Source organism: Allosaccharopolyspora coralli (assembly GCF_009664835.1).
Lineage (GTDB): Bacteria > Actinomycetota > Actinomycetes > Mycobacteriales > Pseudonocardiaceae > Allosaccharopolyspora > Allosaccharopolyspora coralli.
In genome coordinates, this window is the sequence record NZ_CP045929.1 from 2632000 (window position 1) to 2688053 (window position 56054).

The 56054-nt window shown below is 67.2% G+C and carries 59 protein-coding genes and 1 pseudogene; 24 read left to right on the forward strand and 36 right to left on the reverse strand.

The genetic code is table 11. The features are described from left to right. Positions 1–58: 58 nt before the first annotated feature. The 5 genes from GIY23_RS12475 to GIY23_RS12495 form a co-directional block, all read right to left on the reverse strand. Complete coding sequence (locus GIY23_RS12475) at positions 59–1633, reverse strand: multicopper oxidase family protein (protein ID WP_228717254.1); 1575 nt, start codon at positions 1631–1633, stop codon at positions 59–61. Positions 1634–2250: 617 nt separating this feature from the next. After that, positions 2251–2937: a TVP38/TMEM64 family protein gene (locus GIY23_RS12480; RefSeq protein WP_187351859.1), complete on the reverse strand. Its 687-nt coding sequence runs from the start codon at positions 2935–2937 to the stop codon at positions 2251–2253. Positions 2938–3283: 346 nt separating this feature from the next. Beyond that, the gene (locus tag GIY23_RS12485) at positions 3284–4243 is read right to left on the reverse strand and encodes a prolipoprotein diacylglyceryl transferase family protein (protein WP_154076818.1); all 960 of its coding nucleotides are present in this window, start codon (positions 4241–4243) and stop codon (positions 3284–3286) included. A gap of 730 nt (positions 4244–4973) precedes the next feature. After that, positions 4974–5924: a M56 family metallopeptidase gene (locus tag GIY23_RS12490; protein WP_154076819.1), complete on the reverse strand. Its 951-nt coding sequence runs from the start codon at positions 5922–5924 to the stop codon at positions 4974–4976. Further along, positions 5921–6292 (reverse strand): BlaI/MecI/CopY family transcriptional regulator, encoded by a 372-nt coding sequence (locus GIY23_RS12495; RefSeq protein WP_154076820.1) that lies wholly within the window; start codon positions 6290–6292, stop codon positions 5921–5923. Before GIY23_RS12495 ends, GIY23_RS12490 begins: the two co-directional genes overlap by 4 nt. Positions 6293–6853: 561 nt before the next feature. Between GIY23_RS12495 and GIY23_RS12500 the strand changes: the two genes are divergently transcribed. Genes GIY23_RS12500 through GIY23_RS12510 form a run of 3 tightly spaced genes read left to right on the forward strand, consistent with a single transcriptional unit; the run spans position 6854 to position 8942 of the window. Continuing rightward, positions 6854–7534 carry a DUF3105 domain-containing protein gene (locus GIY23_RS12500; protein ID WP_154076821.1) on the forward strand — a complete coding sequence of 227 codons (681 nt, stop codon included), beginning with the start codon at positions 6854–6856 and terminating at the stop codon, positions 7532–7534. Between the two features lie 4 nt (positions 7535–7538). Beyond that, positions 7539–8252, forward strand: a complete 714-nt coding sequence (locus GIY23_RS12505) for a DUF305 domain-containing protein (protein ID WP_228717255.1) — start codon at positions 7539–7541, stop codon at positions 8250–8252. A gap of 18 nt (positions 8253–8270) precedes the next feature. Next, positions 8271–8942: a TlpA disulfide reductase family protein gene (locus GIY23_RS12510; protein ID WP_154076822.1), complete on the forward strand. Its 672-nt coding sequence runs from the start codon at positions 8271–8273 to the stop codon at positions 8940–8942. 126 nt (positions 8943–9068) lie between these two features. Here GIY23_RS12510 and GIY23_RS12515 read toward each other — a convergent pair whose 3' ends face one another. The 5 genes from GIY23_RS12515 to GIY23_RS12535 all read right to left on the reverse strand — a co-directional run bounded on the left by GIY23_RS12515 (position 9069) and on the right by GIY23_RS12535 (position 12228). Then, entirely contained in the window at positions 9069–9368 is a 300-nt protein-coding gene (locus tag GIY23_RS12515) for a DUF2933 domain-containing protein (protein WP_187351860.1), read from the reverse strand. A gap of 34 nt (positions 9369–9402) precedes the next feature. Then, the gene (locus tag GIY23_RS12520) at positions 9403–9609 is read right to left on the reverse strand and encodes a hypothetical protein (protein ID WP_154076824.1); all 207 of its coding nucleotides are present in this window, start codon (positions 9607–9609) and stop codon (positions 9403–9405) included. Between the two features lie 329 nt (positions 9610–9938). Next, on the reverse strand, positions 9939–10709 hold the full coding sequence (locus GIY23_RS12525; protein ID WP_228717256.1) for a tRNA-dependent cyclodipeptide synthase: 771 nt from the start codon (positions 10707–10709) through the stop codon (positions 9939–9941). 203 nt (positions 10710–10912) lie between these two features. After that, on the reverse strand, positions 10913–11863 hold the full coding sequence (locus tag GIY23_RS12530; RefSeq protein ID WP_154076826.1) for a M56 family metallopeptidase: 951 nt from the start codon (positions 11861–11863) through the stop codon (positions 10913–10915). Further along, a complete protein-coding gene (locus tag GIY23_RS12535; RefSeq protein ID WP_222850141.1) occupies positions 11860–12228 on the reverse strand; it encodes a BlaI/MecI/CopY family transcriptional regulator in 369 nt (122 codons plus the stop codon). The genes GIY23_RS12530 and GIY23_RS12535 overlap by 4 nt, the downstream gene beginning before the upstream one ends. 228 nt (positions 12229–12456) lie before the next feature. Between GIY23_RS12535 and GIY23_RS12540 the strand changes: the two genes are divergently transcribed. The 6 genes from GIY23_RS12540 to GIY23_RS12565 all read left to right on the forward strand — a co-directional run bounded on the left by GIY23_RS12540 (position 12457) and on the right by GIY23_RS12565 (position 16728). Next, entirely contained in the window at positions 12457–12855 is a 399-nt protein-coding gene (locus GIY23_RS12540) for a metal-sensitive transcriptional regulator (RefSeq protein WP_154076828.1), read from the forward strand. Then, positions 12842–13075 carry an SHOCT domain-containing protein gene (locus GIY23_RS12545; protein WP_154076829.1) on the forward strand — a complete coding sequence of 78 codons (234 nt, stop codon included), beginning with the start codon at positions 12842–12844 and terminating at the stop codon, positions 13073–13075. Before GIY23_RS12540 ends, GIY23_RS12545 begins: the two co-directional genes overlap by 14 nt. A gap of 118 nt (positions 13076–13193) precedes the next feature. Beyond that, positions 13194–14825, forward strand: a complete 1632-nt coding sequence (locus GIY23_RS12550; protein WP_154076830.1) for a multicopper oxidase family protein — start codon at positions 13194–13196, stop codon at positions 14823–14825. Between the two features lie 68 nt (positions 14826–14893). Continuing rightward, positions 14894–15466, forward strand: coding sequence for a hypothetical protein (locus GIY23_RS12555; protein ID WP_154076831.1), 573 nt, complete (start codon positions 14894–14896; stop codon positions 15464–15466). Positions 15467–15508: 42 nt separating this feature from the next. Then, a complete protein-coding gene (locus GIY23_RS12560; protein ID WP_154076832.1) occupies positions 15509–15877 on the forward strand; it encodes a BlaI/MecI/CopY family transcriptional regulator in 369 nt (122 codons plus the stop codon). A 32-nt stretch (positions 15878–15909) separates the two neighbouring features. After that, positions 15910–16728, forward strand: coding sequence for a M56 family metallopeptidase (locus GIY23_RS12565; RefSeq protein ID WP_187351861.1), 819 nt, complete (start codon positions 15910–15912; stop codon positions 16726–16728). A gap of 13 nt (positions 16729–16741) precedes the next feature. On the opposite strand, the gene GIY23_RS12570 is transcribed toward GIY23_RS12565, so the two are convergent. From GIY23_RS12570 to ccmA, 9 genes are all read right to left on the reverse strand, one after another. Beyond that, on the reverse strand, positions 16742–17374 hold the full coding sequence (locus tag GIY23_RS12570) for a class I SAM-dependent methyltransferase (RefSeq protein WP_154076834.1): 633 nt from the start codon (positions 17372–17374) through the stop codon (positions 16742–16744). Positions 17375–17977: 603 nt separating this feature from the next. Next, positions 17978–18619 (reverse strand): TlpA family protein disulfide reductase, encoded by a 642-nt coding sequence (locus GIY23_RS12575; RefSeq protein ID WP_228717257.1) that lies wholly within the window; start codon positions 18617–18619, stop codon positions 17978–17980. Next, positions 18616–19416, reverse strand: coding sequence for a tetratricopeptide repeat protein (locus tag GIY23_RS12580; RefSeq protein WP_154076835.1), 801 nt, complete (start codon positions 19414–19416; stop codon positions 18616–18618). Before GIY23_RS12580 ends, GIY23_RS12575 begins: the two co-directional genes overlap by 4 nt. Further along, positions 19413–19892, reverse strand: a complete 480-nt coding sequence (locus GIY23_RS12585; protein ID WP_154076836.1) for a cytochrome c-type biogenesis protein — start codon at positions 19890–19892, stop codon at positions 19413–19415. The genes GIY23_RS12580 and GIY23_RS12585 overlap by 4 nt, the downstream gene beginning before the upstream one ends. After that, entirely contained in the window at positions 19885–21870 is a 1986-nt protein-coding gene (locus GIY23_RS12590) for a heme lyase CcmF/NrfE family subunit (RefSeq protein ID WP_154076837.1), read from the reverse strand. Before GIY23_RS12590 ends, GIY23_RS12585 begins: the two co-directional genes overlap by 8 nt. After that, a complete protein-coding gene (locus GIY23_RS12595; RefSeq protein WP_154076838.1) occupies positions 21867–22283 on the reverse strand; it encodes a cytochrome c maturation protein CcmE in 417 nt (138 codons plus the stop codon). The genes GIY23_RS12590 and GIY23_RS12595 overlap by 4 nt, the downstream gene beginning before the upstream one ends. A gap of 112 nt (positions 22284–22395) precedes the next feature. Beyond that, entirely contained in the window at positions 22396–23115 is a 720-nt protein-coding gene (gene ccsA / locus GIY23_RS12600; protein WP_154076839.1) for a cytochrome c biogenesis protein CcsA, read from the reverse strand. Then, entirely contained in the window at positions 23112–23807 is a 696-nt protein-coding gene (locus GIY23_RS12605; RefSeq protein ID WP_228717258.1) for a heme exporter protein CcmB, read from the reverse strand. The genes ccsA and GIY23_RS12605 overlap by 4 nt, the downstream gene beginning before the upstream one ends. Then, positions 23804–24517, reverse strand: a complete 714-nt coding sequence (ccmA, locus tag GIY23_RS12610) for a heme ABC exporter ATP-binding protein CcmA (protein ID WP_228717259.1) — start codon at positions 24515–24517, stop codon at positions 23804–23806. Before ccmA ends, GIY23_RS12605 begins: the two co-directional genes overlap by 4 nt. A 138-nt stretch (positions 24518–24655) precedes the next feature. Between ccmA and GIY23_RS12615 the strand changes: the two genes are divergently transcribed. The 7 genes from GIY23_RS12615 (at position 24656) to GIY23_RS12645 (ending at position 29537) form a co-directional block, all read left to right on the forward strand. Further along, positions 24656–25384: a cytochrome c biogenesis CcdA family protein gene (locus GIY23_RS12615; RefSeq protein ID WP_154076840.1), complete on the forward strand. Its 729-nt coding sequence runs from the start codon at positions 24656–24658 to the stop codon at positions 25382–25384. Between the two features lie 292 nt (positions 25385–25676). After that, complete coding sequence (locus GIY23_RS12620) at positions 25677–26606, forward strand: cytochrome c biogenesis CcdA family protein (protein ID WP_154076841.1); 930 nt, start codon at positions 25677–25679, stop codon at positions 26604–26606. 91 nt (positions 26607–26697) lie between these two features. Next, the gene (locus tag GIY23_RS12625; protein WP_222850142.1) at positions 26698–27312 is read left to right on the forward strand and encodes a peroxiredoxin family protein; all 615 of its coding nucleotides are present in this window, start codon (positions 26698–26700) and stop codon (positions 27310–27312) included. Further along, positions 27312–27578, forward strand: coding sequence for a glutaredoxin family protein (locus tag GIY23_RS12630; RefSeq protein WP_154076843.1), 267 nt, complete (start codon positions 27312–27314; stop codon positions 27576–27578). The genes GIY23_RS12625 and GIY23_RS12630 overlap by 1 nt, the downstream gene beginning before the upstream one ends. A gap of 17 nt (positions 27579–27595) precedes the next feature. Then, complete coding sequence (locus GIY23_RS12635; RefSeq protein WP_154076844.1) at positions 27596–27784, forward strand: DUF2933 domain-containing protein; 189 nt, start codon at positions 27596–27598, stop codon at positions 27782–27784. Positions 27785–27924: 140 nt separating this feature from the next. Continuing rightward, positions 27925–28173 carry a hypothetical protein gene (locus tag GIY23_RS12640; protein ID WP_154076845.1) on the forward strand — a complete coding sequence of 83 codons (249 nt, stop codon included), beginning with the start codon at positions 27925–27927 and terminating at the stop codon, positions 28171–28173. Between the two features lie 80 nt (positions 28174–28253). Further along, positions 28254–29537, forward strand: coding sequence for an IS256 family transposase (locus tag GIY23_RS12645; RefSeq protein WP_222850143.1), 1284 nt, complete (start codon positions 28254–28256; stop codon positions 29535–29537). Between the two features lie 84 nt (positions 29538–29621). Here GIY23_RS12645 and GIY23_RS12650 read toward each other — a convergent pair. The 6 genes and pseudogenes from GIY23_RS12650 to GIY23_RS12675 all read right to left on the reverse strand — a co-directional run bounded on the left by GIY23_RS12650 (position 29622) and on the right by GIY23_RS12675 (position 34308). Beyond that, positions 29622–30824: pseudogene (locus GIY23_RS12650) on the reverse strand (IS3 family transposase). A gap of 242 nt (positions 30825–31066) precedes the next feature. Beyond that, positions 31067–31633 carry a vitamin K epoxide reductase family protein gene (locus tag GIY23_RS12655; protein WP_323844937.1) on the reverse strand — a complete coding sequence of 189 codons (567 nt, stop codon included), beginning with the start codon at positions 31631–31633 and terminating at the stop codon, positions 31067–31069. Positions 31634–31715: 82 nt separating this feature from the next. Further along, a complete protein-coding gene (locus GIY23_RS12660; RefSeq protein WP_154076847.1) occupies positions 31716–32384 on the reverse strand; it encodes a DsbA family protein in 669 nt (222 codons plus the stop codon). Between the two features lie 52 nt (positions 32385–32436). Continuing rightward, a complete protein-coding gene (locus GIY23_RS12665) occupies positions 32437–33372 on the reverse strand; it encodes a M56 family metallopeptidase (protein ID WP_154076848.1) in 936 nt (311 codons plus the stop codon). Further along, positions 33369–33743 (reverse strand): BlaI/MecI/CopY family transcriptional regulator, encoded by a 375-nt coding sequence (locus tag GIY23_RS12670; RefSeq protein WP_154076849.1) that lies wholly within the window; start codon positions 33741–33743, stop codon positions 33369–33371. The genes GIY23_RS12665 and GIY23_RS12670 overlap by 4 nt, the downstream gene beginning before the upstream one ends. Before the next feature lie 55 nt (positions 33744–33798). Further along, positions 33799–34308, reverse strand: coding sequence for a copper resistance CopC family protein (locus GIY23_RS12675; protein WP_187351862.1), 510 nt, complete (start codon positions 34306–34308; stop codon positions 33799–33801). Positions 34309–34526: 218 nt separating this feature from the next. Here GIY23_RS12675 and GIY23_RS12680 point away from each other — a divergent pair, with 218 nt between their 5' ends. From GIY23_RS12680 to merA, 4 genes are all read left to right on the forward strand, one after another. Beyond that, on the forward strand, positions 34527–36530 hold the full coding sequence (locus GIY23_RS12680; RefSeq protein WP_154076851.1) for a cytochrome c oxidase assembly protein: 2004 nt from the start codon (positions 34527–34529) through the stop codon (positions 36528–36530). Between the two features lie 106 nt (positions 36531–36636). Continuing rightward, on the forward strand, positions 36637–37038 hold the full coding sequence (locus tag GIY23_RS12685; protein WP_154076852.1) for an ArsR/SmtB family transcription factor: 402 nt from the start codon (positions 36637–36639) through the stop codon (positions 37036–37038). 3 nt (positions 37039–37041) lie between these two features. Then, a complete protein-coding gene (locus GIY23_RS12690) occupies positions 37042–39057 on the forward strand; it encodes a heavy metal translocating P-type ATPase (protein ID WP_154076853.1) in 2016 nt (671 codons plus the stop codon). Between the two features lie 48 nt (positions 39058–39105). Next, complete coding sequence (gene merA / locus GIY23_RS12695) at positions 39106–40518, forward strand: mercury(II) reductase (RefSeq protein ID WP_456061928.1); 1413 nt, start codon at positions 39106–39108, stop codon at positions 40516–40518. A 242-nt stretch (positions 40519–40760) separates the two neighbouring features. On the opposite strand, the gene folE is transcribed toward merA, so the two are convergent. From folE to GIY23_RS12710, 3 genes are all read right to left on the reverse strand, one after another. Then, positions 40761–41363 carry a GTP cyclohydrolase I FolE gene (gene folE, locus GIY23_RS12700; RefSeq protein WP_154076855.1) on the reverse strand — a complete coding sequence of 201 codons (603 nt, stop codon included), beginning with the start codon at positions 41361–41363 and terminating at the stop codon, positions 40761–40763. A 44-nt stretch (positions 41364–41407) separates the two neighbouring features. Then, entirely contained in the window at positions 41408–41830 is a 423-nt protein-coding gene (locus GIY23_RS12705; RefSeq protein WP_154076856.1) for a hypothetical protein, read from the reverse strand. Between the two features lie 61 nt (positions 41831–41891). Continuing rightward, positions 41892–42425 carry a DUF2231 domain-containing protein gene (locus GIY23_RS12710; protein ID WP_154076857.1) on the reverse strand — a complete coding sequence of 178 codons (534 nt, stop codon included), beginning with the start codon at positions 42423–42425 and terminating at the stop codon, positions 41892–41894. A 126-nt stretch (positions 42426–42551) separates the two neighbouring features. Between GIY23_RS12710 and GIY23_RS12715 the strand changes: the two genes are divergently transcribed. Continuing rightward, positions 42552–43268, forward strand: a complete 717-nt coding sequence (locus GIY23_RS12715) for a helix-turn-helix transcriptional regulator (RefSeq protein WP_154076858.1) — start codon at positions 42552–42554, stop codon at positions 43266–43268. A 165-nt stretch (positions 43269–43433) separates the two neighbouring features. On the opposite strand, the gene GIY23_RS12720 is transcribed toward GIY23_RS12715, so the two are convergent. After that, a complete protein-coding gene (locus GIY23_RS12720) occupies positions 43434–45839 on the reverse strand; it encodes a heavy metal translocating P-type ATPase (RefSeq protein WP_154076859.1) in 2406 nt (801 codons plus the stop codon). 192 nt (positions 45840–46031) lie between these two features. Between GIY23_RS12720 and GIY23_RS23025 the strand changes: the two genes are divergently transcribed. After that, positions 46032–47012 carry a tyrosine-type recombinase/integrase gene (locus GIY23_RS23025; RefSeq protein ID WP_154076860.1) on the forward strand — a complete coding sequence of 327 codons (981 nt, stop codon included), beginning with the start codon at positions 46032–46034 and terminating at the stop codon, positions 47010–47012. Between the two features lie 6 nt (positions 47013–47018). Here GIY23_RS23025 and GIY23_RS12730 read toward each other — a convergent pair whose 3' ends face one another. From GIY23_RS12730 to GIY23_RS12745, 4 genes are read right to left on the reverse strand one after another with little or no spacing between them, the layout of a single operon-like run. Then, a complete protein-coding gene (locus tag GIY23_RS12730; protein WP_154076861.1) occupies positions 47019–47633 on the reverse strand; it encodes a methyltransferase family protein in 615 nt (204 codons plus the stop codon). Between the two features lie 3 nt (positions 47634–47636). After that, the gene (lspA, locus tag GIY23_RS12735) at positions 47637–48140 is read right to left on the reverse strand and encodes a signal peptidase II (protein WP_154076862.1); all 504 of its coding nucleotides are present in this window, start codon (positions 48138–48140) and stop codon (positions 47637–47639) included. Continuing rightward, on the reverse strand, positions 48137–50107 hold the full coding sequence (locus GIY23_RS12740; protein WP_154076863.1) for a heavy metal translocating P-type ATPase: 1971 nt from the start codon (positions 50105–50107) through the stop codon (positions 48137–48139). The genes lspA and GIY23_RS12740 overlap by 4 nt, the downstream gene beginning before the upstream one ends. Continuing rightward, the gene (locus GIY23_RS12745) at positions 50104–50502 is read right to left on the reverse strand and encodes an ArsR/SmtB family transcription factor (RefSeq protein WP_154076864.1); all 399 of its coding nucleotides are present in this window, start codon (positions 50500–50502) and stop codon (positions 50104–50106) included. The genes GIY23_RS12740 and GIY23_RS12745 overlap by 4 nt, the downstream gene beginning before the upstream one ends. A gap of 44 nt (positions 50503–50546) precedes the next feature. On the opposite strand from GIY23_RS12745, the gene GIY23_RS12750 reads away from it, so the two are divergent. Next, positions 50547–51164, forward strand: coding sequence for a class I SAM-dependent methyltransferase (locus tag GIY23_RS12750; protein ID WP_228717260.1), 618 nt, complete (start codon positions 50547–50549; stop codon positions 51162–51164). A 22-nt stretch (positions 51165–51186) separates the two neighbouring features. Here GIY23_RS12750 and GIY23_RS12755 read toward each other — a convergent pair whose 3' ends face one another. Together GIY23_RS12755 and GIY23_RS12760 are read right to left on the reverse strand one after the other, a co-directional pair. Then, positions 51187–54273, reverse strand: a complete 3087-nt coding sequence (locus GIY23_RS12755; RefSeq protein WP_154076865.1) for a Tn3 family transposase — start codon at positions 54271–54273, stop codon at positions 51187–51189. Between the two features lie 211 nt (positions 54274–54484). Beyond that, on the reverse strand, positions 54485–54754 hold the full coding sequence (locus GIY23_RS12760; RefSeq protein ID WP_228717261.1) for a heavy-metal-associated domain-containing protein: 270 nt from the start codon (positions 54752–54754) through the stop codon (positions 54485–54487). Between the two features lie 65 nt (positions 54755–54819). On the opposite strand from GIY23_RS12760, the gene GIY23_RS12765 reads away from it, so the two are divergent. Beyond that, entirely contained in the window at positions 54820–55263 is a 444-nt protein-coding gene (locus tag GIY23_RS12765; protein WP_154078812.1) for a heavy metal-responsive transcriptional regulator, read from the forward strand. 43 nt (positions 55264–55306) lie between these two features. On the opposite strand, the gene GIY23_RS12770 is transcribed toward GIY23_RS12765, so the two are convergent. Further along, positions 55307–55651 (reverse strand): four-helix bundle copper-binding protein, encoded by a 345-nt coding sequence (locus tag GIY23_RS12770; protein ID WP_222850144.1) that lies wholly within the window; start codon positions 55649–55651, stop codon positions 55307–55309. Positions 55652–56054: the final 403 nt, after the last annotated feature.

Sequence of the window (56054 nt, forward strand, 5' to 3'; positions counted from 1 at the left end):
TCATCACCGCGCTGAGGCTCGGCACGCTGCGGCGCGCCCAAGCCTCAGTGCATCTACCTCATGCCAGGTACGAAAGCGTCGTCATCATCCCGGATTCGCCGTGGTAGATGTTGTGGCAGTGCACGAGCCACTGTCCCGGGTTGTCGGCTTCGAAGTCTGCTTCGACCGTTTGCATAGGCAGCACGATCGTCGTGTCCTTGCGTGCACCGGTGCGCTGACCGGAAACGAGCTGGAACGTGTGGCCGTGCAGGTGCATAGGGTGGAACATCATCGTCTTGTTCACGAAACGGAGCCGGACTCGCTCGCCCTGTGCGATCGGCAGGGGTGTGTGCTCATCGAAGGTCTGTCCGTTGATGGTCCACCGATACGGGACCGACATGTCCATGCCAAGCTCGAGTGTGTGCGTGCGGTCGGGGCGCTTCGGCGCGAAACGAACGGGCTCGGCGGCTGACAGGGCATTGGCCATCGCGATTTGACCGTCGAGCTCCCTGGGCCGCACCTCCGGCCCGGGCACGGCTCCCCCACCAGTTCGAACCAGCCCCATCGCCTGCCCCTGCTTGCCCTCCGCGGACGCCACGAGGGGAAACACGCCGTCAGAGAGGGTGACGACGACGTCGAACCGCTCCCCCATGCCTATCAGCAGCGAGTCGGTCTCCATCGGCTGTACCGGAAAACCGTCGGTGTCGGTGATTGTCATCCGGTGGCCGCCCAGTGCGACGCGGAAGGGGGTGTCCGCCGCCGCGTTGATGATGCGCAGCCGGAGGCGCTGTCCGGGCTTGGCCGCGATGGTCGTCGGCGCAGTCGGGATCCGTCCGTTGAGGAGGTAGTGCGGGTACTGCACGTCGCCGGTGTCACTGCCCAACGGTGACTCTGATCCGGTGGTATCCATGCCCGGCATCACACCGTGCCCCATGCCGCCGTGGTCCATACCGCCCATCGACATGCCCTGCCGCTGTAGTTCGGCCAGTTTGGCATCAGGGTTGGTTGTCACCCCGTCCAACCAGTCGTCGAGGACGATCACCGCTTCGGCGTCATATCGGCCAGCCTCGTTCGGATCTTCAATGATCAGCGGTGCGTACAGCCCCCGGTCCAGCTGCGCACCGACGTGCGGGTGGAAGAAGTACGTTCCCGGCTCGGCCATCGCGAACTCGTAGTCAAACGTCGAGTTCGGCCGAACCGGATCTTGCGTAAGGTCAGGGACACCATCCATGTCGTTGCGCAACGCGATACCGTGCCAGTGGATGGAGGTGTCCTGTCCGAGCTCGTTGCTCAGCTTCGCGCGGAGGACGTCCCCACGTCGAACCCGGATCTCCTTGCCAGGGAGCTGGTCGTCGAACGTCCAGGTCAGCACGTGCACGCCCCCGAGATCTACAGTGCTCCACTTGGCCCGAAGGTCGACGTTGACCACGTTCGCGTTAGCGGCCCTCCGGACACGCTCTCGAGCACCGATCTGCGGCGCGTAGGAAGCCACCGGCGATGGCGCCGCCGGGCCAGCGCACGCTTGAGCAACGCCCAGAGCGGCCAGTCCGGCCCCGAGACCGAGAAAACGCCGCCTGTTCAGAGACATGCGATTCCCTGCTGTGCCTGCGCCCTCGCGGAACGGCTGACGCACACCAATACGCTCGGCTTCCATCGAACACCGACCTCTCGCAGAAGACAACCAGAGTCTCTACTATTCGACATAGTATACATGCGAGGCGGAGTACCGAGGTCCGGGTCACCATCGTCACATCCCGCACACAGACGCCGATGTGGTTCCGGGCGATCAGCTCGGAGAAGATCCACTTGGCGCTTCGAAGCGATGGCGCCACAGGCGGACGAGAACAGCGCTCGCAAGACGAGTCAAATTCTGCGAGACCGAGTTGAAACGGCGCCCAGACCGCCAGCGAGCCGGAAATCCCGTGCAACCACCCGACAATCTAGTTGTAGATAGGACAACCGATCATGAGGAGCTCGGCGCGTTGAATCGGAACACGCCCACCTTGCGGCACCAAATCCCGAGCCAACCCACGGCGATCCACGCAACCGTGCTCTTCGCCGCGGGGATGAGCCTGCTCGACATCGCGGACGGGGTCTTCATGAGCTACGCCTATGTCATGCGGAACAGGCTTCGACGTTCGCTGGTGCCGAAGACGGACCACGTAGTCCTTCGCGCTCCACGCCTGTCGGTGCCAGCCAGTCGGTTCAACTTGCAACAAGAGCGGGGAACAATCCGTACTGCGAGGAGAAAAGGACAGAGACCGGTCAGCGCTACGGGGAGGAGCTTTCGGCTTCGAGCGGCTCCCAACCACGCGCTGATGCGGCTCCGGGCAACACGCGCCGCCTCCCGAACCAAGCAAGGGCAGAAAGAACAACCACAGCAACGGCGAATCCCAGCCAGGTCACCAACCCCGAGGCTGTGTCGACGACCAGGGCACTGCCGATAGTGACGTACGCGATGTTAGCCGGAAGCGTGCCCACAGCAGTCCCAGCGAGAAACGGCACCGTCCGAACGCGGGTGACTCCCGCGCCGTAATTGACCACTGCGTACGGCAGGAGGGGAAGCAGTCGGCACACGACCGTCGCGGTGAACCCACGTCGGACGGACAGGGCGTCCAGAGTCTCTAGTCGCCCCTCGCGAAGCCACGGCCCGACAGCGTCCCGGCCCAGCAGACGGGCCAGCCAGAACGCCACACCTGCGCCGAACACCGTCCCGAGCACCACGACGGGTAGCGCCACCGGCAGGCTGAATACGGCTCCGGCGGCTGCAGATAGGGCTGGCCTGGGCACGAAGAGCAGGGCGGCTACCCCGAAGACCAGCACGAAGAGCAACGGCGTCCATACATCACCGTCACTACGCCATTGGTCAGCGTTGAGCAGAGGGGCAACAGGGCGCGCCCACAGCCCGACGACAAGCGCTGCCAGAAGCAGAGTTGCGAAGACGGCGAGCCGTGCCATCGGCCGCCGCAACCACGTCAGTGGACGGCCGAGCCAAGACCCGCTCGGAGACATCGACCTTCCCCTCCGTGCCCACATCACTGGCGGCAGCGACGTGCTTCCCTACTAGATTCCGTAATAGAACTCTAGCTCGCGGTCGACCTTGCTGCGGTGCGTGACCTGTTTCGACGCCAGATCGCCCACCCGAGCGCGGCACCGCTGTGCCGACCATCACCCACTCCGGTACGGCACCGAGTCGTGTCGCCAAGGTCATCGTCGATCTCAGCGGCACCTCCGAGACCAAGACCCGGCTTCTGCGATGGACGGTCGAGCTCCGTGACCGGGCGGAACTTAAGGAAATCCCATGCTACGACATCGCGAATGTCCCAGCGCTGGCAACGAAAAGGAGCCCACATGCCACCATGGTCAGCAAGCGCCCGAGCCGCGTCCTGGACTCGGTGCGAAGCGGGAACAGCAGCTGGCGGCAGAACGTGTAGGCCGAGAGCGCGCCGACGAAGACCGCACCGCGAACCGGGGGCTGCACGCCAAGCACCAGTGCGAGTGCTGCCACACCGATCACGAGGGCCACTGCGGCCTCGACGAGTTGGACTGGGAACCGGCGAATTGCCACTCGTCGGTCAGACGACCACACACCCCACCGCGAACTCGTCGGCCGTCCCGCACAGCACCCCGTGAAGAAACATCCCGGCCTACCGATCGCCATGCCGAGGTAGATTCCCGGCGCGGTAGCGTCCAGCAGCGCCCCAAGGGGAAGCCGGAAGGCCGCGGCCCCGATCGCCAGTGCACCGACGGCACCGAGCAGGAAGCCCTGGATACACGCCCCGACCGTCAGGAAGTGTCGAGGGTGTTTGCGGTGAAGAGCTAGGCACCAGATCCGGGCGCCGACGTTCCCCACGAGACACGCAACAACCGAGATCACTACCGCGGCCACGACGTTGAGGTCCTCACGACCGAGCAATATCGCTTGGACAGCGATGGCAGCGACCGCCCCCACGCCCACCAGAGCCGGCCACGTCGCTAGCCGAACAGCCGGTCCGTACACCAGCGTCGCCAAACGTGTCCGATGCGTCGAGACGGTGGGACGGAACTTCGTCTTCCGGGAAGTACCGGCACGGACGGACTCCTGCCGGACGGGAATCGCCGTCACACGCCACTCGCCTGCTTTGATGCCCTGGACACGGGCGGTGACGGCGACCGGACCGCGGTCTGCGGTGATGCCCTCTACTCGCTCGAATCGTTCGAAACGGTCGTCGGCCCCTGGTCGTCCAGTCAGCCCGATACGGGAACCGGCAAACTTGATCGTCATCGTGGTCAGCTCGTCGAACGGCACAGGATCAATCCAGTACGTCGCGGCCAGCGCCTGCGGCTCGCCAGCAGCGACCTCGGCCGCACATCCACTGCCCCTAGGCTGGGCAGCCTGGACTCGAGCCCGACGCGGGCGCGACTCAGCGTCGGCCGACTGGCGCGGGCGCTGTGATGTGGTCGTGCCCTCTCGCGCCGCCACCGGTGCCGAAACTCGGCCGTGAGGCACCTGCCCAGCCAATGCATCCGGTACGGCACCCTCGTGCGAGCCCTGCTCGTGGTCTTCCCGAAGCGTTCCCACCTGCCTGGGCACCTTCGACCGAGAGGTCCGGGCCGTGGACTTCTTCCGCGACTTCTTGCTCACACCATCTCCCTCCGTGTCTACTATCTAGCATAGTAGCCACGGAGGGATGGTGGGCACAGATTCACGCGTTGTCGCCTGCAGCTCCATTATCGGCGGGTGCGTCTTTCGCGGGCGCAGGCCATAAGACAGCTCGGGTTCAAGGTGGATCAGCGGTCCGAACGATCGGGTCGTCGAACAGGCCCTCGGTGATCGCTCGGCCGTGTGGACGATGTCCGGCTCGATGGCCGGCTCGCTGTTGGTGAAGAGCCAGTGGTTGCGCCAGACCGGGAACGTTCGTCGGCGCGGTCCTGTACCCGGCGCACGATCAGCCGTGCAGTGACAGGGTTTTGGTAAACGCGCGGAACTCAATCTCGGCTGCCTCGGCAGGCAGCTACTGGAAGAAAACGGGGCAAATGGTCACGCCCATGGCCACCAGCCCAAGCCCTGGACCGAGAATCATCCCGGTGGCAGTGGCCCCGAGCGCCGCGCGGCGGATCGTGCTCTGGGAACGAGACGGCGGTTCGGCCAGCCGGAGCGCCCGGGCCAGTGCCGAGGCGCCAGCTGCGCCGAGTGCGCCCCGTGGTGCAGGGTTGCTGGTCATCGAAGCCAGAGCCGCCACCAGGGGGAGCGTGCCGTGACGTTTGACCGCAGCATCGTCCGCGCACAGCTCGAGCAAACGCGCGACCTCGACTTCGGCCACCTGGAACAGCAATGCACCGGGCAATGCGCGTCGCATCGCGCGCAGCGCGGTGAGCAGCAGGTGGTGACGACCGCGCAGATGGGCATGTTCATGGGCGAGAACCGCGGCAAGCTCGTCACGGTCAAGCGCGTCCAGCGCACCCCGGGTCACGACAACGGTGCGTGTTGGACTGGCGACGCAGTAGGCGGCCACGTCGGCCGTCTCGATCACGATCGTTCCGGCACCCAGCTCAGGCGCCTCCCGCCCAGCCAGCCGTATTGCGCGGGAATGCCGTTTCCCGTGGACGTGCGCGTGAACCCAGTGACGCGCCGCTCGCCACATCAGCCAGCCCAGCCACACCGAAACCAACACGGCAGGGACCGCGAGCAACGCAGCTACCCACGGCGCGGTGATGCCCAGTGGCCGAAGGGCAGCCAGACAACTCCGCAGGACATCCGCGACGCGACCCGGCCATGAGGCCAGGGAGAACAACGCGGCCACGGCGGCACCGATCCACGCCCCCACAGCGGTGGCAGCCGTCAGCGTCCACACCGCAGCCCCGAAACGGGGCGCCGTACCGGCGGCAGTCAGCCGGGGCAGGAAACGGGGTGCCACCACTGCCACGAGAAAACCGTAGAATGCCAGGCACGTCGCCAAGATCATCGACTTGACCCCTTCGTCGACAGACTGCGCAGCACCTCCTGCAGCGACCGAACCTCCTCCGGAGTGCCGTCGGCGAGGAAGTGCATCAACACTGCCTTCATATTCTGGCCTTCGCTGAGCGCTTCGCGCATCAGACGTGCGGCATGCTCCTCCCGGGAGACGGTCGGCTCGTATCTCCAAGCCCGACCGTCCCGCTCTCGATCGAGCCAGCCCTTGCGGTGGAGGATATCCATCACAGTCATCACCGTCGTGTACGCAGGGTTTCGCTCCTCCCGGAGCTCCTCGACAACTTCACGCACGGTCGACGAGGTCCCGCGTGACCACAAATGCTCCATGATCGCTGTTTCCAGCTCCCCGAACCCGCGCACCACACACCTCCTGCTCGACGTAGGCACACCAGCCGACGATGCGACTCAGCCACAACTTACTACTATACCGCTTCGTAGTAGATCAGTGAGCTGCCCAGTACCAGGCAAGGGAATGGCTTCCGAGAACAAGGGCAGTAGCTATCGTCTGGCGCCGGTGACCGAGCACTTGTGCTCTTGCAGGCACGCAGTCACGTCTGGTGCACAGATGCTGACGCGGTCAGCGTGCGGGCGAGGATAAGGATGATCCACTGCGGGAGCAGGCATACCGGCTCGACGCTACACTGGAACCTGCGCCAGCGGCCCGATCTCAGCCGACGCGCTCCGTCGTAAGCTCAGCATCGGCTCACCCGAGGCAGCCAAGAGCGGCGGAGTGAGCACCGGACCCACGGTGGGCGCCGAACCCCGGTCAGCCCATCACGGCGGTGCCCCACCCACCAACAACCCTCAACTACTGACTATGGTACTTAGTAGTTTAGTTTCCCATTTCGGAGGTGTGTTGTGGGCAGAGGTACCAGCAAGCGGCGCCCGTCGGTGGCCGCAGCCCGGGAACCTTGGTCAGGGATGACGATTGCCGGCGTGCTGGTGGTCCTGGTGTTCGCCGGGGCCATCTTCGGATATGCGTACGTGCAGTACGCAGGCACGCAGGAGAAGCAGGCTGCGCTGGCTCCCTTCGCGCCTTCGGAGCAGAATCCGGACCCCTCGAAGGCGATCCCAGGCGTCACGGTTGAGCAGTACAAGGGATCCCAGCACCTGCAGTTGCCGCAGCGGGTTGCGTACGACAAGAACCCACCGTTCGGTGGGGCGCACGACCAGTACTGGGCGGGGTGTGACGGCGTCGTGTACGGCCAGCCCTTCCGAGTCGAAAACGCGGTCCATTCCTTGGAACACGGGGCGGTGTGGATCGCGTATCGACCCGGTGCCGTCGACGCCGCCGGGATGCAGGCTCTGCGCGAGCGCGTCGAAGGCGAGTCGTACATGTTGATGTCTCCGGTGCCCACGTTGGACACGCCGATCGCTCTGCAGTCCTGGGGGCATCAGCTCAAGCTCGACCGCGCCACTGATCCACGCATTGACGAGTTCATCCAGGCGTTGCGTACCAACCGGTTCACTCATCCGGAGGTCGGTGGGACGTGCCAGACGCTGGGGCCGGGCGCCTTCGATCCCGACAACCCACCGCCCTTCCAGCCGGGACCACCTGGACCAGGCGCAACCCCGGTACGCGGCGGTGGCAGCGGTGGCTGAAACAGTGAGCCAGAAGGCAGACGAGAACCATGAGCCGGTGGCCGAAGGCGACCTCGGAACGCGACAGCGCTGGCTCACGATCACGCTGGCTATCTGCGTGCTGCTGGCGAGTGCACTACTCGGAGCCGCGGGAGCCTTGCTCCTGGTCGGGGCGGAACGTTCCGGAGAGACAAGCCCGAACTCCGCCGATGTTGGTTTCGCCCAGGACATGGCGCGACACCACGAGCAGGGTGTGGCGATGGCGAGCCTGGCCCGGGAGCGCAGTCGGGATGTCGACATCCGGCAGCTCGGTTTCGACATCGAACGCGGTCAGACCGAGCAGATGGGCCGTATGCGAGGTTGGCTGGGATTGTGGTCTCAGCCGACGGCTCCCGGCGGGGGGCACATGTCGTGGATGACCAGTGCAGGCGGTCACCCCAGGCACTCCGAGAGCCATGCGGACACCGATCGGCCGATCATGCCCGGCATGGCGACCCCCAGTGAGTTGGAGCGGCTTCGCTCGATGGCGGGGCCGGAGTTCGACACGTTCTTTCTCCAACTGATGATTCGCCATCACCAGGGTGGCGCCCCGATGATGCGTGAGGCAGTCGCACGGGCTGCTGTCGGCGAGACGCGCAATCTGGCCGCGCGCATGCTGGAGGCGCAAACCGCGGAGGTGGACGTGATGACGCGCATGCTCACCGAGCGCGGCGGTGCACCCCTTCCCCCACCCACCTGATCCGAAAGACGGGGTTCGATGGTGCGTGAGTGGAGCCGCGAGATCCGCGTCACGGTCGTGGTGCTCGTGCTCGCAATTGCCGGTGTAGTCGCGTTGTGGCCTCGGAGCAGTGATGACGGATTCGGTAGGGACGGTGAGAGCGGACAACGACCGGTGGCCAGTGCTCGCGCATCGACCCTCGAACCGGACGCCGTCTTGGCGCCCTTGCGGAAGCACGCGGCTGTGCAGCCATGCCCTCCGTCTCCTCGGGATGCCCACAGGGCAGGTCCGCTGGCCGGAGTCGTCGTCCCTTGCCTCGCGGACTCGAAGCCCGTGGAACTGAGCACTGCGCTGGCGGGCAAACCCGCGCTGCTGAACCTCTGGGCATCATGGTGCCCGCCGTGTCGAGAGGAGATGCCAGCGCTGGACGAGTACGCGGCCCGGAACGACGCGATTCCGGTCGTGGGCATCAACGTTCAAGATCGTGCGACGGCTGCGTTGGAGCTGCTGGCCCGAACCAAGGTGCACTACCCGTCGGTGATCGACGTGCGAGGCGAACTGCAGCGCGCTCTCCGCGCGCCTCCGGTGCTTCCCGTGACGTACCTGCTGCGTCCGGACGGATCGGTGCAGCGCATCACCGAGCCGGCCACGTTTCACTCCGCCGATGAGATCGCCGACGCAGTACGCAGGTACCTGCCCACCCGCGACTGACGGGAAGCGGGCTAGTGACATCCATCGGTGCAAGCGCTCGGCGCTCAGTTGACCAAGCCCGAAGGGTGCGTGGCAGGCGGCCCGGAGCTACTCAAGAACAAAAGAGAACTACGGTCAGGGGCGGGATCAAATGTGTCCTGGCTTCTCGCCCGGCGTTTCCGCTTCGCCGTTGGAGTTGTCCGCGCTTTGACGTTTGAGCGCCGCAATCTCCTCGCGCAGCCGCACCAGTTCGTGGTCGTGAGCGGACGACGCTGGTTGCCCAGCGCGTGCCGCACACTCGGGATCTGCCCCCGTGTTCATTCTTCGCATCATCAGCAACATGGAAACCGGGCACACCAGCGCGATCAGCAAGGGCAATGCCGCCCAGGCGTATTGGGGCACCAGGAGGAAGACCGCGAGTGCGACCGCGGCGGCTCCGATGACCACACGCTTATCCAAGCAACGGAACATGATCCCTCGCTCACCGTGCCGAATCGGATCCGCGAAGCCGTGCGTCACGCTGGGCCGCGCGGAGTTGGTCCACCTCCGCCCGCAGCTTGGTGACCTCGGCGTCTTGTCCTTCATGCTGTGGTTCCTGCGGCCCATGCTGGCCCCGCATCATGAGCCACATCATCAACCCCATGCCGATCGGGCAAGCAAGCAGCGCCAGCAATGTCAACGATTCCATTGCTCCACCTCCACGCCGGCCTCATCAGGGAGACTGACGATCTACTAACACCTATAGTAGTCGTAGTACTCGGGATTAGCCAGACCGAGCAGGACACATCGTCGTCGCGCCGTTCTTGATCCGGAACTCCAGCGGTGAGCTGCGCGCCTTAGCACGACGCCAGATAAGGCGTGTGCCCTGCGGCGACCGACGCGGTGGGTCGCCGCAGGGCAGATCCTTTTCAGGATGGTGTGCCCGCTGGCCCGCTCCTCGAGCTCGGCCGTGTCACCCGCCACTGAGGTGTTGTTCTGGAGGATGGCAGCAGCCAGCGCGCATCGCTACCCAAACGATCAGGTGTCGGCGGAGGGAGAGGAGACCGCTAGCGCGCGAAGATGGAGCGCAGTGTCGTCGTCGTGCAGGGGCTGAACGACGAGAAATCCTTGGTTATCGGCCGCCTTCCACGGCAACTGTTGCCTGTAGAGCCGTTCCAGGAAGGCAGGGCCCTGGTGGTAGCAGAAGACGGAGGATTCGTGTCCGACGATGCCGGCGGTGTCGATGAACAGCGGAAGCTCGGCGAGGAGGTAGCGCACGGCGACGCGGAGTTGTTGGTCCGTTGGTTCCGTGCCATGGGGAAGGCGGCCGTCCAACACCCAGGTGGAGGCCGTGATGCACGTTTCGCGGAACTCGGGGTCCTCGTCGAACAGGGCATGAGCTTGTCCCAGTAGCTGCAGGTAGCGACCGTTTCCGCGGAGGACCGACCAGTTGAGGATCAGCCGCTCCGGATCGACGACACCGACGTCGGCCAGGGCACGGCAAATCTTGTTGTAGACGTAGCGGCCCTGGCGGCGAGCCTTGTGACGCGCTCGCTCCGGCGGATAGCCGAGCGCCTCAAGCGTGTGCGCCGCGGGGACGTCCGGGACGAAGAAATGCACGACGCCGAACTCGCTCAGCGCCCACCTGGCGATCGCCGCGATTCGAGCGCTCGAGAAGTAGCTGTTGAACGGGCTGATCCCGATACAGGCATGGTCGCGCTGGGCGAAGTTGCTCTGGCAGCTACTCGTCAGCGGGCGAACGGCCCAATCAGTGGCTTCGCCAGACCCGGACACGACAGCTTCGCCCACGACACTCTCCGCTCGGACCATCGACTAACAATACAACTTAGTAGTTTAGTAGTTCCCCCGGTCCGGTTCGTTCCGGGGGGCATGGTCGTACGACTCGGTCCTGCGAAGCGGACTCGCGTCAGGTGCAGACCCAACGGTGAGTGGAAGACGGACCCGCGTCCCCATAGCCGACCGCTCGGGTGTCCGACTCCTGCTGCAGTGCGCTAGAGGGCGACGATGGGGCAAACGGTCAGTGCCATGGCTCCGAGAACCAAGCTTGGGCCGAGAACCAGCGTGGCCGCCGTGCCGCTGAGAGCAGCGTGGTGGGCGATTCGGTGCGCACGAGGCACTGGTTGCGCGAGCCGGACGGCGCGAGCGTGCGCGGAGTGGCCTGCGGCACCTAGGGTGCCCTGCGGGGTCGCCCCGCCGGTCATCGCTGCCAAAGCCGCGACCAGCGGAACCACGCCATGGCGTTTGACAGCGGCATCATCGGCGCACAGCTCTAGCAATCGACCGACTTCGGTCGGCGCGGTCTGGAACAGCGGCACGCGCAGGAAAGCGCGGCGGACAGCGCCGAGCAAGGTGAGGATCAGGTGGTGTCGTCCGGACAGGTGAGCCTGCTCGTGGGCGAGAACGGCGGCGAGCTCCGCAGAGCTCAGGGCTTCTAGCGCTCCCCTGGTGACGACAACTGTGCGAGACGGGCTCGCCACGCAATAGGCCGCGACATCCGTTGTGTCGACCACCACTGTTCCGGCGCCCAGTTGCGGGGCCTCAGCGCCGGCCAGCCGCACTCCGCGTGCGTGCCGCAGTCCTTGATGGTGCGCGCGGGCACAGTGGCTGCACATCCGCCACATCAGCCAGCACAGCCACACGACCGCGAGCACGGCGAAGCCAACGATGAGCGCGGCGGCCCATGGCTGGTAGACACCTAAAGGACGCAGCGCTGCGAGGCAACTGCGGAGAAGGTCGGTCACGCGGCCTGACCACTCGGACACCGACAACGGCACGGCGACCGCAGCACCGATCCAGGACACCAGGACGCTCGCTGCCGCGAGCGTCCACACAACGACGCCGAACCGTGGTGCCGTGCCAGCGGCGGTCAGGCGCGGCAAGAAACGCGGGGCCACCACCGCGACCACCATGCCGTAGAAGGCCAGACACGCCGCCAGCGTCACTGCTGCGACCTCTTGGCGAGTTTGCGGAGGACGCTCTGCAGCGACCGTGCCTCCTCGGGCGTGCCGTCTTGCATGAAGTGCATCAGGACCGCTTCGGTGTCCTGCCCCTCGCTGAGCGCCTCGCGCATCAGCCGTGCGGCGTGTTCCTCACGTGACGCGGTGGCCTCGTACCGGTAGGCGCGACCGTCGCGCTCGCGCTGCAGCCATCCCTTGCGGTGCAGGATGTCCATCACGGTCATGACCGTCGTATAGGCGGGAGCCCGCTCCTCCTGGAGGTCCTCAACCACCTCGCGGACCGTCGCGGGTTCACCACGGGACCAGACGCGGTCCATGATCGCTGCTTCCAGCTCCCCGAACCCCCGCAACGCGCCACCTCCCTTGCGACCTCATGCGCCTAAGAAGTCTAGTACCTCAGCGGCGGATCTGGCCGTACCGGGTGGAGGCGTCCAGTACGGCGTACGCCGAAGGAGCGGCAGGCAAACTCGTCAAAGGAGCCCTGCGCAGCGCGGCCGACCCCACCCCGGGTGGGATGGGACCATCACTTGAGCGCTCGCGTTGCCTCAGTCGAGTGTGCGTAGATGACGGGAGCATCGATGGCCGAGGAACTGACGACGAAGAAGCGTGCTGCGCTGACCCGGTTGAAGACGGTGCGGGGACATGTGGACGGGGTCATTCGCATGTTGGAGGCCGATGCTTACTGCGTGGACGTGATGAAGCAGCTCTCGGCGACCCAATCGTCGCTGGAGCGTGCCAACCGGATCATGCTGCACAACCACCTAGAGACCTGCTTCTCCGACGCGGTCCTCACCGGTCATGGCCAGTCGGCCATCGACGAGCTTGTCGAGGCGGTGAAGTTCAACCCGGCGCTGACCGGGCCCCAGGCGCACGTCACCGGAGCCGCGGTCGGTGAAGCTGATGCCACGCCTGCGACTGCGGCACTTCGCCCGACAAACCCACTGAACCGGAGGGAAAAACGCGATGATGATGGATGACATGGGCGGCATGATGGTGTGGATGCTGCTGTGGGGCCTGATCGGTCTCGCAATGCTGGTACTGATCATCGTGGCGATCATCTGGCTGATCCGCCACATGCTCGCCGGCCCGACCTCGCGCTCCGACCCGGCGCAAGAGGAACTGCGGCGACGCTACGCCGCGGGGGACATCGATCATGAGGAATACCAACACCGCAGAGCCGAACTCCGAGAACGATAAACGCCTACGGTGCACTTGGCTGAGTCAACAGCGCCGACCTTCACCTCGCACAGAGGGAGCTCGACACCCCTCTAGGATATACTAAGCTACTTAGTATATCTGGAGCTGTGTGAGGTGGATGGTGGTACGAGCGGTCAGCAGGCGCGGCCTACTGCTCGGCGCAGGCGGCCTGGCGGCGGCAGCCGCGACGACCGGCGGCATGGCCTGGTCTGCCCTGCGCGCCGGGCAGACCTCCGGCCCCGAGCGGATTCTCCCCTCGGCCAACGAGGTGGCCCGCGCCGAGCAGGCCCGGCGGGCAAACGGCACGGGGCGGACCGTGCACGCCGCACTCACAGCCGAGCCCGCCGAGGTCGACCTGGGTGGCCGTGTCGTAAGAACCTGGGCCTATAACGGTCGGGTGCCGGGGTCGGCGATCCGGTGCCGGGCCGGGGACCGCCTCGATGTCGAGCTCCGCAACCGGCTTCCCGAGCCGACCACTGTGCACTGGCACGGACTACGGATTCGCAACGACATGGACGGGGTCCCGAACCTCACCCAAGAACCCATAGCTCGCGGCGAGCGGATGCGCTACTCGCTCACCGCCCCGGACCCGGGCACCTACTGGCTGCACCCGCACGTGGGCCTGCAGCGCGAGCGCGGCCTGTTCGCCCCACTGATCATCGACGACCCGGCCGAACCCGGCGACTACGACGTGGAGTTCGTCGTCGTGCTTGATGACTGGCTCGACGATGTCGCCGCGAGCCCGGCCAAGGTGCTCGCGTCGTTGCGGCGCGGTGACATGAACGCCCGCTACCGCACGCCCGTGCAAGCGGGACAGATCGAAGATCAATCGCAGTCCTGGCAGTACGACGTACCGCGCGCGTTGGCCGAACCGCCGCCCGGCATCCCGCCGGTCTCGGCGGCATCCCGCCTGGCCAGCAGCATCGAGTACCCGTTCTACCTGCTCAACGGGCGCCTGCCCACCGCGCCGGAGACCTTCCACGGCAAGCCGGGCCAGCGCGCCCGCATTCGGCTGATCAACGCCGCCGGGGCGAGCGTGTTCCGCCTCGCCCTGGGCGGGCACCGGATGACCGTGACCCACACCGACGGCTTTGCCGTCGAGCCCGTCACCGTCGACACGCTGCAGATCGCCTCCGGGGAGCGCTACGACGTCCTCGTCACGCTCGACGATGGTGTCTTCCCGCTGGTGGGGGTCGCCGAAGGCAAGGGAGCCCAGGCTTTCGGCCTCGTCCGCACCGCCAGCGGCACGGCTCCACCGCCGTCCGTGCAGCCGCCCGAGCTGGCCGGCCAACTGCTCCGGCTCGGCGACCTGCACGCCACTCCCGCCGTGCACACCGGGACCGCCGCGCCAGGAGCCAGCCACACGCTCTACCTCACCGGCGACATGATGACCTTCGCCTGGCGCATCAACGCCGAAAGCTACAACCACCAGCGCCCCTTCGACGGCATCACTCCGCTGGCCCTCCGCGAAGGACAGACCGTACGGCTGGACATGGTCAACCAGACGCACATGTACCACCCCATGCACCTGCACGGGCACACTTTCGCCGTTCGCTCTATCGCCGACAGCAGCGGCAAATCCCACACCCCGCTGCCGAGGGGCACGCGCAAGGACACGGTCATGGTCGGCCCTGGGCAGCGCCTCAGCATCGACTTCACCGCCGACAATCCGGGACAGTGGCTGGTGCACTGCCACAACGCCTACCACATGGTCACCGGCATGGCCGCCATGATGTCGTACCTGCGCTGACGAGCAGTTGTGCGCCGTGGCAGCTTCGGTCATGGTGGAAAGCTTCCCGACTACGCCAGGGAGGGACCATGACCGGTGAGCCGCACGGATGCCCGAGGCGCCATTTCCTCGCCTTGGCCATGACCCCGCTGGCAGGTGCGTGTCAACAGCCGCGCGAGCCGTCCATGGGAGATCGGATGCCGGAAGGCATACCGGACTGGATGATGGGCCGGGACGGAATGATGGATCTCGACATGATGCGCGATATGCGGGTCATCCACGACCTGCTGAGCCGTCACCAGGACATCAGGCGCACGGTGCAGGATCTTTCCTACGGGATCCGGGCCACCACGACCAGTGCTCGCTCCGATGTCGCCGAGCGCATCCGCACCCACGTCGAGCAGATGCGATCCCGCCTGGATCACGGCGCCGCCATTCGGCAGATGGATCCGCTGTTCGCCGAGATCTTCGAACGTGCTCACCAGGTCGAGCTGGAGATCGAACACGTGCCTGGCGGCGTCCGGGTCGATGAGACCTCCCGTGACCCGGTCACCGCGATGCTCATACGGCAGCACGCGCACCAAGCGGTATCCGAGTTCGTCGCAGCAGGCATGAACCGGGCCATGCGACCCACGCCGCTTCCTCCCGGCTACACCGGATAGAACGTCGCCTGCTACGGCGCGCTCGTAGTAGCGTGGAGCCCCATGGGGCGCACGGAGCGCAGGGCGGGTCTCGGGCCGCTGGAGTCCGAGGTCATGGATGTGCTGTGGCAGGCGAGTTCAACGCTGCCGGTGCGCCAGGTATTGGCCGAGCTCAACCGGAACCGGGATGCGGCGCTGGCGTACACCACTGTGATGACCGTGCTCTCGCGGTTGGCCGAACGCGGTGTGGTGCGGCGGGAGCGGGTCGGTCGCGGGTATGCCTATCAAGCCGCGGCTGGCAGCGGCGCCGAGATCGCGGTGCGTCGGCTGCTGGACGACTACGGCGAGGCAGCCCTGGTTTCCTTCGTCGACCACGTCGACGGAGACGAGCAACTGCGAGCGCGACTTCGCCGACTGGTCGACGAGCAATGAGAGCCGATCGTCCGCTGTGGATACTCGTGGCAGTGGCAGCGGCCACCTATCCCGCCCTCGGCTTGGCCTGGTGCGTCGCCGCACTCTTCGTCTTTCATTTTGGTCAACGCGCTCTCGGCGTCGAGGAGCATCTTGGGCAGATAGCTGGGGCCCTGCTCGTCTTGATGGGACTGCTTGCCGTGGGCAACGCGGTCCGCACCGTGGTTCGCGGGGTGCGGCAGACCCGCCGGTTCCACACCTGGGTCGTCTCGCGGCGGGTGCCGATTCCTTCCTCCGTCGCTGTTGTGGTGAACGAGTTCGGCTCGCGTGCACCGGTGACGGTGGTCGACGTCGAGCAGCAAGTCGCGGTGACCGTCGGGCTGCTGCGGCCTTCGGTCGTCATCAGCACGGGCCTGGCTGAGATCCTGAGCCCGGCCGAACTGCGCGCGGTCGTCGCCCATGAACAAGCCCACGCCAAGCGCAGAGACCCACTGCGCGTGCTGTTGGGACAGATGCTTGCCGCTCACTTGTGGTTTCTGCCAGCAGCCGAGGACATGCGGACCCGTGCCCGGCGCAGTTACGAGTTGGCTGCTGACCGTGATGCCACGAACCGCTACGGACAACGGGCGCTTGCAGGGGCACTGCTTCGCGTGCTGCCAGCCGCGATCACGCCCGGGTCCGTGGCTCCGTTCGCGGATTCCGATCTCCTGGACGCCCGGGTGGCTCAACTGGAGTCAGGCGAGCCTCCCCGCCCGCACCCCGTGTCGCCACTGCGCTCGGCATTGACCGCGACAGGGGCATGCGCCTTCCTGACCGCAGTGACCGGGGCATGGATGTTCATGCTGATCGCGTGCCCGTGCCTGATGACTTGAAGGTCACAGTCGATCACGACGCGGGCTTGCGTGCGACGAGGCGCTCGACAATGCCCAGCTTGAACCGCGCATGCTGCTCGATGACAAATCCGGCTGCCTGGACATGCTGAATGGGACGACGCCGGAAGTTCTCCCCGCCAACGGGGATGGTTACCAGCTCCAGCGCGCGCTGCAGAACCCGCACCGGCCATGCGGTGCTGACGACGTGGTCAGCCAGCAGCAGTCGACCGCCCGGCCGCAGGACACGCTTGATCTCCGTGACCACTTCGCGGTCATCGGGCACGGCACACAGAGAGAACGTGCAGACCACGGTGTCGAACAAGCCGTCGGCGAACTCCAGCCGCTGCGCGTTGCCCGTGCTCAGCGTGACCTCGCGACCAGTCGCTGCCGCGCGGCGGCGCGCATGGTCGAGCATGACCGGGCTCAGGTCGACGCCGGTCAGCCGCACCTCGTCCGGCGGATACCAGTCGAGGTTCAAGCCGGTGCCGATCGCGACCTCCAGTACCTCGCCCTGGGCCTGACGGCACAGCCATTGTCGGGTGTCGCCGAAGAGCTTCCGGTCCATGAAGCCCATCTGCCGGTCATAGGTGCGCGCGTGCCGATCCCAATGCCGCCGCAACCGCTCAAGCTTGGTCGATGTCGCCATACCACTTCCACCACCTTCTCCGCTCGCCAGCCCTAATCTACTACAGCGCTGTAGTAGTTGCCATGTGAGCTCATCCGCCAGTCCCGAGAACGGCGAGGTAGCGCTTGCTCCGTGGCGTGGTCGCCCCGGGTCGCCAGCTTGATCAAGAGCATCCGGGCGAGCGCTCGATTGCGGTTGCCTGCTCCCGCTGTGCTGGGACCGCTGTGATCGCTACCGCTGGGTGACAGTGCTTGCGCTTGTCGGTGTGACGGCAGGTCTCTTGCTGACGCTGTTGGGTCTGCCCCTTTGGATCTCCACGGCCCCTGGTATTGCGTCGGGATCATGAGTCCAACATGCGGAGGGACATGGGCACTGCGTTTGGTCTTCATGGGCAGCTCGGGCTGTCGCTGGCCTACAACCCACTCAGCCTCGTCCTGGTAGTGGGCGCGTGTGCCGCGCTGGCACGGCGCAGTTACAGAATGCTGACCGGACGGTGGATGAGCGTTCGCTCCCGCACCGCCACGCGGCGATACTGCTCGCCGCCGTGCTGGTCATCCTGTTCGAGGCCCACCAGAAAGCACATGCACCGCCACTCATGACCACGGGGGAGTCAACGACTCTGAATCAGCGTTGGAAAGTCTGCCCTTCGGGTCGGGACGCCGGTGTACGACCGGCGAGGATGTCGTCCAGGGTGCGGGACAGCAGCGGGTAGTTCGACGCTCCGGTGACCTTGGCGACGATGGTGCCGTCGCGGTCGAGGAAGTAGGTCTCCGGAATGCCGAAGACCCCGAATTCCAGGGCCAGTCGGGAGCCGGGGTCGGCGACGTAGCGATAGCCGTCGCCGCGTCCCAACTCGTCGAGGAATCGGATCGCGGCGTCGCGTTGGTCTTGGTAGTCCACCCCGACGAAGGTGACGCCTCGATCGCGGTAGTTGGTGGCCGCGGACGTGAGCGCGGCGTGCTCCTCGCGGCAAGCCACACACCAGGAAGCCCAGAAGTTGACCACGACGATCTGTCCGCGCAGTTCCGGCAGGGCCAGGCCGCCGGGCTTTTCGAGTTCGGGAACGCGGACGGTGGGTGCCGGTTGGCCGATCAACGGGGTTTCCACCAAGTTCGGGTCCTTGCCCAGCCGCGAACCGAACAGAGCCCCGACGCCGATGGCAAGCACGACAACGAACGCGATGCCCCACTTGATGCTGCGCCACCGCCTTGCCCCAGTGGTGCTGTCGAGCAAGGTGGATCTGGATGTCGCTGGCGGTCGTGTCACCGTCCACCTCCCCGCCCCGGATCGAGCCGCAGCAGCAGAGCCTCGGCCCTGGGGCGTACGTCCGGGTCCAGGTCTGTGCGGCGCACTAACGCGCGGACGATCTTTCGCGCTCCCTCGGCGTCGCGGTGCGCCAGGGTCTCTGCGTGCAGAATCTGGGCGTTCTGGGACGAAGGTGCAATGCTCTGGGCGCGTGCGGCGAACTCGGCAGCTTCAGTCGGTTTACCCTGGGCCAGCAACAACCTGCCCGACTCCGCGAGCACCTTGGGGTTGTCCGGTTGCTGCTTGAGCGCGACACCGTAGTGCTCAGCGGCCTTGTCGTAGTTCCCTTGTTCCAGGTAACGCTCGGCCAACGCCAGACGCATACCGACGACCTCCGGGTTGCGCGCGATGACCTGTTCCATCTCCTCATCGGTCACAGTGGACAGATCGCGGGGTGGTGCCGGAGCTGGTGAGGAGGAGGACTGGTTGACCTCGTTGCCGCTGACAAACCCGTTCTCCGGACGGTCTGCGACAAACTGCGGCAGAAACACACCCACAGCCAGTACCGCCGCCACCCCCGAAGCGACGTAGACGACCCGATGAGCGGTCTTCGATGCGGACCCTCCGTGCCGCTGTGCGCCATCGTCCAACGTTTCCAGGGCTTCGAGGACCTCGGCTGCGGAGTTTTCGTACTCGGCCCGCAATCGTTCCGCGGTCGCCTCCGGGATTTCGCCTTCGTCGACTTGCCGGTCCAGTTCGACGATGTCGCGCAGCACCTGATTACGGAAGTCCTCCAGTCGTTGTCGTTGCGTGGTCACGGGGAGTCCTCCACCGCAGGAGCCGTCCGCATCCGTTCGACTTCCGAGGCCACCTTCTGCCGCGTCTCCGGGGGAAGTTCCTTCGGTGTGTGCCGATGCCGGGACCACAGCAGGATCACGACGGCACCGGCCAGACCAGCCAGGCCCGGCAGTACCCACACCAGCAGCGTGCTGCCGCGCGCAGGCGGATCGAGCAGCACCCACTGGCCGTAGCGGTCCCGAAAATAGTCGAGGATTTGCTGATCAGTCCGTCCGGCCGCGATCTGTTCGGCCACGCTGCGGCGCATGGCCTGCGCGGTGTCCGACATCGATTCCGACACGGACACGCTGTTGCAGACCGGGCACCGCAACTGCTGCTCCAACTCCCGAGCCCGGTCCTGCGGTCCGGGATCACCGGAAGCCAGACCGAGGACCACGACCGTGAGCGCCGCGAGGATTACCCCGACCAGGCCCGCTTGAACCCACCGGCTACGCACGGGACACCACCTCGTCGGACCGTTCCGCGTGACGGCCGTCGCTGCCCTGTGAACGTCGCCTGCCGAAGCCGAGTGCCCAAAGCCCGCCAGCGGCCATCACTGCGCCGGCCACCCACATCCACACCATCAACGGGTAGCGGTAGAGGTTGAGGGTCACCTGGTCCGGCTGCAGGTCGGCCAGGGAGACGTAGACATCCTGTGTCGGGCCGGACCACACCGACGGTGTACCGACCGCTTGCTCCTGGTTGCGGAACGAGCTCACCCGCGGTGTGGCCACGTGTGCCACCGTGCCGTCGTCTCGGAAGGAGATCCGTGGCTCGGTGACCTCGCGATTCGGCGCGGAGTACTCCTGCGTGGCCTCGAAGGTGACCTGGTAACCGGCGAACTCGGTGGCCTCACCACGCTGCAGAGTCACCGTGCTGCGCTCGCCGAAAGCGCCCGTCACCGCGATGACCACCACCACACCCGCCACACCGAGATGGGCCAACTGCCCGCCCCAGTACGCTCGCTGACCGCGCACCAGCCGAAGGAAGCCCGGCAGGCTCCGTTGGGGCATGGACACCGCAAGCTGGCGCAGGGTGGATCCCACGATCACGGTGGCCAGGAACACGACCGCGACAAGCCCGGGGGAACGCGCTCCTGCCGCGACAAGGACGGCCGCGGTGAGGCTGGCGACCACCAGCGGGTACCGCAACCGCTGCCACACCACACCCGGAGCGGCGTGCCGGTAAGGCAGGATGGGCCCCACGCCCATCGCCAGCAGCAGCCCGAAACCGAGGGGCACGGCCATGCGGTCGAAGAACGGCCTGCCAACCGAGACCTGGTTACCGGTCAACGCCTCCACCACGATCGGGTAGACGGTCCCGGTCAGCACGACGAACGCGAACAGGCTCAACAGCAGGTTGTTGACCAGGAACGCACCTTCGCGGCTGGCCAGCGACTCCGGCCGCGACAACGAGGCCAGTCGTTCGCCGCGCGCGGCGAACAGGCCGAATCCCGCGACCAGCACCACCAGCAGTAAGCCCAGAAAGGCCGGTCCCACTCCGGATTCGGTGAACGAGTGCACCGAGGACACCACGCCGGATCGGGTCAGGAAGGTGCCGAGGATGGTCAGTGCGAAGGTGGCCAGCACCAGCACGAAGTTCCATGCCTGCAACATGCCGCGCTTGATCTGCACGGCGGCGGAGTGGATGAAGGCGGTCCCGGTCAACCAGGGCAGCAGGGCGGCGTTTTCCACCGGGTCCCACGCCCAGTAGCCACCCCAGCCGAGGACCTCGTAGGCCCACCAGGCACCTAGGAAGGTGGCGCCGGTCAGAAAGCTCCACGCGACCAGATTCGCCCGTCGCGTGCGTCGCAGCCAGTCGATCCCGCCCTGCCGGATCAGCAGTGCCGACATCGCGAAGGCGAATGGCACCGTGAACCCGACGAACCCGAGGTAGAGCATCGGTGGGTGGAAGGCCACCAGAATGTTCTCTTGCAGCAGCGGATTCGGTCCAGGACCGTTCGGGGGCGGGTTGATCAGGATCCGGAATGGGTTGGCCACCGTGGTCACGAGCCCGAAGAAGAACGCGGCGACGATGCCCATCACGCCGAGTGCGCCGACACCGAGCCGATCGTCAGTCGTGCGGACTCCGCGCAGCACCACTGCCGTGTAGCCGGCGAGGACCAGGGCCCACAGCACGATGCTGCCGCCCAATGCCGACCACGCGGTGGTGATGGTGAACAACCACGAGGTGTCCCGCGAGTGCGTCTCAGCCACATAGGACACGGCGAAGTTGTCCGTCAGTAACGCGATTTCCAGTGCGAGCATGGACAACGCGGCGCCCGCGACCATGCACCACACGGGCACCACCAGTTGATTCCGGCGCAGCGCACCCGGCTTGTATTGCGCACGGAATCCCGTCCACGCCAGGGCGAGGGAGGCGGCGACACCGAGGAAGGAACCGACCCACCCGGCAGCGGGAACGAGCGTGCTCACCTCTGCTCACCCCCACTCTGCGGGGGCGCGTAGTTCTCGTCGTGTTTGATCAGCATGGTGTCCGAGACGAATCGGGCGCCGCGCCAGCTGCCTTCCAGCACGACCCCGATGCCTGACTGGAACAACTGAGCGGGCGCACCGCGGTGGAGCACCGGAATCGACGGACTCTCCGGTGAGGTGCCGGTGGCCACGACGAACCGCAACCCGTCCGGCGCACGAACCACGCTGTTCGCACGGACGAACCCCCCGAGCTGGAACCGGCGCCCTTCGGTGAACTCCGCTTTCTTGGTCAGCGCCTCTTGCGGGGTCAGGTAGTAGACCAGGTTGCTGTTGAGGTTGCCGAACATCAGCAGACCCAACAGTACGAGGACAAGCCCGCCGAGCGCGATCACCAGCAGCCGGTATCTCTTCACTGCTGGTTCCCCTTCCCGCGCACAGCGTTCCACCGATGGCTGAGCACGAGGAGGTAGGTGGCGATCGAGCCGTAGGCGAGGCCGTAGCCCAGGGCGACCCACATCCATTCAGTCATTGCTGGGCTCCTTTCAGCCGGGGAGCGGACACGGCCGCTCCCGCCAACTCCCGCTCGCCGTCTCGCAGCTCGTGTTCCTGCTCGGCGGCGGCAAGCCGCATCCGGGCCCGCACCAGCAAGACGAACAACACCGTGAACGCCAGCAGGTTGAGCAGCAGTGCGGCGAGCATGGCGTGGTCGATCGTCGGATGCCCAGGGCGCAGTACGGTCGGTGGTTGGTGCAGGGTTCGCCACCACAGCACGGACAGGTGCACGATCGGCACCTGCACGAACGCGACGATGCCGAAGACCGCGGACCGGCGGGCGCGCGCCACAGGCTCCACAGTGGCGCGACGTAGTGCCAGGTAGCCGAGGTAGACGAAGAACATGATGGCCGTGGTGACCAACCGCGGATCCCACGTCCACCACACGCCCCACACCGGCTTGCCCCACACCGATCCCAGCGCCAACGTCAAGCCGGTGAAGAACACGCCGACCTCCGCACTCGCGGCGGCCAGCCGGTCATGACGCGAATCGCGCCGCCATAGCCACAAGCCACTGCCGATGAGCGTGACACCGAACGCGAGGAAGGCGATCCAGGCGGCCGGAACGTGCACGTACATCAACCGTTGCAGGTTGCCCTGCAGCGCGTCCGGCGGTGCGGTGAACGCTGCGGCCAGAGCCATGGCCACAGCGATACCCGCCGCGATCGAGAGACGGTGTCCGAACAATCTCATGCCAGATCCTCAAGATGTCGGGCCAGGAGCAGCATCAGCAGTGCTGCGGCGAGGTCAACGGTGAGCACGAGCAGCAACCAGCCCGACGCGGGTTTGTCGAGCCGGGCTGCTTGCAGCACCTGCGTTGCCGCCAGCAGCAGGGGCACCGCGATCGGCACCACCAGCAACGGACCGAGCGTGCCCCGTCCGGCCAGACGGTGGGCGAGCGCGTTGGCCAGCGTGCCCAGCACGGCCAACCCCACTGCCACCAGCGGCAGCATCGGTACCAGCCACAGTCCCCCGGTCAGGTCCGGCGAGTACAGCACGATCGCCACCGGAGCCAGTACCGCTTCCACAGCCAGCAGCAGGACCGTGTTCGCCGCCGCCCGCCCGGCCAGGCGCGCCACCGGATCGACGCCGCACAACCGCAGCGCCGCATGCTGAGCCGGGGTGTCGCTCGCGCTGTACCGGAAGAAGACCAGCACCCCGAACAACAGGACCACGAGCCAGTACAGACCTGGGCCGAGTTGGCGCAGCAACGGCGTATTGGTGCCGACGGCCATCGGTGCCAGCAGCAGCGCCATGGCCCCGAATGGCGCGATCACAAGCAAAGATTCAAGACCGCGCGCTTCCAGCCGAAGATCCCGCTTGGCCAGCTCCACGCATTGCCGCAGCGGGCCCGGCCGAACCGAGGCCAACGACGTGGCAGTCACCGCGAGCCCTCCCGTTCGGTCGGCACGATCACGCGGCCCTGCACGATCCGCACGACCCGATCGGTCACCGAGGCCAGTCGCTGCTCATGGGAGACGACCACGGCGGCGCCCCCGCGTTGGCATACCTGCGCGATCAGCTCGTCGACCAAGCCAACCGACTCCTGATCGAGCCCGGTGTGCACCTCATCCAGCAACAGCAGCTGCGGCTCGACGAGCATGACCCGTGCCAGGTCGGCACGCCGCTGCATGCCCTGTGAGCACTCCTCCGCGCGACGTCGACACGCTCCGGCCAGCCCCACCGCCTCCAACGCCGCATCGCTCGCGCAATCGGCGCGACCGAGTAGACGGGCGAAGAAGCGAAGGTTCTCCTCCAGCGTCAGCTGCGGATACAGCGCGGGCGAGTGCCCGACCAGTGCGATCCGCGGTCGCACGGCCGCACACGCGCTTGTACCGAGCCGCGCCCCGAGTACCGTGCCCGTCCCCGAACACGGCGTGCGCAGCGTCGCCAGGACCGACAGCAGAGTGCTCTTCCCGGACCCGTTCGCCCCGAGCACGCCGACGGCTTCACCTGCCGCCACATCCCAGTCCAGCTGGCGCAGGACCGGAGTGCGCTCCACGTCCACCGAGACAGCGCGCAAGCTGACCAGTCCGGCACCGTTCGCACGGTGCCGGGCCGGTTCTTCTCGTCGCCATGCCGGAAAGGTGAGCACCCGGTATTCACCCCGATCACACCACTGTCACTAAGCAACTAAGTACGCTAGTACGCTAACGCAGGTCCGCGACCGCGTACGCCCGGGGGCCGGATGCAGCCAATCGGCCGGCGTGCGCCAGGAAGGAGGACCGCGCGGGTGGAGCTCTTCGCGCTGGCATCGCTGGCGATGGTCGCCGGGCTGGTGTCGTTCAGCTCCCCGTGCACGCTGCCCCTCCTTCCCGGCTACCTCTCCTTCGTCTCGGGCCTCTCCCCCGGGGCTAGCCCGACACCGACCGACCGTCGTCGCACCCTGCTCGGAGCGCTCCTGTTCGTGATCGGGTTTTCCGCGGTGTTCGCCGCCCTCGGGGCCACGTCGTCGCTACTGGGCCTCGCCCTGGCCCAACACCGGCCCGTCGTCGACCAGGTCGCTGGGGTGATCATCCTGCTGATGGCCGCTTCAATGCTCGGCCTGCTACGCATCCCCCGCTTGCAACGCGAGCTCCGGTTCAACCTCGTGCGCATCAGCCGAGGGCCCGCAGGAGCACCGTTACTCGGTGCCGCGTTCGCTCTCGGCTGGACCCCGTGTGTCGGCCCCGTGCTCGCCTCCATCCTCAGCACCGCCGCCACCACGACGACCGCGACCCAGGGATCGCTACTGCTGCTTGCGTACTCTGCGGGACTCGGCGTCCCGTTTGTGCTGCTGGCCACTGGAGTCAACACGGGCAAAGACCGTTTCGCATGGCTGCGACGCCACACCCGCCACATGGAAATCGCCGGCGGAGCCCTTCTGGCCATGATGGGAGTGGCCATCATGACCGGGAGCTGGACGGCTTTGATGAGCCAGATGCTGGCCTTCTACGCCCAACTCGGATGGCCTCCGCTCTGACCAACCACGGCCGGAGTATGCGACGCCCTTGCCGCACCTTCAACGAAGATGCATAGTAGTATCGTTCGCGACTGCCGGAAATCCCCTTAATCGGCGCCGCGACGCCCCGGGGTGGGCAGGTCGCAGACCCCCTCGCCCTGCCCACCCCGGGCCCCTCACGGTCGTCCTCGCACCTGCCGCATGGTGCCTCCACGTCCGACACTGACGCAGCACCCTCGCCGAACCTCGGCTACCGTTCCAGTATGCTACTAATGAACTTAGTTGTTTAGTAGAGCAGACCTGGGAGGTGTCGATGTACGAACTGCTGTTCGGCACGACCCTGCTGACGGCTTTCGCCGGCGGCGTCGTGGCGCTGCTGGCACCCTGCTGTGTCTCAGTGATGCTCCCGGCCTACCTGTCGACGGTGTTCCGCCGTCGCGGCGGGACCATCGCCGCAACCGGCATCTTCGCTCTCGGTGTCGCGACCGTGATCGTGCCGATCGGACTGGGGGCAAGCGCGCTTGCCGCCCTCTTCGTCGACTACCACACCCCGGTCTTCTCGGTCGGTGGCGCAGCCATGATCGTGGGCGGGTTGGCAATCCTGGGTGGCTGGCAACCGCGGCTGCCGATGCTCGGCGGACGCGGTCCGTCCGGTCGAGGCGTCGGCTCGGTGTACGCGCTCGGGCTCTTCTCCGGTGCCGCCAGTTCCTGCTGTGCCCCAGTACTGGCCGGCGTGATCCTGCTGGGTGGCGCGACCGCCTCGTTCCCAGCGGCGTTGACCGTCGCGGGAACCTATGTGGCGGGCATGGTCGCGCCGCTGATGGCACTGGCGTTCCTCTGGGACCGGCGAGCGGCCCGCAAGGCCAGCAGCTGGATGGAGGGTCGACGCATCCAGGTGCGCCTAGGGCGGTGGAGCCGCCAGATTCCGCTCGGGTACGCGCTTTCCGGTGGCCTACTCGTGCTGATGGGCGCGCTGACGCTCGTGCTCGCCGTCTCCGGCACCGGGATGTCTTCCACCGGCTGGCAGCTGCGTATCTCCGCCGACATCCAGCACGTCGCGTCGTGGGCAACCCGCCAGTTGTCTTGGCTCTCCGGATGGGCCGTGGCCGTGCTCCTGCTCACGGCGGCACTGGTGCTGATCTTTACAGCCCGGCGGCGCGGCCAGGTTTCCAAACATCATTCCTGCTGCGACTCGAAGAACACCGAGTCTCATCCCGCGGAGGTCACCACCGATGAGTCCTAAGCCAAGCGCTCGGCGCAACCACCCCAGTCCCGCCCGCACCCCAGTGCGCCCGGCGCCCGTCCCGGACCATTCGCGACGACGGGAAGTCGTAGTGGCAGTCGTCGTCCGGGTGGTTGTCGCCGTACTCGGTGGCCTGTACGCGGTATATAGCGCCTCAACACCACGCCGCTCCGCGGACGACGGCAGCGCCACCCAAGGAAGCGCACAGTACCCGTTCGCGGTCGGCAATCCCGGTCCTGGACAGAAGGCGCCGGATTTCACCCTGCCCTCCAGCAACGGCGGCCAAGCCAGCCTGGCCGACTACCGCGGCAAGAACGTGCTGCTCTACTTCCAAGAAGGGCTGATGTGCCAACCCTGCTGGGACCAACTCACCGATCTCGAACGCAACGCCGGCAAGCTCAAAGCCGCCGGCATCGACGACGTCGTCTCCGTCACGACCGACCCCATCGACCTCGTGGCCCGGAAGAACCGCGACGAAGGCGTCACCACCCCCGTGCTGTCCGACCCGGACCTGTCCGTCTCCCGCGCCTACGAGACCAACAAGTACGGCATGATGGGCGACTCCCGGAACGGACACAGCTTCATCCTGGTCGGCCCGGACGGCACCATCCGCTGGCGCGCCGACTACGGCGGCCCGCCGAAGTACACGATGTTCCTGCCCACCGAGGCGATGCTGGCCGACCTCCGTGCAGGAGCGAAGCCGTGATGACCACACACGTCACGCTTCTGACCCAAGCCGACTGCCACTTGTGCGAGCACGCCCAACAAGTCCTCGACCGGGTGAGCCGGGAATATCCGCTCAGCATCACCGAGGTCGACTTGCGCACCACCGAAGGCCACCAGCTCGCGGCGGAAGCCGGAGTGCTGTTCGCCCCAGGGGTCCTACTCGACGACGAACCGTTCGCCTACGGCCGCCTGTCCGAACGCAAACTCCGTAAAACCCTGAACACCCGCGCCACCCGGGCGCGATAACGACCAAGGAGCCCACGATGAACACACTGTACCTACTCGCTCTACTCGCCTGCCCTGTCGGCATGGGCCTGATGATGTGGTTCATGATGCGCGGCCAACACGGCGGCAAGGACCAGACTACGGACCAGAAGCACGAAATTGGCCGACTTCGATCCGAAGTGGACTACCTACACCAGCAGGCGAGCAAGGACAACCGCCCCGGCTAATCGGAGCGACCACCGCCGACAGTGCCACCGCTTCGGCACGAGGCTGTTGTTGACAACACCGCTACCGGCAACCCTCACCTCTTTGCCCAATTCCCGAACAAGTACTAAGGTAATTAGTACATCTACATGAGGAGAGTTTCATGCGCTTCAACGTTCGTACCGCCGCACTCGGCCTGCTCGGTGGGGTCGCCCTCAGCGCCGCACTTGCCGTCCCCGCCGCCGCACACACCGACAACCCTGTCGATCAAAGCTCCATGAACACCAATTGCATGCGAATGATGGCCTCCAACCCAGACATGGCCCGCAAATGTGCCCAGATGATGGCGGCCGACCCTGACATGGCCCGCAAGTGCGCCCACGGGATGGCCAACTCCGGCCTCACAGCCTGACCAGCGGGGCTGTCCGTGATCTTGTGGGTGGTGGGTGATCTTGACCATGCTGGAGCGGTCGGCTCCGGTGGGAAGGATCCATGGTGACAAGTGAAGACACGGCGGCCGATTCGGCTGGCCCGGCTCCTGCTCATGACGATCTCGATGTTCGGGTAGCGCGGGAGTTGATCGACAAGGCCCGCGAAGATGGCGTGTCGCTGGTCGGCCCGAACGGACTGTTGCGGCAGGTAACCAAAACGGTGCTGGAATCGGCGCTGAACGGCGAACTGGACGACCATCTTGGCTACGAGAAAGGCGACGTTGCGGAGAAGTTCGGGGTCAACGAGCGGAACGGATCGTCGTCGAAGACGGTGCGGACCGATGTGGGTGACGTACGGATCGACGTGCCCCGTGATCGAGACGGTACGTTCACTCCGCAGATCGTGCCGAAGTACGCTCGCCGGGTCGAGGGTTTCGACGACACGGTCATCTCCCTGTATGCGAAAGGGTTGACGACCGGGGAAATTCAAGCACACCTGGCCGACATTTATGACGCACGGGTGTCACGTGAGCTGATCTCGAAGATCACCGACAAGGTGGTCGACGACCTGAATTCCTGGCAAATTCGACCGTTGGATCGCGTGTATCCAGTTGTGTTGATTGATGCCATTCATGTCAAGATTCGGGATGGTGCGGTGGCGAACCGTCCCGTCTACATCGCGGTCGGGATCACCCTGGCTGGTGAGCGGGACGTGCTGGGCATGTGGGTCGGTACTGGTGGCGAAGGAGCCAAGGGATGGCTGAACCACTTGTCGGACCTGAAGAACCGTGGCGTCGAGGACATCCTGATCGTCGCCTGTGACGGCGTGAAAGGGCTGCCCGAGGCGATCTCTGCGTTGTGGCCACAAGCAGAGGTCCAACTGTGTGTCGTGCACCTGGTGCGGGCCAGCCTTCGCTACGCATCGAAGAAGTACTGGCCGGCGATCACTAAACGACTCAAGCTGATCTACACCGCCCCCACCGTAGAAGCCGCAGAAGTAGAGTTCACCGAATTCTGTGCCGAATGGGAGGATAGGTATCCCGCGATGATCCGGCTGTGGCGCCACAGTTGGGAACAGTTCACGCCGTTCCTCGCCTATCCGCCCGAGTTGCGGAAGCTGGTGTACACCACGAACGCGATCGAAAGCCTGAACTCCCGGTTCCGTCAGGCCACCCGACGCCGAGGCCATTTCCCCAACGAACAGGCCGCACTCAAAGTGCTCTATCTCGTGATCAAAAATCCACTCAAAAATCGTTCCAACATCACCGGGAAAGTAGTAGGTTGGAAACAGGCGTTGAACACGCTCGCCATGCACTACGGCGACCGCCTCGACGCGCAGCACTGACAGGTGATCACATCATCACCCACAAGATCGCCGACACTCCCTGACCAGCTGCCCCCGGTGAGCCGCTCCGGGATGTCCGGAGACTTATCGGTGTGAGAGCTCAGCGAGGGCTAGGCTCTCATGGTGAGCGTCGTAGGCGGCTTCGAGCTCGGCTGGTGGGATGTCACCGCAGTACTCGTAGAGGCGTCGGTGATTGAACCAGTCGACCCATTCTGCGGTGGCGAGCTCGACTTGTTCGACGGTGCGCCAGGGTTTTCGAGGTTTGATCAGCTCGGTCTTGTACAGGCCGTTGATCGTCTCGGCGAGCGCGTTGTCGTAGCTGTCGCCCACGGTGCCAATCGAGGCATCAATGCCGGCCTCGGCGAGCCGTTCGGTGAACATGATCGACGTGTACTGGGAACCTGCATCGTGGTGGTGCACGAGCCCGGTCAGATCCGTTGTGCCGTAACGGTTTCTGGTCCAGATGGCATGTTCGACCGCGTCGAGCACAAGACCTGTGGTCATGCTGGTGCTGGTGCGCCAGCCGAGGATGCGACGAGCGTAGGCGTCGATCACGAACGCAACGTAGACCCATCCCCGACCACGTCGACACGTAGGTGAAGTCGGCTACCCACAACACATTCGGTGCCGACGGGTTGAACCTGCGTTGCACCAGATCAGCCGCCCGTGTGGCGGCAGGATCGCTGATCGTAGTGCGCTTGACCTTCCCGCGCACCGTCCCGGCCAGGCCAAGCTCGCGCATCAGTCGCTCGACCGTGCACCGGGCCACCGCGATCTGCTCCCGGTTGAGTTGCAACCACACCTTTCTGGCCCCGTAGACGCCGAAGTTGACCTCATGAAAGTAGGTGGATGGGGCGATCGGACACCCGTGCTCGGTGAGCACGGCGCAGATCGACTCGACACCCCATCGCAGGCCATCGCCGTCGTCATGACCCTGGTACCGACGAACGAACTCCACCATCATCGAGACGGCCGGTCGAGTTCGGCCGCGAAGAAACTTGACGCCGCCTTCAAGATCGCGTTCGCGCGTTTGAGCTCGGCGTTCTCCCACTTGAGCCGCTTGAGTTCAGCCGACTCCTCGGTCGTGGTCCCCGCCCTGCTGCCGGTGTCAATCTGGGCCTGGCGGACCCACTTGCGCACCGACTCCGGCGTGCCCACCCCCAACAGCTCGGCCACCGCCGTCACCGCCGCCCACTCCGACTCGTGCTGATCACGAACCTCAGCGACCATCCGCACCGCCCGCTCACGCAGCTCCGGCGGATACCTCCGCGACGTGTTCCCAGACATGACTCCATCCTTCCCAAGGACTGAAGTCTCCGGACACGCCGGGCCGGTTCAGGCTGAACCTTGCCTTGCATTTGGACGATCAGTTCCGCGAGCAGGCCGGTGACCGCGGCGTAGCCCGATTGCACGGGCGCCTTCCATGAAGGTGGACCAGTTGCTGACAATCAGAGGACGGCTCGCCGCGCATCCGTCCGCCGACTTCTAGAACCCGCAGGTCGACACCAGTCTTGGTCAGCTGCTCGGTCCTACAGCAGGGTGCTCCAGTAGCTCCAGAAAGCCTGCAGAATGAGCCCGGCGATGGCGAGGTACCACACGGTGACGACCACGGTGTGGTACTGGGCAAGCTTGTTGGTCACCTTCTTGATGCTGGGCGGCAGCGACAGATAGTGCTGGGCCGTGTGCAGTGTCGTGTACCAAAAGATGAGGATCATGACCGCCCAGACGACCATGCAATACGGGCACAGGGCACCAATCGTGTACAGGCTCTGCGCGATCAGCCAGTGCACAAACACGATCCCGAACACAGTGCCAGCTTGGAGGCCGAGCCAGAACCACCGTGGGAAGCGCACCCCGCCGAGGTGGGCGACGCCGATGGTGGTGACAATGGCGAATCCGCCGATACCGATCAGCGGGTTGGGGACGCCGAAGGCTTCTCCCTGTGGGGTGTTCATGACCGACCCGCAGGACAAGATCGGGTTGATGCTGCACGTCGGAGTGTAGGTGGAGTCTTTGAGCAGTGCGAGCTTCTCAACGGTGAGGGCGAACGCGGCGAGGAAGCCGATCGCCCCGCCGATTGCGAGGATGTACGGCAACGCGCGTGTTGCAGCGGGTTTCGCGCTTCGCGGGGTTGTCGCAGCGGCTGTCGGGGGCGATGTCGTGGGCATGAACGTGCTCCTACTGTGCGAGAGCAGTGTCGATTTGGGCCTTCAGCTGCTCGTAGCTTGGCATTGACGGCAGTTTCTGGCCGTTGAGGAACAGCGTGGGGGTGCCTTCCACTCCAAGAGCGGCGCCGTCGTTCATGTCGCGCTCAATCCTGTCCACAGTGGCGGGATCGTTCACTGCCTGCTGGAAGCGTTGGAGGTCGAGTCCGAGTTCGCGGGCGTAGCCGGTGAACTTTTCAGCCTGGGAGGTTTGCTGGTGGCTCCACTGGTCTTGGTTCTCGTACATCTTGCGGTACATGGGCTCCAGAGCGCCTTGCTGAGCGGCGGCCTCCACGGCGAGGGCCGCAGTTCCGGAGTTCGGGTGGCCCGGCAGCGGGAAGTAGCGGACGACGAACGTAACGCGGTCGCCGTATTCGGCACGGAGTCGTTCGATCACGGGGAACATCGCCTTGCACGCTTCGCACTCGAAGTCCAGGAACTCCACCACGGTCACTTTGCCATCCGCGGCGGTCGACAGGCGGTGGCTGTCTGGGCGCACCAGGACGTCGGCTGGTGCGGTGGTGCTCGCCGGTCCGCCGGGCGATGCGGTTGAAGGACCAGTGTTGGTCCAGGCGAGCAGTCCGCCGAAGCCGATTACAGCGGCTACGGCGATCGCCAGGGTGATCTTGAGATTCTTTGTCATGTCGTTGTTCTCGCGATTCTGTCGGTCGTGTCGCTGTCTTGCGCTCGCCTGGTCACGGTGCCCAGCTCAGTACGCATGCCAGGGTGAGAACTACGGTCGGGCCGAGTGCAAGGGCCAGGGCAATGGCTGGGGACAGCAGGAGCGCCGGGCGCCCAGGACGGGCGGCTTCGGCGGGGTGCAGGAGGTAGGTCATCCGGGTCGTGAGATCGCCGCCGGTGGCGCCCAGTGCGGTGCCGGGCATCGCATGATTGACCATGCGCAGCAACGCCCGTGCCACGGTGTCGCGGCCACAGCGTGTCCCCGCTCGTTCGTCAGCGAGCCTTTCGACGAGGAGTTCCACCTGCTTGGGCATGGCGCGAAACAGCGGCACGATCGGCAGTGCCGTCGCGAGGCCGCGAGCCAAGATGAGTAGGGCGTGGTGGTGACCGGCCAAGTGCGCACGCTCGTGGGCGAGCATCGCATGGAGTTCGCGGGCGCCAAGGGCGTCCCGTGCGCCGGTGCTGAGCACGATGCGCGACGGTGAGCCAGCGAGGCAGTAGCACACCGGGTGGGCGTAAGGAACGAGGATAGTGCCGGTGCGGGAATCGACGAAGCCCACGTCGGCGAGTTCGTCCCGGTGGTCGTGGGAAGCCCGCCGCGCGCGGTGCGCATGCGCGGCGAGGACGGCGCAGATGTAGGCGGCCAGTCCGGTGGCGAGAATGGCGGAGCCCAGTGAGATCATCCCCGGCCGGTGAAGCAGGCCCACGCAGCCGGCGAGAAACGCCGGCAGGCCCTCTGGCTGAACAGAGAGCGACTCAAGGCGCGGGTCCAACAGGGTCACCGGGCCAGCGACCGCGAGCATCGTCAGCACCGCGCCAGCAGCTCCGAACCAGGCAGCCAGTCCCAGACGGGGCGAGGCCAGCAGACCGCGCTGCCTGTGCAACAAAGCCGGGGCGACAGTGGCGACCAGCGCCGCACCGGATAGCAGACCTACGGCAGGCGAGCTCACGAGCGTGTTCCTTTGTCATCATCGGAGTCGATGAGTTGCCGCAGGGCAGTGAGGTCTGCCTCAGTGATCTTGCCGACAAAGTGCAGCAACGCAGCGGAGCGGTCCCCGCCGTTGTCGAGCGTGTGCGCCATGACCTCCGCGGTGTGCGCCTCCCGCGAATCGCTCGGCCGGTAGACGAAGGCGCGGCCGAGTAGTCGCCGCTTCACGAGGTTCTTCTTGAAGAGGGTGTCCAGGACGGTCAGCACTGTGTTGTAAGCCAGTTCTCGACTGGTGTGCAGCCTCTGCTGAACCTCGCGGACCGTCAGGTCCTCTTCTGCTGCCCAGAGCACGTCAAGAACGGCTGCCTGAAGATCACCGTTGCGGGCTTTCACTAACGTGCCCTCCTCGTGTCGTCACACACTCTGGCGGGGCTGGGCGCACGGGCGGTCAATGGTCGCGTCCCAACCGGCGAACGCTGATGACAGCGCCAGTGATCAGCAGAACGACAACGACACCGCCGCCGGCCCACGGCAGCCACGCGCCCCCGGCCTGTTCCTCGACCGCTGGCGGCCGGGGGTTCGTGCCCGGCGGGGGCGCCGACCGTGGTGTGCTCGCGCTGATCGTGAACGGAATCTGTCCTGCCACCGGATGGCCGTCTGCGGAGACGACGCGGTACGCGATCGTGTATCCACCGTTACCCAGGTTGGGCAAGGGCTGAACGACCTGGTTGTGTTCGATGGCCGGAGCAGGCAGGGGCGGCTGTCCGCCGTCCTGGTCCGTCACGGCGAGGGTGACGAGCTCGGGGTTCACTGAGTCGGTGAAAGTCAACCTGGCCGCGGCAGGCGCCTGCTGCAGGGCGCTCCCGCCGACGGGGTCGCTGCCCGTCAGTTCGGCATGCGCCCAGGAGTGGGGTTGGGCGAGCAATGCCCCGAGCAGCGTCAGGACAGCGACCGTCATGAGACGGTGCGCGGACCGGCGAAGACGCCGTTGGCCCTCGTGGCGATGTGTGTGCATTGCCTCACTTTTCGATGTCTGACCCGGCGAGTGGTCGCGCAGTCCATCTGCCGAGGGGCCCCGCTTCAATTCCCCCGCCAACTAGACCGCATAGTTGAACCCATGCTTACGGTACCGATTCGACCGAGAGCTCTGATGCCGGGGCATCTAGCACCGCAGGCATGGCGACGAAAGCACGTGACATGACGATCCCCGACGATTCCCCGCACCACGAAGCCCATCGACAGTCGGTGGATCATGCCGAGCACCAGCTCGATTCCCTCGAACCGACTCAGCACAGGCGCTCGGTGTCGAGACGATCGGCGAGTCTGGCGCTCTTGGTGGTCACCGCCGTTGGGATTGCTGCGCTGATCGCCGTGGCCCTGACTGCGCTGACAGCCAGCGACGCGTACGTAGCGTACGGATTGCCCGATCCGGGCGCCGTTGTTCGCTATGGACTCCCGCTGGCACGGGTGATCGCCGAGGCCGCAGCACTGGTCTGTATCGGCTCGTTGTGGCTGGCGACCTTCGGTGTTCCCGCGCAGCCATCAGGTTTCGTTGCTGCGGACGGCTATGCGGCGTTGCGCACGGCCGGATGGGCGGGCACAGCGTGGTTCGGGGGCGCTGCCCTCGTGGCGCCGCTCCTAGCCGCAGACGCCTCGGGAAGGCCCATCTCCGACCTGGCCGACCCGATAGTCCTTCTTGGACTCATCGATGCGATCGAACAAGCCAAGTCCTGGCTGCTGACTGCCGGAATCGCGCTGGTCGTGGCCATCGGATGCCGCCTGGCCTTGACGTGGAAGACCGCCGCAGTCCTGATGCTGCTCTCGTTGGCCGCATTGCTCCCCGTGATCGCCACTGGGCACTCGGCCAGCGGTGCCCACGATGTTGCCACGAGCAGCATGCTGTACCACCTGGTGGGAGCATCGTTGTGGATCGGTGGGCTGATCGCAGTACTAGCCCACGCCGCCCGGGGCGGCGCACATCTGGGCCTGGTCGCACGCCGGTTCTCCGGCTTGGCGCTGGTGTGCTGGATCGGCATGGCCGCCTCAGGAGTAATCAATGCTGCCACGCGGCTCACCTTGCCCGATCTTGTCACCAGCGACTACGGGCTGCTCATCCTTGTCAAGGTCGCGGCCCTCGGGGCATTGGGATTCGCGGGTTATCGCCAACGTGCTCAGGCTGTGCGGGCGATTGCTGGCAGGCAAGGAATCGGGGACTTGCTGCGGCTTGGAGCCATCGAGGTCTTACTGATGTCCGCCACCGTCGGAGTGGCAGTGGCGCTCGGGCGTACACCCCCTCCGGCCGCAGCGGGCGAGGTTCCCTCACGCACCGAAGAACTGATCGGCTACGACCTCGCCGGCCCGCCCACAGTGCTGAGAATGCTGCTCGACTGGCGCTTCGACCTCATCTACGGAGTCCTGGCGGTGGTTTTGGCGGCGCTCTACCTCCGGGCGGTGTGGCGGCTACGTCGACGTGGCGAGGGATGGCCAGTCATGTGCACCGTCGCCTGGCTGTGCGGATGTGCTGTCGTCCTGCTAGCCACGTCGTCGGGAATCGGCCGTTACGCACCGGCGGTGCCCAGCGTCCAGCTCGCGAGCTGGCTCCTGCTCACCGTGGTCGCACCGGCCCTGCTGATGTCCGCAGCTCCGCTTTCCCTCGCCCAGCGCCTCGCACAACGCGCTGAGCCTGCCGCTCCGGCGGGGCCGGTGCAGTGGGCGCGCGTGGCTGGAAGGACGTGGCTGCTACGCGTGCTCAGTTATCCCCTGGCAGCATCGGTTCTGCTGGTCTGCCTGCTTGTCGGGGTGTACTTCACTGGGCTGTTGGAGACCGGTCTCTACGAGTTCTGGCTGCAGCCCGCGCTCAAGGGCTCTTTCCTCCTGGTTGGCTGCCTTCTGTACTGGACGACCCTGGCCATCGATCCTGTAGCAGGGCGGGCGCGTGGCCATGTGCGGCTGCTGGCGCTCGCGGTCGCCAGCGTCGGACTCGCCGCGTTCGGGTTAACCCTGACGCGCACCTCCACCGTCATCGGTGACTCCTACTACCGCGGGCTGGGGCTGGGATGGATGAGCGACATCTTGGCTGAGCAGCACCTTGCCGGTGTTTACGCCACTATCGCCGCCGGAGTCCCGTTGATCATGGCCGTGCTCACATGGACCCGCGGCCACAGGCGCACCGCACACTAGCCATCTCCGCAGCCGCCCACACCTGCTCGCAGCACGCGAGCTTGGCGTCGTCACTTCCCACATGCAGTGCTTGGATCAACATATCAATGTACGTTAGGGTGTCGATATGGCTGTGGAACGTGACGACACCTGCGACCTGTTGTGCCTGGATTTGCCGCATGCGGAGAAGATCCGGACGGATCTGCCTGAGCTTGACGTAGTGGAGCCGGCGGCGGCAGCCGCGCGGGCCTTGGGCGACCCCACCCGGCTGACCCTGGCCGCCGCTCTGTATCGCGGTGGAGAGCTATGCGTCTGCGACGCCTCCTGGGTGTCCGGGTACGCGCAGAATCTGGTCTCACACCACTTACGACAGTTGAAGATCGCCGGGCTGGTCCGCTCGCGGCGGGACGGCCGCTTGGTGATGTATGCGCTGACCGAGCAAGGCCGCTCACTCGTCGCTGCGGTGCTGGGTGCCCACGTTGCCGCCATCCCGGTTGCTGGTTCCGTCGACGAGTTAGTGGAGGGCTGACCAGTGGGTGCAGAGTGCTGCGGGCCGCAGGAGACCACGTCGTCCAACGTCCCGGACGGGCACGCCGCCGAGCAGGGTGCGGAACGCTTATGGCAGGTCCGGGAGCTGCAATTGGCCGCCGCAGCGGCGGTGCTGCTCGCTGCTGGCTGGGTGGTGGGCCGCTTCGGAGCTGAGTCCGTCAGTCTGGGGTTCGAGCTGGCCTCGGCGGTTGTCGGCGCGGCATCGTTCGTGCCGGGGACGCTACGTAATCTGCTGCGTCGTCGCATCGGTGTCGGCACGCTGATGACCATCGCGGCGATCGGCGCGGTCGCGTTGGGCCAGATCGAAGAAGCCGCGATGCTCGGCGTGCTGTTCTCTATCGCCGAGGGGCTGGAGCACTACGCGATCGTCCGCACGCGCCGTGGCCTGCGCGCCTTGCTCGGGTTGGTTCCGCCCACGGCGTCGGTGCTTCGTGGCGGCGTCGAGGAGCAGGTCGCTCCCGATGATCTGGTGATCGACGACCGGATGGTGCTGCGCCCAGGTGAACGGGCCGCCACCGACGGCGTGATCCGCTCGGGGCGCACCAGCCTGGACCTGTCGGCCATCACCGGCGAATCGGTCCCCATCGAAGCCGGACCGGGCGACACCGTGTTCGCAGGCGCGATCAACGGCGGCGGCGCGATCGAGGTCGACGTCACCGCCCCGGCTTCGGACTCCTCGCTGGCCCGAATCGTGCACATCGTCGAAGAGGCCCAGGAACGCAAGGGGCAGGGGCAGCGGCTGGCCGACCGCATCGCCCGCCCGTTGGTCCCGGGCATCATGATCCTCGCCGTCGTGATCGCCGGGCTCGGTCTGGTGCTCGGCGATCCACTGCTGTGGGTTGAGCGGGCGCTCGTGGTGCTGGTCGCCGCATCGCCCTGCGCGTTGGCGATCTCTGTGCCGCTGACGGTCGTCGCCGCAGTGGGTGCCGCCAGCCGCACCGGGGCGCTGGTCAAAGGCGGCGCCGCGTTGGAGGAACTGGGGCGTATCGGCACGGTCGCGCTGGATAAGACCGGCACGCTCACCCGCAATGCCCCGCGCGTCGTCGATATCGTTGCTGTCGACGGCACCACGCGCGATGAGGTTCTGGCCGCGGCTGCCGCGTTGGAAGTCCGCAGTGAACACCCCCTGGCGCAAGCCATTCTCACCGCCAGCAGTGACGCTCCCGTGGCTGCTGACGACGTCACCGCGGTGCCCGGTCACGGACTGCGTGGCCGACGGGACGGCGCCGCGTTGCGGCTGGGTAAACCCGGCTGGATCACCGCGGGTCCGCTGGCCAGCGAGGTCGAGCGGCTGCAGGACAACGGTGCCACCGTCGTCCTCATCGAAGAAGACGAGAAGCTGCTCGGCGCCATCGCGGTGCGCGATGATCTCCGCGACGAAGCCGTCGAGACCATCCAGCAGCTGCGCGGACTGAACATCGACACCGCGATGCTCACCGGCGACAACACCCGCACCGCCACCGCCCTGGCGGCCCAGGCCGGCGTCACCACGGTCCACGCCGAACTCCTCCCCGAGGACAAGGCACGCCTTCTGAGCTCGCTGAGCAACGGAGGCAAGATCGCGATGGTCGGCGACGGCGTCAACGACGCACCGGCTCTGGCCACCGCCGATGTGGGCATCGCCATGGGCGCGATGGGCACCGACGTCGCCATCGAAACCGCAGACGTCGCGCTGATGGGCGAAGACCTGCGCCACCTCCCCCAAGTCATGTCCCATGCGCGGCACGCCCGGAGTGTAATGCTGCAGAACGTCGGGCTGTCCCTGCTGATCGTCACCGTCCTCATCCCGCTTGCGGCGTTCGGAGTCATGGGCTTGGCCAGCGTGGTGTTCGTCCACGAACTCGCCGAGGTCCTCGTCATCGGCAACGCCATTCGCGCCGCCCGCACCCGCCCACTCCCAGCAGCCACGCCCGTGCCCGCGACTACCGCGGCACAACCGGTCATCGCAGGCAAACCCAGCAGCCGCGCCAACGACGATGGGTGCTGCGATGCCTGCTGATCCCGAGAAACCACCAACCATGCTCGTCAGGAAGGGGTGACCTAGATCGTGTTTGATCTGGCGATAATCGGCTCCGGGGGTGCGGCGTTCGCGGCGGCAATCGCCGCGCGACGGGAGGACCGTTCGGTGGTGATGGTCGAGCGCGGCACCGTCGGGGGTACCTGTGTGAACACCGGCTGCGTGCCGTCGAAAGCGCTCCTGGCTGCCGCCGAGGCCCGACACGTCGCGCTCTCGGCCGACCGGTTCCCGGGGATTCGGGCCAGCGCCGAGGAGGTCGCCTTCACCGAGTTGATCGGCGGGAAGAGCGACCTGGTGGCTTCGATGCGTCAGGACAAGTACACGGGGTTGTCCGCCGAGTACGGCTGGGAGATCATCGATGGCCGGGCGCGGTTCGTGCACGGGCCCACGGTGGAGGTCGACCTCGCCGAGGGCGGGAGCCGACGGATCGAGGCCGAGCACTATCTCGTCGCCACCGGCTCTTCTCCGCGGATACCGGGGGTGGACGGGCTGGACGAGGTGGACTACCTGACCTCGACCACGGCGATGGAACTCACTGCCCTGCCGGGATCGATGCTGGTCATCGGGGGCAACTATGTCGGTCTGGAACAGGCTCAGCTGTTCTCTCGCCTCGGGGTGCGCGTGGAGGTCGTCGAGATGCTGGACCGGCTGGCCCCGGCCGAGGAACCCGAGGTCTCCGACGCGCTCGCACGGGTTTTCGCCGAGGAAGGCATCGGCGTGCACACCGGCACGGTCTTGACCCAGGTACGCCGTGAGAACGAGCAGGTGGTCGCCGACCTGCGCGCCCCGCAGGGGCACCCTCTCGAACTGCGGGTCGATGCCCTGCTGATGGCCACCGGGCGCGCACCGGCCACCGACGGGTTGGGGCTGGACGCCGTCGGCGTACGGACGGGGCAGCACGGCCAGGTCGTCACCGATGAACACCTGCGCACCGACAATCCACAGATCTGGGCCGCCGGGGATGTGACCGGACACCCGCAATTCGTCTACGTCGCGGGCGCGCACGGCGCGGTCGTGGTCGACAACGCCTTCCACCAGGCAGACCGAACGCTGGATTACCACCACCTGCCGCGGGTGACCTTTACCAGCCCCCAGATCGCCGCCGCGGGCCTGACCGACGCCGAGGCCCAGGAGCGCGGGTACGACTGCGAATGTCGGGTCCTGCCGCTGGAATACGTGCCGCGAGCCCTGATCAACCGCGACACGCGCGGGCTGGTCAAACTGGTCGCGGAACGCGACACCGGCCGGCTGCTCGGTGCGCACGTGCTCGCCGACGGCGCCGGTGAAGTGATCGCCACCGCCGTCTACGCGCTGCACAACCAGATGAGCGTCTACGACATGGGCGAACTCTGGTGCCCGTACCTGACGATGGCCGAAGCCCTCAAACTCGCCGCCCAAACCTTCACCCGCGACATCACCAAACTCTCCTGCTGCGCGGCCTGAGCTAAGCGGAAGGGAGACGCCCACGATGACCGACAGCACGGGGCAGTCCCGGCCGATGACCGTGGGGGAACTGCCCCGCCGTCCCGATCAAAACGCTGCGCCGGTACACCGACTGGGGCCTGATCTACACCATCGGTCGCAGCACGGCGAACTACCGGCTCTTCGACACCGGCGCCCCCGTGGTGCGTCCACCTGATCGACCAGCTCCGCGGGCTCGGGCTCACCGTGGCCGACTCGTCCTGTTAGGCGCTGTTAACGCCGGTGAGGGAGAAGAATTCTTGTCGGGAGCGAGCGTCTTCGCGCAGGGTGCCCAGTAGTGTGGAGGTCACGGTGCAGGCGCCGGTGGCTTGGACTCCGCGCAGGGTCATGCAGCTGTGTTCGGCTTCGATGACCACTCCGACGCCTTTCGGGTCCAGGTGCGCACACAGCCAGTCGGCGACCTGTTTGGTCAGGCGTTCCTGCACCTGGGGACGACAGGCGAAATGTTCAACGATGCGGGCCAGTTTGGACAGTCCCAGGATGCGCTGGCCGGGCAGGTAGCCGACGTGGGCGACGCCGACGAAGGGCAGCAGGTGGTGCTCGCAGACCGAGCGCACCGGGATGGCGCGGGCCAGCACGAGCTCGTCGTAGCCCTCCTCGTTGGGGAACGTGGTCAAGTCGAACGGGCGAGGGGTGAACAGCTCGGCATAGGCGCGGGCCATCCGGCCGGGGGTGCCGGACAGGCTCTCGGAGTCGGTGGAGATCCCCAAAGCCCGTAACAGCTGGCCTGCGGCGCGTTCGGCGGCGTCGAGGTCGATGCCGGTGTCGGGTTCGTGTACGACACGCAGTGCGGTGCCGGGGGTCATGGGCAGGTCCTCATGTGTCGGCGGCGCAAGGTGGGGCGGGCGTATCAGAATTCGAGGGCGGCCAGCAGTGCCAGCACGACCGTGGCGACGGCGAAGATCCCGTGCCCGGCGACCACGCTGACCGGGAAGTGCTTCTCTGCCGGACCTTGCGGGCCGGTGGTTCCAGGGCCACCGGCCGCGGCACGGGCGCGGTAGACGGGGATCCAGCGGAACAGCATCACAAAGCCCAGCAGCGCCACCGGCAGCAGCAGGGCGACACCGGTCCAGGCGATCGCATGGTTGTCGGTGAACACGTAGATGATCCACAGGACCAGGCCGATCGCGGCCAGTGCGAAGTGACCGAAGATCACCGCCGGGGGTAGGTGGCTGTTGTTGTTCTTGTGCCCTCCTTTTGCGATCCAGGTGCCAAGCATGACGAAGCCGCCGACGGCGGTGATCAACCAGGTGATCAAAGCTGCGAGTGCCATGAGGGTGTCTCCTGTCGTGGTGGTGGTGGAATCGAGCTCGGGGAAGTAGGGAATCGAGTGGTCAGCGGCCGGGTGGGTGGTCCCGGGCGGTGTAGCCGGTGGCTTGGGTGGTTTCGTCGGCCACCCGGACGCCGTAGCGGTAGGCCAGCTTGCCGCCGAGGTACCCCGACACCGCCAGCACGATCATGCTGGCGGCCGAGAGCGTGAGCATCCCGACCGCGACCGAGCCCGGCTGGCCGTAGTCGGCCTGGCGCCACGCGAAGTTGACCCCGTAGGCGCCGGTGACCGCGAGGTTCAGCGTCATGTGCACCAGCCCGAGACGAAACGCCGGCGTGCCGGTGGGGATGGCGAACAGATCCAGCAGGCCGACCAGGGCCGCGGCCACGGCGCCAAGCACGCCGAGTCCGATCAGCCAGACCGAGCCCTGCGCCAGGAAGCCTGGATCGACCACCAGCCACGAAGCCAGGTCGAACACCAGGCTGGCCACCCACGCCCCGATCGGCACGGTGACCAGGATCGGGTGAAACGGATGCCCGTACGGGCCAGCCAGCGCCGCGCTCACCGGGTACTTCGCCTGTTCCTGCGGACCGTCCACAGCGCCTCCCTGTTTCACTAAGGAACGTTAGTTTTATTGAGGCGGAGAAGCAAGCACGCAGCTGCGCAGGTGGGACCGAACCGTTTCGGCGCACTCGTATAGGTGAAACCGCGCTACGCTGGCGACGTGAACACACGCGCCGACAACCCCGGGCGTCCGATCGCGGCCGTGGCCACCCTGGAGGACGAGCTGCGGCGCGGGATGTATGAGTTCATCCGCCATGCCCGGCGGCCGGTGACCCGCGACGAGGCGGCGGCTGCGGTCGGGATCTCCCGCAAGCTCGCCGCCTTCCACCTCGACAAGCTCGTCGACACCGGCCTGCTGACTGCCCGGTTCGAACCAGTCGGGGGCATCCGCAAGGTCGGGCGGACCCCGAAGGTCTACGAAGCGGCGGACGTCGACATCCGCATCAACATCCCACCGCGCCAGCACGACCTACTCGCCGGCATCCTGCTGGATGCCGTGCTCACCGAGGGCGTGAACGAAACCGCCCGGCACGCCGCCCTGCGCACCGCCCGCGAACGCGGCCACGAGCTCGGCGCCGCCGAGCGGGAGCGGATTCGCCCCGGCAAGCTCGGCGTCGAACGCGCACTCACCCACGCCGAGACCGTGCTCGCCCAGTACGGCTTCGAACCCTCCCGCCAGTCACCCGGCTGCGTGCGGCTGCTCAACTGCCCCTTCCACCCCCTGGCAGCTCAATCCCCGGAGCTGGTCTGCGGTATCAACCACGCCTTCCTGGACGGCTTCCTCGCCGGGCTGCACGCCCCCGCCGTCGAAGCCACCCTCGCCCCCCGCTCCGGAGAATGCTGCGTACGACTGCACCAGGCCGCCCAGGACTCCTGAGCGGAAGTCAGCAGCGCCAGCTGCCCGTGGGCGGCGGGCGCGGTCGGGTGTTCAGGCACGTCGTTTCCTTGTGCGGCAATGTCGGGACGGCACAGGAACATGCGCACGGCGTGCCTGAGCGGGCCGCGCGCACGACCTGGTCTGGCGCGAGCGTTGTGTGAATGGTCAGGCCGCAGCACGATCTGCCGGGTGCTCGGTTGTCCCGCGTGCGCGGCCGACGCTGGCGATGGCATTGATCAGTAGCGCCGGTCGGGTGCCGAAGGAGTTGAAGAAAATGGTGGCCACGGAGGCGCCCATGGCCACCATCGCCCACACAGGGCTGATCAGGCCGGTGGTGGCCAAGGGGATGCCGAGACCGTTGAACGTGAACGCGAGCGCGACGTTCGTGCGGGTGCGCCGGTAGGCGCGGTCGCTGATGTCGCGGGCGTCGAGCACGGTGGCCACGTCTTCGCGTAGTAGGACGATGTCGGCGGATTCCACGGCGATGTCGGTGCCGCCACCGGCGGCGATGCCCACGTCGGCCTGCATCAGCGCCGGGGCGTCGTTGATGCCGTCACCGACCATGGCCACCCGGGTGCCGTCGGCTTGCACCTCGCGCACGATGTCGGCCTTGCCGTCCGGGCGGATCCGGGCGTGCACCTGGGTGATTCCGAGCGCCTCGGCGACATGCTGGGCGGCGCGCTGGTTGTCGCCGGTCACCAGCACCGGTTCCATGCCCGCCTGGCGCATCGTGGTGACGGCCTCGGCGGCGTCGGGCCGCAGCTCATCGCCCAGCGCGATCAGGCCCAGGGCGGTGCTCTCGGTGGCCACGGCGATGACGGTGTGCCCGGCCGCTTCCCACTGATCGATCCGCGCGGTGAGCTCGGCCAGGTCGATGCCGGCGTCGGTGAGCAAGCTTGACTTGCCCACCAGCACCCGCTGTCCGCCGACGGTGGCGCGCACGCCCGAGCCGGTCATCGACTCGAACTCCTCCGCGGCGTCCACGGCCAGACCCGCCTCCTGGGCGGCGGTCACGACGGCACGCGCCAGCGGGTGCTCGGATGGGTTCTCGGCTGCCGCAGCCAGCGCCAACACGGCATCCGTATCGCCGTCGACGGATTCGACAGCTCGGACGGTGGGCCGTCCTTGGGTCAGCGTGCCGGTTTTGTCCAGCACGATCCGACGCACAAGCCGGAAGGTTTGGAAGGCCTCGCCAGTGCGCATGACGATGCCGGCATCGGCGGCGTGTCCGGTGCCGCGCACGATCGCCAATGGTGCGGCGATGCCGACCGCGCAGGGATAGCCCATCACCAGCACCCCCAGGGAGGCGAACACCGCCCGGTGCACATCCGGTTCACCAGTGGCCAGCCAACTCCCGGCCAACCATCCGACCAGAGCCAGAGCGGAGATGCTGAGCACGGTGGGGGTGTAGACGCGCAGGACCTTGTCGACCAGGTGCAGGATGCCGGGCTTGAGCGCGCGGGAGTCCTCCACATGACGCACCACCTGCGCGAGGAAGCCTTCCGCGCCGGTGGCGGTGACTTCGATGGTCAGGCTGCCTGTGCCGTTGATCGATCCGCCCACGACGTCCTCGCCGGGGCCGCGATCGGCCGGGACCGGCTCGCCGGTGACCAGGGACAGGTCGATGGCGGAGTCCCCGTCTCGGATCCGCCCGTCCAGTGGGATGCGCTCGCCGGGGCGTACCCGCACGTGCTGGCCGATCTTGACCTGCTCGACCGGCACCTCAGACTCGGCACCGCTGTCGGCCACGAGCCGGGCGAGGTCGGGCTGTAGGTCCAGCAGCTTCTTGACCGACTGGCCCGATCGGGTTTTGACCAGCAGCGACAGCCACTCCGAGAAGATGTGATACGTCGCCACGATCGCGGCGACCGCGAAGAACTCCGCGGTGGGGTAGTTCTCCAACAGGCCGGTCAACCCGATGATGCCGCCGGTGATGCCGGCGAACGCGCCGGTCTCCAGCAGCACGTGCTGGTTGAGGATCCCGCGCCGCGCGGATTGATACGCCATGCGCAGGATGTGCGGGGCCACCCCAAAGACCATCACCCCAGCCAGCACGGCGGCGATCCAGCCGTTGACCGGGGGCTCCAGCAACCCGGCGAAACGTGCGGCCAGTGCGAGCGCGCCGGGGGCGGCCACCGCCGCGGCCCACCCGGCCGCACGCCACTGACCGGTCGGGCGCAGGATCCCGAAGACCAACCCGAGTGCTGCCACGAGCAGGGTGGCGCACAGCAGCGTCCACCAGCCCTCGGCGATCTGGACCATCGCGGTCAGGCTCAGTCCGATCGCGGTGAACAGCCGCTTGCCCTCGGCCAGCAGGTCGGCCTCTTCGTCCTCGAAGGCGCGCAGCTTGCGCGGGTCGTAGAGTTCGTAGCCGATATCGCGCAGCGTGGAAAGGATCCGCTCCGGCGCGACCACCTCCGGGTCGTAGTCGACCAGGGCTTGCTCGTGGGTCAGGCTCACCGACACCGTGCCGACCCCGTCCATGCGGCCCAGGGCCTTTTCGATCGTGCCGGTGCACAACGAGCAGTGCAGACCGGCGATCCGCGCGCGAATCCGGGGTTTGAGGAACATCGGAACGGAAACTGGCGCTAAGCCCTCGCCGTCCCTGGTGGACGGTTGGTGCGGTTTCGGCCGTGGGTGGCGTGTGAAGTCTTGGCACAGATAACGCTCTATTATCTGCGGCATCGCTGATCACGGCCTGCGGGAACGTCCCCGCGGCGGCGCGTGAAGCGGCCCTGTTATCTGTGGCAAGGGAGAACGCGGGTGTCCACAGTCGTCGCGCTGCCGGCCGGGAGCACCACGTCGCTGACCGTCGGCCGGGCGGCCGAGCTGTTCCTCGACTCGCTGGCGAACCCGAACACGATCCGCGGCTACGCCACCGCGGTCGGCAAGACCGCCGAGAGGCTCGGCGAACATCGGCCGCTGGCGACGGTGGCCGACGACGAGGTCGGCGAGGCCCTGGAATCGCTGTGGGGCCGGGCGGCGGTGGGCACCTGGAACGCCCGCCGGGCCGCCGTAGGTTCGTGGCTGTCCTGGTGCCGCGATCGCGGCCACGACGCCCCGATCGTGCCGGGCTGGACCAAGCGCCTGGCCGCGCCGGACTCGGAGACCCCGGTGCGATCCCGGCTGGCGATCGACCGGCTGGTGGCGCGGCGCGAGGTCGCGCTCCGGGAAAAGACGCTCTACCGGATGCTGTACGAGACCGCCGCTCGCGCGGAGGAAATCCTCGGCCTCAACATCGAGGACCTCGACCTCACCGGACGTCGTGCCCCGGTGAAGGCCAAGGGCGCACGGGCCAAGACCCGCCGCCGGGGCCAGGCCCGCGAGGAGGTCGTGTTGGAGATCGTCTATTGGGACGCCGGCACTGCCCGCCTGCTACCGCGGCTGCTCAAGGGCCGCACCCGCGGCCCGGTGTTCCTCACCCACCGCCGCCCAGGCCCCGGCAAGGTCCTCGGCCCTCGCGACACGTGCCTGGACACCGAGCTGGCGCGGCTCTCGTACGGTCAGGCCCGCGCCCTGCTCGACGCCCACACCGCACACCAGGGGCCGGGAACCGGGTGGGATCTGCACGAATTCCGGCATTCGGCGCTGACCCACCTCGGCGAGGCCGGGGCGAGCTTGTTGCTGCTGATGGCGAAGTCCCGGCACAAGAAGCCGGAGAACGTCCGCCGCTACTTCAAACCCTCCGACCAGGCGCTGGCCGAGGTCACCAGCCTGCTGGCCCCCGGCGACAGCCGACGGTAGGAGGTGTCAGCGGGGTTGGGTGCGCAGGCGACCTATGCCGGGGACGAACCGGCCCACGTCGGCGGCATAGCGCTCGTAGGCTTGGCCGTGCTGGCGTCGCAGGTGGGGCTCTTCGACCCGGCGGACCTGCAGTTGGACGCCGAGGGTGAAGGCGCCCAGCCCGGCCAGGGCGATCACGTTGGGTACGGCCAGGGCCATCCCGGCGAACGCTGTGACCACGGCGGTGAAGATGGGGTTGCGCACCAGCCGGAACGGGCCGGTCGTGACCAGCTCCGTGTGCTCACCGTCGGAGACGCCGACCCGCCATGCGTTGCCCATGGCCAGCTGTGCGGCGAAAGTGCCCAGCACACCCAGGCCCGCCAGGACGACACCGAACAGTCGTAGCCACGGCTGATCAAGCAGGGGCAGGGCGGGCAGACCGGCCATCTCCGCCAGTGGGGCGGCCACGCTAGTGGCCAGCACGCCCAGGGCCATGAACAGGTGGATCACCAGTGACGCGGCGCCGGCGCCCGAGGGCGGCAACCGGTGCCCGGTGGTGCCGGTGGCACGCCACAGGATGAGGGTGCGCACCGCAACGGCGAGGATGAACGCCCCGAACAAGCACAGCACGGCCACGGACATGGCTCAGTCCTCCGCCGGCTCGCGCCGGTGGTCTGGCGACCGCAGCGTGGCGAGGACGATGAGTGCGCCGCCGCAGGTGATGAGCACGTCGGCGAGATTGAAGGTAGGCCACCAGCCGGTATGCAGATAATCAGTGACCACGCCGTCGATGCCGCGGTCGATGAGGTTGGCGACGGCTCCGGCGAGCACGGCGGCCATGCCGGTGCGCAGGGCGAGGTTGGCGGTGCGGGCGGACCGCCAGGCATAGACCGCGATGCCGGTAGTGATGAGTGCGGTGGCGGTAAGCACGACCCAGCCGGGCAGGGTGGCGCCGAGGCTGAAGGCCACGCCGGGGTTGTAGGCCAGCCGCAGCTGCAGCAGACCGAGATCGAGCGAGTGGCCGGCGGCCAGCGCTTGGACGGCCCAGGTTTTCACCGCCAGATCCCCGAGGGCCAGGAGCGCGGCGGTGGTGGCGAGGGTGGCCCGCCGCCGGGCCGCGCTCACCACCGGAGCCGCGGTGCGGGTCACGACGAGGCCCCCACCGTCGCGGGGCGCGCGGCCGCGGGCTTGCCGCTGGGCAGCGTCGGCAGTGGTTTCGCACGTCCGGCACGAACGCCGTTGCCGATGACCACGACCTCGGCCACCTCGTGCACCAGAACCACCGCCGCCAGGCCGAGCACGCCGAACAGCGCCAGCGGCATCAGCACGGTGATGATGGCCAGGGAGAGTCCGACGTTTTGCAGCATGATCCGCCGCGCGCGGCGGGCGTGGTCGAGGGTGTGCGGCAGGTGCCGCAGGTCCTCGCCCATGAGCGCGACGTCGGCGGTCTCGATGGCCACATCGGTTCCCATCGCTCCCATCGCGATGCCCAGGTCGGCGGTGGCCAGGGCGGGGGCGTCGTTGACACCGTCGCCGACCATCGCCATCGACCGCTGGCCGCTCAGTTCGCTGATGATGCGGGCCTTGTCCTCCGGCCGAAGTTCGGCATGGACCGAGTCGATGCCCGCCTCGGTGGCCAGCGCGGTGGCGGTGGCGCGGTTGTCCCCAGTGAGCATGGCGACGTGGTACCCGCCGGAGTGCAGCCGGGTGATGACCTCGGCCACTTCGGGGCGGAGCTCGTCGCGAACGGCGATGGCGCCGATGACCTGCCCGTCGTCCTCGACCAGCACTGCGGTGGACCCGGTGTGCTGCATCCGCTCGACGGCGGCGGACAGCGGCCCGGATTCCAGCCAGCCGGGTCGCCCCAGTCGCGCGGTGCGTCCGCCGACCTGGCCGGTTAGCCCCGCACCGGTGACCGCCTCGACGTCGGTCGCTGGTGCGATCGACTCACCGTCGACGGCGGCGAGGATCGCGCGCGCGAGGGGGTGTTCGCTGCGGGCCTCCAGCGCCGCGGCCACTCCGAGCACGCGTTCGCGCGAGATCCCGTCGGTGGTGGCGACGTCGACCACGGTGGGCTGGTTGCGGGTGAGCGTGCCGGTCTTGTCCAGCGCCACACCCCGCACGCGCCCCAGGGCTTCCAGCGCTGCGCCGCCCTTGACCAACACACCGAGCTTGCTGGCGGCACCGATCGCCGCCACCACCGTGACGGGAATGGAGATCGCCAGCGCGCACGGCGAGGCAGCCACGAGCACGACCAGAGCCCGTTCAATCCAGGTCAGCGGGTCGCCGAGCAGGCTGCCCAGGCCGGCGATGACCACCGCGGCGATCATGACGCCGGGCACCAGGGGCTTGGCGATGCGATCGGCGAGGCGCTGGCTGGCGCCCTTGCGGGACTGCTCGGCCTCCACGATCCGCACGATCCGCGCCAGAGAGTTGTCCTCGGCGGTCGTGGTGACCTCGACCTCCAGCACCCCGGTGCCGTTGATCGACCCGGCGAACACCTCACTGCCGGGACCGGCCTCCACCGGCACGGACTCACCGGTGATCGCCGAGACGTCCAGCGCGGTACGCCCAGTGCGGATCACCCCGTCGGTGGCGATCCGCTCACCGGGCTTGACCACCATCCGGTCCCCGACCCGCAGCTCGGACGGCGCAACCACGGTCTCCACACCGTCGCGAAGCACCGTGGCCTCATCCGGCACCAACGACAGCAGCGCGCGCAAACCCCGACGGGTGCGGGCCAGAGAGTATTCCTCCAGGCCCTCGCTGATGGAATACAGAAAGGCCAGCATCGCGGCCTCGCCGACCTCACCCAGGATCACCGCGCCGATCGCGGCGACCGTCATCAGCGTGCCGACACCGATCTTGCCCTTCGCAAGTCGCTTCAACGTGGAAGGCACGAACGTGTAGGCACCGGCAGCCAACGCCACCGCCTTGAGCGCGAGCACCAGCATCGGCGCCGCACCCAACCACTCCGCGGCGTATCCGGCGATCAGCAGCACCCCGGCCACCGCCGCCGCGCGCAGCTCGGTGACCTGCCAGAGCCGTTCCGGCTCGTGCTCTTCTTCCTCGCCGGTGCGGGGCTCGTCGCTGCCGCAGCCGCAGGCGTCACTCATCGCCCGGCCTCCTCGTTCCTGGTCTCGTCGGTGGTCTCGGTGCCGTAGTTCGGGCACAACGCCACCGCGTTGCCGGTCGCGGCCAGCAGCGTCTCCGCCGAAGCCAGCAGGTCCATCAACTCCGGGCGCGTCAGGCTGTAGAACACCTGCCGCCCCTCCGGGCGCCCCACGACCAGGCCGCAGTCACGCAGGCAGGCCACATGCGCCGACACCGTCGACTGCGCCAACCCCAACTCGGCGATCAAATCCGCAACCCGGGCCTCGCCGGAGGCCAGACGCTGCACGATCGCCAACCGAGCGGCATCGGACAGGCTGTGGAACAACGCCACCGCCGGATCCAGGTTCGCGCCCGGCGGGCTCGACGCCAGGCAACCTTCCGTGCTATTCATCGTCATATCCCGATGATAGCAACTCGATACGATACAATCGAGGGGTTGCGATGTTGATGAACCAGGTCGAGACCGCGCTGGTCAACTCCCCACCCCGGCGGTGGCTGCAGCGCTACTACGAGGTGCCGTGGATGCGCCGCCTCGGCGGGCCGCTGCCGCCCGAGGCGCGCGTGCTGGAGCTGGGCTGCGGACCGGGCTACGGCACCCAGCTGCTCCTGGACCGTTTCGGCGCCGGGCACGTCAACGCGATCGACCTGGACCCCGCGATGATCACCCGAGCCCAGCGGCGCCTAGCCCCATACGGCCAGCGGGTCCGGCTCGCCCAGGGCAGTGCCACCGACCTACACGCCACGCTGGGCGATCCCGTCTACCGCTACGACGCGGTGTTCGAGTTCGCGATCATCCATCACATCCCGAACTGGGCCGACGCGCTGGCCGAGATCGCCCGGGTGCTCATCCCGGGCGGGAGGTTCTACTTCGACGAGGTCACGGCCCTGGCGCTGGCCACCCCGACCTACCGGTTGCTGTTCGACCACCCCACCGAGAACCGTTTCACCGCCGAGGAATTCCTCGCTGAGCTGGCGCGCCACCACCTCGTCGTCGACGGCCAGTATCTGACCCGCCGCCGCGGCCGGTACGTTCTCGGGGTGGCCACCTACCGGCCCTAGCCAGGCCACCCCGAGAACGGTGTCACCGTTCGTCGTCCTCGTCGGGCTCCTGCGGGTCGCGCAGCGGCCGCAGGCTCTGGGCCAGATCGGCCGGCAGCAGGAACGAATACCGGCCCAGCATGTTGATGTGGTGGCGTACGAACGGTGACAGCCGGGCCGCGTCCTCGTCGCGAACCTCGTAGCCGCCGTCGCGCAGTTCGGCGATCGCGGCGTCGAGGTAGCGGGTGTTGAACAGCACGATCGCGTTCAGCACCAGACCAAGCGCTCCGAGCTGGTCTTCCATGCCTTCGTAGTAGCGCTGGCGCAGTTCGCCGCGCTGACCGTGGAAGATCCGCCGCGCGAGGGCGTGGCGGCCTTCCTGGAGGTTGGCCTGGGCTTTGATGTCGCGGCGGTAGCCGGTGTCGTCGACCATGCGCAGCACGTGCAGGGTCTTGGCGATCCGCCCGTAGTGCGCGATGGCCTCGCCCAGCGGGGTGGGGTGGCCGTCGCGGGAGAGCATCCGGATCACATCGTGCGCCCGCACCGCGCCGGTGTGGACGGAGGCAGTGACCCGCAGGATGTCCTCCCAGTGCCGCCGCACTTTGCCCAGGTCGATGCGGCCGCGGGCGGCGGTGGCGAACGGTCCGTAGTCGGCCTTGGTGTCGATGCGCCACAGCTTCTGATCCGGCAGGTCGGCCAGCTGTGGGGCGTAGGTGAACCCGGCGAGGGTGAGCAGACCAAAGACGATGTCGCTGTAGGAGGCGGTGTCGGTGACGATCATCTGCGGTTTCGTCCCGCCGTCGCGGTCGTAGAGCACGTCCAGGACGTGCAGGGAGTCGCGCGGGGTGCCTGCGACGACTTTGCCGCCGAGGCCGGCGGCCTGGTCGTTGATCATGTTCAGCCAGGTCGCGCCCCGTTTCTGGCCCCAGTAGTGCGGGTTGTGGCGGGCGTTGATGGTCTGCACCGGCACGACGAACCGCATGCCGTCAACGCTGGCCACGTGCCCGCCGCCCCAGATCTGAGCGAGGTTGATGCGGGCCTGTTCGTCGATCAGGGCGGCGTTGGCCGCCTTGATCGTGTCCATCCGCAGGTACGTCGCATCGACATGCGCGAGCCGATCACGGGTCAGCGCGGGCACGCCGTGCTTGATGACCGGGGTCCAGCCGATGTTGCAGGACTCCGCCACCAGCAGGGCCGCGATGGTGATGTGCAGGTCGGCCAGGCGGGCTTCACCGCCGGTGATCGAGGTGAACGCATCCGCAGCGCCGGTCCAGGAGAAGACCTCCAGCAGCACCTCGGGCAGATCCACGCGAGGCAGCATCCGGTTGGTCAGCACCCGCAGGTTCTCCAGGCTCGGCGGCTCCGCCTCCGCCGGCAGCGCCGCCAGGTGCAGACGCCCCTGCTCGTCGAAACGCACCGCGGTGTTCTCCGGCACCCGGGCGGTGACCTCGCGGAAGGTGGCGTCCAGCGCCTCGGCGCGCTCGTCCAGGTGCTCGTCGGGGTCCGGCGGCAGGCCGAGGCTGGCCAGCACCACCGGCTTGGCCGTGGTCCACGCGGTCCCGGCCAGCAGCTTCGCGCGCGGGTCGCCCCACTTGCTGGAGTTTACGGCGAAGATGTCCCGGCGCCGCAAACAGCGGTGGAACTGTTCCAGCACGCAGAAGGTGTAGGCCCGCCAGTCCACACAGCCCGGCTCCACCTCCGGGGCGTGCAGCACGAGCCGCCGCCAGGAGCCGATCAGCAGGTCTTCGTCGATCTCGGAGCGGGCGACCTTGTTGCGGCCACCGCCCCACAACGTTGGTAGATCCCGCAGCGCGGCGAGCACTCGTTGGCCGTCGGGGGCGGCGTCGAAGCGGATCACCTCGCACAACAGCGGCAGGAACGGCCGCACCGTGGCGAACCGCTTGACCAGCTCGGACCGCCACGCCTCATCGGCGTCCGAGTCCGGTGGCCCGGCCAGCTCCACCACCGCGACCAGGGCCTCGGCGAGCTCGGAGCGGGGCACCACGGCCTCGATCTCGGCCCACACCTGGGCCAGGCTCACCGACTCGACCACAGCACCGTCGTCGGCGGCCTGGGCGGTGAGGTCGTCGTGGGCGCCGGTGACTTCCAGCAGCACACCGAGCGCGGCGGCCAGCTTCGCCGACGCCTTCCCGAGCTTGGGCAGGGTGCGCAGCTTTTCCTTGGCCGACTCCCGTTCCGCCCGGGCCAGCAGCTTCGAGGAGATCAGCACATCCAGCAGGTCGAGGGAGTCATCGACCGCCCGGGTTTGCAGGTAGACCACCGTGGCCAGCAGCGTCGCCAGTCGTCGGGAATCGCCGTGCCGGCGCAGCAGGCTGGCCTTTCCCTGCACGCCGTAGCGGGACAACTCGGCCAACCGGCGCGGCGGCACCACCTCGGTGTCGACCTCGGCGAACCCCAATCCCAGAATCTCCGATGCCCGCTGGAGCGCATCGACCATCGCCGGGCCCGACACCCGCGTCGGCGGGCGTCGCAGCTTGTCCAGCTGCGAATTCCGATGCCCCTCCGGAACTTCCAGCAACCCGTCCAGGGCGCCACGCTGCTCGTCGTCAAGCAGCTGATGCAGCGTCGCCCACAGCCGTTGGTTCGCTGCCTCCCGGCGGGAAGCGACCAGCCGCACCAGCGTCGTCACGCCCGGCAGCAGCACCCGGCGTTCCCGCAGCCACGCCACCGCCGCGTCGAACAGCGCTTTCGGGCCGTCACCGGTGGTCCAGGCGCGGGCCTCGACCCACTCGCCGAGCTCGTCCTCCACAGTGGAGAACTCCCGCCAGCCGCCAGCCCGGCGCAGCTCCCATACGTGCTCGAACCGGGTTTTCTCCCGCTCGCCGTAGGACTTCACGCACGCGGGGTCGGCGATCTCCAGCTGTTCGGCGAGGTAGTCGACCAGCTCGACCGGCACGTCCAGCGGGTCGTCGAGGAACGCGCCGGCGTTGCGAACGGTCACCAGCTGCACGCTGAAGCCGAGCTTGTTGTGGTCTCGGCGCTTGGCCTCCACCAGGCCCCGGTCGACGTCGTCTAGGAAGAAGAACCGCTCTAACTCGGCGCGGGACAACGACCCGGGCAATCGGCCGTAGGCCGCGGCTTGCTCATCGGACAGGAACTCAACGGGCAACGCAGTGCCTCCTGCTGCTTACACCGCCCACCGTGGCGGAACTGCGGCGTACCTCAGCAGCAGCCAGCAACCAAGGTCAACTCGTAAACCAGCAGGTCACGGCTTAGCGCCAGTTTCCGTTCCGATGTTCCTCAAGCCCCAATCCGCTGCTGGCCCGGTGTGGTACTCGATTCCGACGCCCACAACTGCGGGCGTTCCTCCGTCACGGTGCTCACCGGCTCGCCCCTTCGGTGACCTCGAAGCCCGCCGCCTCGATCCGCTCAGCCAGCACGGCATGATCGGCCAACTCCGGACCGACGCGCACCTGCACGTGGCCGCTGTGGTGGTCGGCACTCACGTCCCGCACACCGTCCACGCGGCCCAGCACCGTGGCGATGCGCTGCTCACACCCCGCACACGACATCCCCGTGACCTGCAACTCCACCGTGTCCATGATCTCGTTCTCCCTGTGTGACCTGCGGTTGTCGTCGTCAGCACGCACGCTAGAACCTTGCCCCAGGGGTAAGGTCAAGGATGAAGGTTCCGGACACACAGCAGGAGGATCTAATGGGCATGACCGTCGGCGCGGCCGCCACCGCCACCGGAGTCAGCGCCAAAGCCGTAAGACTGTGGGAATCCAAAGGACTACTACCACCAACCGAGCGCACCGAAGCCGGCTATCGCGTCTTCACCGACGACGATCTCGACGTGCTGCGCTTCATCCGCCAGGCCAAGACGCTGGGCCTGACCCTGCCCGAGATCAAAGACATCATCGACCTGCAACGCGACGGCGCCACCCCCTGTGGGCGCGTCACCGAACTGCTCGATACCCACATCGCCGAGATCGACCGCACCCTGGCCGACCTGCGCGCACTGCGCCGCTCACTGGCCACTGCCCGCCAGAACGCCCGCGAAGGCCAACGCCGCGGCCAGGGAGCCGTGGTCTGCCGCATCATCGAAAACCACACCGACCGCGGTGAAAGCCCCACCATCGGCGACACCGAGGGGTAGGCGGTCACACTCGCCTACCCCTCGATCCCCGTGGGTGCGGTCCTCAGGCGGTGACCGTGGCCATCGCCCGGCACTGCTCCGCGCACCGGCGACACGCCGCCGCGCACTCGCGGCAGTAGTCCATGTCGTACTTATCGCACTCGGCCGCGCACGCCTCACACACCTGCGCGCACAGCTGGCACAGCTGTGCCGCCCAGCGCGAGTTCCGGGCCAACAGCGTCACGCACGCCGCGCAGATCGCCGCGCAGTCCAGGCACAGCCGGGCGCACTCGGCCATATCCGGGTTGTTGGCGCAACAGTTGTAGTTGCACGTCTCGCACGCCTGCTGACATTCGGCACACGCATCCAGACACGCCTGGTTGCGCTGCTCCACCATCGTCGTAGCCATCACGTACCTCCCTGGTTCGCCCTTTGGTTCGCTCAGCCCGGAACGGGCACCACTGACATACCCGCACCCAACGCTGCGCACCCCGAGGCGTAAGGGATTGTCCCGGGAGGAAGGTCAAGGCATCCCCCTCACGGCCACCATCGAGCGATGGGTCGCAGACAACGGTGTCGGCAAGAGGAACCCTTCTCAACATGATCGACGACTGACCGCCTCATGGACCTGGATCGCCTGAGCCCGGCAGTGTCGTGTGGGCATCCAACAGGGCACGAGCCTGGCTGTTAGGACAGCCGGGCCAACTCGGTGTCCGGCACACGTCGCGGGGGCTAGCACCTTGCCTCGATAGTCCCTGCGACGACAACAGTGCCCACGACGCAACACCCCAGCTCAACTCCGTTATGAACAG

Excerpts from the sequence above, each read along its gene's own strand:
- GIY23_RS12635 (WP_154076844.1), top strand. The coding sequence starts at position 27,596 with ATGAACACACTGTACCTACTCGCTCTACTCGCCTGCCCTGTCGGCATG.
- GIY23_RS12770 (WP_222850144.1), bottom strand. The coding sequence starts at position 55,651 with ATGGCTACGACGATGGTGGAGCAGCGCAACCAGGCGTGTCTGGATGCG.
- GIY23_RS12640 (WP_154076845.1), top strand. The coding sequence starts at position 27,925 with ATGCGCTTCAACGTTCGTACCGCCGCACTCGGCCTGCTCGGTGGGGTC.
- GIY23_RS12720 (WP_154076859.1), bottom strand. The coding sequence starts at position 45,839 with ATGTTCCTCAAACCCCGGATTCGCGCGCGGATCGCCGGTCTGCACTGC.
- GIY23_RS12485 (WP_154076818.1), bottom strand. The coding sequence starts at position 4,243 with ATGACGATCAAGTTTGCCGGTTCCCGTATCGGGCTGACTGGACGACCA.
- GIY23_RS12520 (WP_154076824.1), bottom strand. The coding sequence starts at position 9,609 with ATGGAATCGTTGACATTGCTGGCGCTGCTTGCTTGCCCGATCGGCATG.
- GIY23_RS12560 (WP_154076832.1), top strand. The coding sequence starts at position 15,509 with ATGGGGCGCACGGAGCGCAGGGCGGGTCTCGGGCCGCTGGAGTCCGAG.
- GIY23_RS12540 (WP_154076828.1), top strand. The coding sequence starts at position 12,457 with ATGGCCGAGGAACTGACGACGAAGAAGCGTGCTGCGCTGACCCGGTTG.
- GIY23_RS12745 (WP_154076864.1), bottom strand. The coding sequence starts at position 50,502 with ATGACGATGAATAGCACGGAAGGTTGCCTGGCGTCGAGCCCGCCGGGC.
- GIY23_RS12730 (WP_154076861.1), bottom strand. The coding sequence starts at position 47,633 with ATGTCCGTGGCCGTGCTGTGCTTGTTCGGGGCGTTCATCCTCGCCGTT.
- GIY23_RS12660 (WP_154076847.1), bottom strand. The coding sequence starts at position 32,384 with ATGACAAAGAATCTCAAGATCACCCTGGCGATCGCCGTAGCCGCTGTA.
- folE (WP_154076855.1), bottom strand. The coding sequence starts at position 41,363 with ATGACCCCCGGCACCGCACTGCGTGTCGTACACGAACCCGACACCGGC.
- GIY23_RS12645 (WP_222850143.1), top strand. The coding sequence starts at position 28,254 with ATGGTGACAAGTGAAGACACGGCGGCCGATTCGGCTGGCCCGGCTCCT.
- GIY23_RS12555 (WP_154076831.1), top strand. The coding sequence starts at position 14,894 with ATGACCGGTGAGCCGCACGGATGCCCGAGGCGCCATTTCCTCGCCTTG.
- GIY23_RS12545 (WP_154076829.1), top strand. The coding sequence starts at position 12,842 with ATGATGATGGATGACATGGGCGGCATGATGGTGTGGATGCTGCTGTGG.
- GIY23_RS12510 (WP_154076822.1), top strand. The coding sequence starts at position 8,271 with ATGGTGCGTGAGTGGAGCCGCGAGATCCGCGTCACGGTCGTGGTGCTC.
- GIY23_RS12475 (WP_228717254.1), bottom strand. The coding sequence starts at position 1,633 with ATGGAAGCCGAGCGTATTGGTGTGCGTCAGCCGTTCCGCGAGGGCGCA.
- GIY23_RS12675 (WP_187351862.1), bottom strand. The coding sequence starts at position 34,308 with ATGACGGTCGCTGTCCTGACGCTGCTCGGGGCATTGCTCGCCCAACCC.
- GIY23_RS12550 (WP_154076830.1), top strand. The coding sequence starts at position 13,194 with ATGGTGGTACGAGCGGTCAGCAGGCGCGGCCTACTGCTCGGCGCAGGC.
- GIY23_RS12570 (WP_154076834.1), bottom strand. The coding sequence starts at position 17,374 with ATGGCGACATCGACCAAGCTTGAGCGGTTGCGGCGGCATTGGGATCGG.
- GIY23_RS12620 (WP_154076841.1), top strand. The coding sequence starts at position 25,677 with ATGTACGAACTGCTGTTCGGCACGACCCTGCTGACGGCTTTCGCCGGC.
- GIY23_RS12680 (WP_154076851.1), top strand. The coding sequence starts at position 34,527 with ATGGCGACGAAAGCACGTGACATGACGATCCCCGACGATTCCCCGCAC.
- GIY23_RS12685 (WP_154076852.1), top strand. The coding sequence starts at position 36,637 with ATGGCTGTGGAACGTGACGACACCTGCGACCTGTTGTGCCTGGATTTG.
- GIY23_RS12630 (WP_154076843.1), top strand. The coding sequence starts at position 27,312 with ATGACCACACACGTCACGCTTCTGACCCAAGCCGACTGCCACTTGTGC.
- GIY23_RS12500 (WP_154076821.1), top strand. The coding sequence starts at position 6,854 with ATGACGATTGCCGGCGTGCTGGTGGTCCTGGTGTTCGCCGGGGCCATC.
- GIY23_RS12740 (WP_154076863.1), bottom strand. The coding sequence starts at position 50,107 with ATGAGTGACGCCTGCGGCTGCGGCAGCGACGAGCCCCGCACCGGCGAG.
- GIY23_RS12750 (WP_228717260.1), top strand. The coding sequence starts at position 50,547 with ATGTTGATGAACCAGGTCGAGACCGCGCTGGTCAACTCCCCACCCCGG.
- ccsA (WP_154076839.1), bottom strand. The coding sequence starts at position 23,115 with ATGAGATTGTTCGGACACCGTCTCTCGATCGCGGCGGGTATCGCTGTG.
- GIY23_RS12490 (WP_154076819.1), bottom strand. The coding sequence starts at position 5,924 with ATGATCTTGGCGACGTGCCTGGCATTCTACGGTTTTCTCGTGGCAGTG.
- GIY23_RS12765 (WP_154078812.1), top strand. The coding sequence starts at position 54,820 with ATGGGCATGACCGTCGGCGCGGCCGCCACCGCCACCGGAGTCAGCGCC.
- GIY23_RS12480 (WP_187351859.1), bottom strand. The coding sequence starts at position 2,937 with ATGGCACGGCTCGCCGTCTTCGCAACTCTGCTTCTGGCAGCGCTTGTC.
- GIY23_RS12705 (WP_154076856.1), bottom strand. The coding sequence starts at position 41,830 with ATGGCACTCGCAGCTTTGATCACCTGGTTGATCACCGCCGTCGGCGGC.